Genomic DNA, 54,744 nt, shown 5'->3' with positions numbered 1-54,744 from the left:
GCGGGTGGCCATCCGTACGGAAGGCCAGGAGCTGGTGATCGAGGTGCGCGACCACGGTCCCGGTATCCCGGAGGAGGTCCTGCCGCACGTCTTCGACCGGTTCTACAAGGCGAGCGCGTCCCGGCCCCGGTCGGAGGGCAGCGGTCTGGGTCTGTCGATCGCCATGGAGAACGCGCTGATCCACGGCGGTTCGATCACCGCCGCGAACTCGCCCGACGGCGACGGCGCGGTGTTCGTGCTGCGGCTGCCGCAGGACGCCGAGGCCACGGAGGACGGCGAGCAGGGCGAGGTGGAGGAGAGTTGAGCCGACTTCACCGTACGGGAGTGATGGCGGCGGCCCTGGTGGTGGCCGCGCTCGCCTCGGGATGCGGGATCCGGACGACATCGGTGCCCGTGGACGCGGGACCGGCCCCTTCGCGGGTGCCGTGCGACGTCTCCGGCGAGGAGGTCGCCACCCGGACGACGGGGATCGCGGTCCGGGTGTTCCTGGTCTGCGGTTCGCAGTTGGACGCGGTGGACCGCCGCTCGCCGCTGCAGGAGGAGAAGGCGAACGGGGATCCGGTGCGGACCGCGTCGGCCCTGCTCGCGCAGTTGCAGAGCGAGCCGTCGGAGAGCGAGCAGCGGGCCGGTTTCTCCACGGCCGTCAAGGGCCCGCTGAGCGTGCTCGGCGGACGCGGGGGCGACCCGGCGGACACGCTGCGGCTGAGCAGGCAGCCGGAGGATCTGACGGCGACCGCGCTGTCGCAGATCGTCTGCACCTTCGCGGAGAGCTCGGTCGGCGCGGGGGACGACTCAGTGGTGCTCGGCGGTCCGGGCGGCTATCCGCCCCGCCGCTACCGGTGCACCACCGAGGTGAGGCAGCGGCCCGACGCGGCCGTCCCCGCGGAGGCCGCTCCTAAGGCCGCCCCGAAGGCCGCTCCGAAGCCTTCGGCCTCCTGAGCCGGACTGTCGTGAAAGGCGGCGGAACCGATTCCGGCTCGGTGCGCGTCTTGGGGGGCGTGCAGCGTCAAGGTTCGGGCGGCAGTGCCGCCGTGGTCGTCCGCGTGGCGGGGTTCGCCCTCCTCCTCGCGCATCTGCTCCTCGTCGCCTGGGTGACGCTCCGCCCACTCGACGTGGCCTGGGTGACGGCGCCGAACCTGACCCCACTGGCCGGGATCAAGGCGGATCTGGCGCTCGGCCCGGCCGAGGCGGCCCGGCGGATCGGCGAGGGGCTGCTGCTCCTCGCTCCGCTCGGCGTCCTGCTGCCGATGGCCGACGGGCGGCTGTACGTGTCGCCGTGGGCGTCGCTGGCCCGTACCGTCGCGGCCGGGGCGCTGGTGTCGCTCGCCGTGGAACTCCTGCAGACCGCCGTGCCCGGCCAGGTCGTGGACGTGGACTCGCTCCTCCTGAACACCGCCGGGGTCGCGCTGGCCCATCTGCTCGTGGTGCCCGCGGGGCGGGCGCGGCTGCGCCGCGGGAGGGACGCGGGGACGGGCCGGTCCTCCTCGGGGACCAGGAGGGGCCGGGGTTCCGCCCTGCTGCGGGACGAGGGTTCTCAGGGGGCCACCCCGACGATTCCCAGGGTCGGGATCGCCCCGTAGACCGACGCTTTGTCCCCCGCCCCGGGCGAGTATGGAGTCATCGGGAGCCCGGAGGAACGGCTCTCGGGACACCTCTTCCGAAGGAGCCCACCATGGCCGCACTTGCCCGCCCCCGTGACGGACGCATGATCGGCGGAGTGTGCGCAGCGCTGGCACGGCGCTTCGGCACCTCGGCCACCACCATGCGGGTCGTCTTCCTCGTCTCCTGCCTGCTGCCCGGTCCGCAGATCCTGCTGTATCTGGCGCTGTGGCTGCTGCTGCCGGCCGAGAAGCCGGCGAGCGCGGCCTGGTAGTCCGCCGCGGACACGCGCGAGGGCGCCCACCCCTGCCCGGGGTGGGCGCCCTCGTGCCGTACGGGACCGTACGGAGGCTCAGAGGCCGAGGCCGCCCAGCGGCAGGCCGCCGAGGAGGCCGGTGGCCTGGCCGAGCGGGCCGCCGAGCGGGGCCGTGGCGCTGTCGAGCGGGAGGCTCTGGACGCGCTCGCCGACCTGGTCGACGCCCATTCCGAGGCCGCTCTGCCCGGCGCCGAGGGACTCCGCGGCGCCGGGGGGGAGCTCGGTGAGGCCGTCACCCAGCGGCAGGGTCTGGGTGACCAGGCCGAGCGCGTCCGGGGTGGCGGGCGCGATCGGGGCGGCGGAGGCCGTGCCGGCGGCGGCAGCGGCGAAAGCGGCACCGAGAGCGGCGACACCGAGCGTCTTGGCGGCAGACTGCTTCATCAGAAAATCACCCTTGGGGGTCTTGGAGCTCGGGAAAGCAGGGGAGTGCGGAAATGCAGAGCGGCTTTGCAAACTAGCCATCACGCGACGCTCCCGCAAACACCGAAATGCGGCCGGGTGCGCACTCCCGGCCGCGTCGGCCCCTCGCCGAAACGTCCCGTCAGTCCGTCGTCCGGGAAGACTCGCTGGTCGTGGCGGTCTGCTTGAACAGCCATTCGGACTTCAGCTCGGCGTATCCGGGCTTGATGACGTCGTTGATCATCGCGAGGCGTTCGTCGAAAGGAATGAACGCTGATTTCATCGCATTGACGGTGAACCACGCCATGTCATCGAGCGTGTAATCGAATGCCTCGGTCAGCAGCTCGAATTCCCGGCTCATGCTCGTGCCGCTCATGAGCCGGTTGTCGGTGTTGACGGTGGTCCGGAAATGGAGCCGGCGGAGCAGACCGATGGGGTGCTCGGCGATGGAGGACGCCGCGCCGGTCTGGAGGTTGGAGGTGGGGCACATCTCCAGCGGGATGCGCTTGTCCCGCACGTACGCGGCGAGCCGGCCGAGCTTCACCGAGCCGTCGTCGGCGACCTCGATGTCGTCGATGATGCGCACTCCGTGGCCCAGCCGGTCGGCACCGCACCACTGCAGCGCCTGCCAGATGGACGGCAGCCCGAAGGCCTCGCCGGCGTGGATGGTGAAGTGGTTGTTCTCCCGCTTGAGGTACTCGAAGGCGTCGAGGTGGCGGGTGGGCGGGTAGCCGGCCTCGGCGCCCGCGATGTCGAAGCCGACGACGCCGGAGTCGCGGTAGCGGTTGGCGAGTTCGGCGATCTCCAGGGCGCGGGCGGCGTGCCGCATCGCCGTCAGGAGCGCGCCCACCCGGATGCGGTGGCCGTTCGCCCTGGCCTGGCGCTCGCCTTCGCGGAAGCCCTCGTTGACCGCCTCGACGACCTCCTCGAGGGTGAGTCCGGCCTCCAGGTGCTGCTCGGGGGCGTAGCGCACCTCGGCGTAGACGACACCGTCCTCGGCGAGGTCCACGGCGCATTCGGCGGCGACGCGCACGAGGGCCTCGCGGGTCTGCATGACGGCGCAGGTGTGCGCGAAGGTCTCCAGATAGCGCTCCAGGGAGCCGGAGTCGGCGGCCTCGCGGAACCAGAGGCCCAGCTTGTGGGGCTCGGTCTCGGGGAGGTCGCCGTAGCCCTGGGCGAGGGCGAGGTCGATGATCGTGCCGGGGCGCAGTCCGCCGTCGAGGTGGTCGTGCAGGAGCACCTTCGGGGCGCGGCGGATCTGGTCCGTGGTGGGGACGTTCGGGATCTGGCTCGTCATTTTCGCACTGTAGCGCCTACGCGCGTAGAAGACGCCCTCTCCGCTCGCCTGTCGATACGTAACAGTGACCGCGCGTACGGATGGCGTACACCTCGGCTTCTGAGACTGTTCTGCCATGGCGTACTCCGCACTCGTAGGGACTGCCGGCAGCCGGACACCCCGGCTCGGACGGCCCGTCGGCGCATCGCACCCGGTCACAGCGGTGGGCGGGGTGGTCCTGCTCCTCCCGGACGGGCAGGTGACGTCCGCTCGGGGCGCCTCCGCCCTGGCCCACGCCTCGGTCCTGCCGCTGGGCCGGCGACTGGCCGGAGCCGGGCGCGGCGACGGCCTGGTCGTCCATGTCGTGCGCTACCGGGGGCGCGGCTGGAACGGCGCGGACGCGCAGTTGGCCGCCGACACGGCCTGGGCGGTGGCGGAGACGGTACGGCGCTACGGCGACGTCCCCGTCTGTCTGGCCGGCTACGGCATGGGCGCACGGGCCGCGTTGCGGGCGGCCGGGCACACGGCGGTCGACGCGGTCCTGGCGCTGGCACCCTGGCTGCCGGAGGACGACATGGCGGCGGAACCGGAGCCGGTGCGGCAGCTCGTGGGGCGCCGGGTGCTGATCGCGCACGGCACGAACGACGCGCGGGTCGACCCCGAGCTGTCCTACCGGCTGGCCGACCGGGCGAAGAAGTCGAACCGCGACACCTGCCGCTTCGAGGTCCACTCGGACGGCCACGCGCTGCGCCAGTACCGCGCCGAAGTCCACGCTCTGGCCGTGGACTTCGTCCTCGGCTCGCTCTTCGCCCGCCCCTACTCCCGCCCGGTCGCCGACGCGCTGGCGGCGCCGCCGCCGCTGGGCCTGCGGATGCCGCTCGCGGCGGGTTTCGGCGGCTCGCTGCGGCCGTGACCGCTCACTCCGGCAGCAGGGTCCCCCGCTTGCTCAGGAGGAACTTCTTGAAGGCCGCCACCGGCGCCGTGTCGGGGTGGCCGTCCAGCCAGGCGACGCCGATCTCGCGGACGGCGCGGGGCGCGGTCACGTTGAGCTCGACGACTCCGGGGCGCGGCACGGCCGGAGGGGGCAGCAGGGCGACGCCGAGACCGGCCGCGACCAGGCCGCGCAGGGTCTCGGCCTCCTCGCCCTCGAAGGCGACGCGGGGCTTGAACCCGGCCTCCGCGCACAGGTCGTCGGTGATGCGGCGCAGCCCGTAGCCGGGCTCCAGGGTCACGAAGGTCTCGTCGGCGGCCTCGGCGAGCCTGACCCGTCTGCGGGAGGCGAGCCGGTGGTCGTCGGGCACCACCAGCCGCAGACGTTGCTCGTCGATGCGGCGGGCGACCAGGTCGGGGGCGTCGGGGACCGGCGAGGTCAGGCACAGGTCGAGGTCGCCCGCGCGCAGGCGCTCGATCATCGCCTCGCCGTAGTTCTGGACCAGGGTGAACCGCACCCCGGGATGGTCGACGCGGAAGGCCCGGATGAGACCCGGCACCGTCTCGGAGCCCATGGTGTGCAGGAACCCGAAGGCCACCCGCCCCGCCGTGGGGTCCGCGTCGGCCCGTACGGAGTCCGCCGCGCGCTCCACCTCCGCGAGCGCCCGCTCGGCGGAGGCGAGGAAGGTCCGGCCGGCCGGGGTGAGCGACACGGTCCGTCCCCGGCGGGCGAAGAGGGCGACGCCCAGGTCCTGTTCGAGCCGGACCATGGCCCGCGAGAGCGTCGACTGCGGCACCCCCATCTCGGCCGCCGCCCGGGTCACATGCTCGTGCCGGGCCACCGCCGCGAAGTACGCGAGCCGCGGCGCCAGCAGCAGTCCCATGTCTTCTTCGTTACTGTTCGGTGACAGCCGACCCTGTGACCTGTACTCATGCACCATGGGAACGATTACAGCAGTTCCGTGCATTGGACGCATGAACATCGGCGGCCTACGTTCGAGGCATGCCTTCCGCCAGTACCAAGGCGGCCGCCACCAGCACGGCCGCCGACACCCGCCTCGCCCCCGGCGCCCCCGGCCACCGCCGCATGAGCTTCGCCCTCTTCGCCGCCGGACTCGCCGCCTTCGCGCTCCTCTACTCCACCCAGGCCCTCCTCCCCGCGATCTCGGCGGAGTTCGGCGCCACCGCGTCGGCCGCCTCCTGGACGGTCTCCGCCGCGACCGGCGCCCTCGCCCTCCTCGTCCTGCCGCTGAGCGCCCTCTCCGAGCGCTTCGGGCGGCGCACGATGATGACCGCCTCGCTCGCGGTCGCGGTCGTCGTCGGGCTCCTGGTCCCGTTCGCCCCCGACCTGAACTGGCTGATCGCCCTGCGGGCGGTCCAGGGCGCGGCGCTCGCGGGCCTGCCGGCCTCGGCGATGGCGTACCTGGCCGAGGAGGTGCGACCGAAGGCGCTGATCGCCGCGATCGGCCTCTTCGTCGCGGGCAACTCCCTCGGCGGCATGAGCGGCCGGATCGTCACCGGCTGGGCGGCCCAGCTGGGAGGCTGGCGCGCGGGGCTCCTCGCGGTCGGTCTGATGGCCGCGGTCTGCGCGGTGGTCTTCCGCCTGCTCATCCCGAAGGCCCGCCACTTCACCCCCGGCTCGCTCAACCCGAAGGCGGTCGCCCGGACCGTCCGCACGCACCTCTCGGACCCGCTGCTGATGCGCCTGTACGCGATCGGCGCCCTGTTCATGACGGTGTTCGGCGCCGTCTACACCGTCATCGGCTACCGCCTGGTCGAGGCGCCCTTCTCGCTCCCGCAGGGCGTGATCGGCTCGATCTTCCTGGTCTACCTCGTCGGTACGGTCTCCTCGGCCGCGGCCGGCCGGCTGGTCGGCCGCCTGGGCCGGCGCGGGGCGCTCTACCTCGCGGTCGGGACGACCGCGGCGGGCCTGCTGCTCTCGCTGGGCGACTCGCTCGCCGCCGTCCTGCTCGGTCTGGTCCTGATCACGGCCGGCTTCTTCGCCGGGCACGCGGTCGCCTCCTCCTCGGTGAGCCGTACGGCGAAGACCGGGCGGGCGCAGGCCTCGGCGCTGTACCAGTCCGCGTACTACCTCGGCAGCAGCGTGGGCGGCACGCTCGGCGCGGTCGCCTTCCACGCGGGCGGCTGGGCGGGCACGGTCCTGCTGGGCCTGGTCGCGGTCCTCGGCGTCGTGTCGATCACGCTGTACGGCACGCACAGCGCGCGTGTCGCCGCGCGGACCGAGGCCGGCCGCCTCCGGGTCCGTACCGCGCACTGAATCGATACCGGATCCGTACAACCGGTCCGCCTTCCCGGTCGTCATAAGGCGTAGGACTCGACGGGGAGTTGATGATCATGGGTGTCATACGGAAGCGGGCGGGGATCGTCCTCGGCATCACCTCGATGGTGGTGCCGTTGACGGTGGCCCTCGGCGCGTCACCGGCGCAGGCGGCGTCCTGCAACGTGACGACGGGGCCGTACCAGAAGCAGGTGGAGAAGTTCCTGGGGCGGACGGTGGACGGGCGGCAGTCGCTCGTCGACTGTCAGGCCATCCAGGCCTTCCAGCGCACGCACGGCATCACCCCGACGCAGGGGTACGCCGGTCCGCTGACCTGGCGGACGATGAGCACGATGCTGGCGCAGCGGGCGGCGGGCACCAACCCGAACAGGGCGGGGACGTGCCCGACGAACAAGGGCCGGATCGCCTGCGTCGACCTGACCCGCCAGCTGAGCTGGATCCAGGACGGCGCCCGGCTGAAGTACGGGCCGGTGCCGGTCCGTACGGGCAAGGACGGCACCGAGACCCGTACCGGCGCGAAGAAGATCTACTGGCGCAACATCAACCACTGGTCGACGATCTACCACGTGTCGATGCCCTACTCGCAGTTCTTCGACGGCGGGCAGGCCTTCCACTCCACCACCAAGTCCATGTGGAACCCCCCGGGCTCCGGCGGCTGCGTCAACATGCGCCCGGCGGACGCCAAGGCGTACTGGAACCTGCTCAGGAACGGCGACGACGTGTTCGTCTACGGGCGCAAGCCGGGAACCTGACCCCCGCTGTCGGTGGTCTGCGATAACTTCCCCTCATCGGCATCGCGTCGGTGCCGGTGAGGGGCGAGTGGGGTGGACCCGATGAGTGATCTGGCAACGGCCGGCGACCTGGATTCCCGGCTGGAGAAGTACCGCACCGAGCTGACCGGCTACTGCTACCGCATGCTCGGCTCGTCCTTCGAGGCGGAGGACGCCGTGCAGGACACGATGGTCCGCGCCTGGCGGTCCATCGACTCCTTCGAGGGCCGTTCCTCGCTGCGCTCCTGGCTCTACCGCATCGCCACCAACGTCTGCCTGGACTCGCTCAACGCGGGGAACAGGCGGGCCCGTCCGATGGATCTGACGGCGGCGACGCCGGTCGCGCAGGCGCAGTTGAACGCGCGGCCGGAGATCACCTGGCTGGAGCCGGTGCCGGACGGGCGGGTGCTGCCCTCGGTGGCCGATCCGGCGGACACGGCGGTCTCCCGCGAGACCGTACGGCTGGCGTTCGTCGCCGCCCTGCAGCATCTGCCGCCCAAGCAGCGGGCCGTGCTCATCCTGCGCGAGGTGCTGGCCTGGAAGGCGAGCGAGGTGGCCGAGCTGCTGGAGACCACGGTCGCCTCGGTCAACAGCGCGCTCCAGCGGGCGCGCGCGACCCTCGCCGAGAACGAGCCGGCGGCCTCGGATCCGGCGAACCCGCTCGACGACGAGCAGAAGGAGCTTCTGGAGCGCTATGTCGCGGCCTTCGAGGGCTACGACATGAAGGCGCTGACCGCGCTCCTGCACGAGGACGCGACGATGTCCATGCCGCCGTACGACCTGTGGCTGCGCGGCCACGACGACATCGTGGGCTGGATGCTCGGGGTCGGCGAGGTCTGCTCGGGTTCGAAGCTGGTGCCGACCGTGGCGAACGGCTCGCCGGCGTTCGCCCAGTACCACCCGGACCCGGAGGGCGGATACAGCCCGTGGGCGCTGATCGTCCTCGACATCCGCGACGGCATGATCGCCGGCATGGACTTCTTCCTGGACACCAAGCGGTGGTTCCCGATGTTCGACATGCCGGAGCGGCTCGAGGCGTAGTCACACGAGGTCCGCGAGGCCGACCAGATCGAGGAGGAGTCGCAGCTCGGCCCCGGCGCCCCGGAAGGTGAGCCGGTGGCCGAGCCGCCCGGCGGCGAGGCGCAGCCGCGCCAAGGCGTCCACGGCGGCGAGATCGGCGTGCACGAGCCCGCCGAGCTCGCAAACGACATCGGCGGGCGGCGCTCCTTCGAGCACGGCGCACAACCGGGCGACCTCGTCAGGGGTGGCCCGGGGGGCAAGGGTCAGTACGAGCGGTTGACTGGTGTCCACACCAAGGAGACCCCCGCAACGGGCGGAACTCATCGGACGCCTAGGGTGCGTGCCATGACTCGTGATCCTGTGAGCCCTGTCGAGCTGGTGATCTTCGACTGTGACGGCGTCCTGGTGGACAGTGAGCGGATCTACTGCCGGGTCGACCGCGAGGTCTTCGCCTCGCTGGGGGCGGAGTTCACCGAGACGGAGATCGTCGAGCAGTTCGTCGGCTCGTCGAGCGAGGTCCTCACGGCGATCCTGGAGGAGCGCCTCGGCCGCTCCCTGGAGCCCGACTGGCACCAGGCGTACCGGCCGCTGTACGACCGGGCGCTCGACGCGGAGCTGACGGTCGTCGAGGGGGTGACGGACGCCCTCGACGCGCTGGACGTGCCGTTCTGCCTGGCGTCGAACGGCAGCCATGCCACGATCCGCCGCAATCTGACCCGTACGGGCCTCCTCGACCGATTCGAGGGCCGGATGTTCAGCGCCCGCGACGTGGCCAGGGGCAAGCCGGCACCGGACCTGTTCCTGCACGCGGCGGCGGTGATGGGCGTGGCGCCGGAGCGGTGCGCGGTGGTGGAGGACAGCCCGTACGGCGTGACGGCGGCCCGGGCGGCCGGGATGCGGGCGTTCGGCTACTGCGGGGGTCTGACCCCGGCGGACCGGCTGATGGGTGCGCGGACGCTGGTCTTCGACGACATGCGCGAGCTGCCGAAGCTGCTCGGGGAGCCGCTGGCATGAGGGCGGACATCGAGGCGGTGACGTGGAACCGCCTGTTCCACGCGTACGGAACGGCGACGGACACCGCCGAGCTGCTGAACGGCCCACTGGAGGGGGCGGGCGAGCACCTGGGCCCCTACCTGGAGGTCGCCTTTCCCGCCGGCCGGCCGGGGCGGTCGACGGGTGAACAGCGGGCGTTGGCCCGTGAGATGGCGGCGTGCGAGGGGCTGTGGGCCCCGATGAACGGCAACCGGAGGATCACCCTGGGCCGCCTGGGTCTGCCGGACGACCGCGAGGCGTGGCGGGAGCTGGGCGGGACGGCCGGCTGACCGTCCCGCACCGGGACGCGCCTCAGGCGATGCGGTCGAGGACGATCGGGTTCGGGGTGAATTCCGTGCCCGGCGCCGCGATGTCCCAGGCGCCGTCCAGGGACTTCAGGGCGTAGTCGAACTTCTCCGGGGTGTCCGTGTGGAGGGTCAGCAGCGGCTGGCCCGCCGTCACCGTGTCGCCCGGCTTGGCGTGGAGCTCGACGCCCGCGCCCGCCTGCACCGGGTCCTCCTTGCGGGCGCGGCCGGCGCCGAGGCGCCAGGCGGCGATGCCGATGTCGTAGGCGTCGAGGCGGGTGAGGACGCCCGAGGCCGGGGCCGTGACGACCCGCTGCTCGCGGGCGACCGGCAGGGTGGCGTCCGGGTCGCCGCCCTGGGCGACGATCATGCGGCGCCAGACGTCCATCGCCGAGCCGTCCGCGAGCGCCTTCGCCGGGTCGGCGTCCTTGATGCCGGCCGCGTCCAGCATCTCGCGGGCCAGCGCGATCGTCAGCTCGACGACGTCGGCCGGGCCGCCGCCGGCCAGGACCTCGACCGACTCGCGGACCTCGAGGGCGTTGCCGGCCGTGAGGCCGAGCGGGGTCGACATGTCGGTGAGCAGGGCGACCGTCCTCACACCGCTGTCCGTGCCCAGGCCGACCATCGTGGAGGCGAGCTCCCGGGCGTCCTCGATGGTCTTCATGAAGGCGCCGGTGCCGACCTTGACGTCCAGGACGAGCGAGCCGGTGCCCTCGGCGATCTTCTTCGACATGATCGAGCTGGCGATCAGCGGGATGGCCTCCACCGTCCCGGTGACGTCCCGCAGCGCGTAGAGCTTCTTGTCGGCGGGGGCCAGGCCGTCGCCCGCCGCGCAGATCACCGCTCCGGTCGTGTCCAGGACGTGCAGCATCTCCTCGTTGGAGAGCAGGGCCCGCCAGCCGGGGATGGACTCCAGCTTGTCCAGCGTGCCGCCGGTGTGGCCGAGACCGCGGCCCGAGAGCTGCGGCACGGCCGCGCCGCAGGCGGCGACCAGCGGCGCCAGGGGGAGCGTGATCTTGTCGCCGACGCCGCCTGTGGAGTGCTTGTCGGCGGTGGGGCGAGCGAGCGAGGAGAAGTCCATCCGCTCGCCGCTCGCGATCATCGCGGCGGTCCAGCGGGCGATCTCGGCGCGGTTCATGCCGTTGAGCAGGATCGCCATCGCCAGCGCGGACATCTGCTCGTCGGCCACCTCGCCGCGGGTGTAGGCGTCGATGACCCAGTCGATCTGCTCGGGGCTCAGCTCGCCCTTGTCCCGCTTGGTGCGGATGACGGAGATGACGTCCATGTGGTGCCTCTTTCTACGCGCATAGAGGGGGAAAGGGAGAGCGGCCCTTCCCATCGTGCCGGAAGGGCCGCTCCGAGGTACTACTTCGCGAGGTGGTCCGGACCGAACGCCTGCGGAAGCATCTCCGCGAGCGTCAGCAGCCCGTTCGGGGTCTCCAGGACGAGTTCGGGGCCCCCGAACTCGTACAGCAGCTGCCGGCAGCGTCCGCACGGCACCAGGGACTCGCCCCGGCCGTCCACGCAGACGAAGTGGGTCAGCCGTCCGCCGCCGGTCACCTGCAGCTGGGAGACGAGCCCGCACTCGGCGCACAGACCGAGGCCGTACGAGGCGTTCTCCACGTTGCAGCCGGAGACCACCCGCCCGTCGTCGACGAGCGCCGCCGCGCCGACCGGGTAGCCGGAGTACGGGGCGTACGCGCGGGACATGGCGTCCCGGGCCGCCTCGCGCAGCGCCTCCCAGTCGGGTGCTCCGCCGGTGGTGGTCACTTGCCTTCGCCCTTGCGGTAGCGCATGCCGTCCGCCTTGGGCATCCGCAGGCGCTGCGCGGAGAGCGAGAGCACCAGCAGGGTGACGACGTACGGGGTGGCGCTGACGAACTCGACCGGGACCGTGTCCGTACCGAGGTACCAGATCAGCACGCCGACGGCGATGACGGCGCTGATCGCGGCCGTGATCCAGCGCCGCTTGTACGCCTTCCACGCGGCGATCAGGACGAGGATCGCGAAGAGCAGCAGGAGCAGCGCGTGCACGGACTGGCCGCCGCTGCGCAGCTGGAGGGCGTCGGCGAAGCCGAACAGTCCGGCGCCCATGGCGAGGCCGCCCGGCCGCCAGTTGCCGAAGATCATCGCGGCGAGGCCGATGTAACCGCGGCCGCCGGTCTGGCCCTCGTTGTAGATGTGCGAGGTGACCAGCGACAGGAACGCGCCGCCGAGGCCGGCGAGACCGCCGGAGACGATCACGGCGATGTACTTGTACTTGTAGACGTTGACGCCGAGGGACTCGGCGGCGATCGGGTTCTCGCCGCAGGAGCGCAGGCGCAGGCCGAACGGGGTCTTCCACAGCAGGAAGAACGTGCCGACGACCAGCAGCACGGCGAGGATCGTGACCAGCGAGAGGTTGGTGACCAGGCCGCCGAGGATGCCCGCGATGTCCGAGACGAGGAACCAGTGGTGCTTCTCCACGTCGGCCAGCCAGTCCGACACGCCCGGCACGGTGATCGAGGTGATGTCCTCGGCCGGCGGGGACTGCTTGGGGCTGCCGCCCTTGGCCGCGGCTTCACCGGAGTTGAACCACAGCTTGGCGAAGTAGGTGGAGACACCGACCGCCAGGATGTTGATCGCGATGCCGGAGATGATGTGGTCGACGCCGAAGGTGACGGTGGCGACCGCGTGCAGCAGGCCGCCGAGCATGCCGCCCACGACGCCGGCGAGGACGCCGAGCCAGGGGCTGGTCTGCCAGCCGGCCCAGGCACCGAAGAAGGTGCCGAGGATCATCATTCCTTCGAGGCCGATGTTGACCACGCCCGCGCGCTCGGACCACAGACCGCCGAGACCGGCGAGACCGATCGGCACGGCGAGGGAGAGCGCGGCGCTGATCTGGCCCGCGGAGGTGAGGTCCTGGGCGCCGGTGATGGCGCGCACGGCCGAGAGCGCGAGGAGAGCGCCCGCGACGATCAGCAGGATCACCGGGAGGGAGAGGCGGCGGGTACGGCCGCCCTTGCCGCCGGCCACCTTGGGGGCCGCGGGCGGCGGGGTGGAAGTCGCCGTGGCGCTCACGCCGACACCTCCGTCTTGTCGTTGGAACGGGCCTGGGCCGCGAGCTTCTCGCCGACCTGCCGCTGCTGGCGCTTGAGGCCGTAGCGGCGCACGAGCTCGTAGGCGATGACGACGCAGAGGACGATGACGCCCTGCATGACGCCGACGATCTCCCTGTCGTACTCCTCGAACTCCAGCTGCTGGCCGCCGCGCTCCAGGAAGGCCCAGAGGATCGCGGAGAGCGCGATGCCGACCGGGTGGTTGCGGCCCAGCAGGGCGATGGCGATACCGGTGAAGCCGATACCGAGGGGGAAGCCGCTGCCGTACTCGAACGACTCGTTGAGCAGGGTCGGCATACCGATCAGGCCGGCCATGGCGCCGGAGATCAGCATGGAGGTGACGACCATCTTCTTGACGTCGACGCCGCTGGCCGCGGCGGCCGTCTCGGACTGGCCGACGGTGCGCAGATCGAAGCCGAAGCGGGTGCGGGAGAGCGTGAACCAATACCCGACGCCCGCGATGGCCGCGATCACGACGAAACCGATGATCGGGGTCGGGGTGGTCGGGAACTCGAAGAAGTGCGAGGACTCCGGCAGCGGGGTCGTGGCGACCTCGGTGCCGGCCTCGTCCAGGTGGCCGAGGCGGCCGGGCTGGAGGAGGTAGCCGATGATCGCGGTCGCGATGAAGTTCAGCATGATCGTGGAGACGACCTCGCTGACGCCCCGGGTGGTCTTCAGGACACCGGCGACGCCCGCCCACATGGCCCCGACGATCATCGCGGTGATGATGATCAGCGGGATCTGGACGATGCCCGGCAGGGTCAGCGCGCCACCGACGGCGGCGGCGAAGAACGCCGCGAGGCGGTACTGGCCGTCGACACCGATGTTGAACAGGTTCATGCGGAAGCCGATGGCCACCGCGAGACCCGCCAGGTAGTACGTCGTCGCCTTGTTGATGATGTAGACCTGGCTGTCCGACTTCGAGCCGTAGTCGAACATGATGCCGAAGGCGCTGAACGGCTCCTTGCCGGTCGCGGCCAGCACCAGGGCGGTGATCAGGAAGGCGGCGACGACCGCGAGAAGCGGTGCCGCGATGCCCAGGAGCAGCCGCTCCTTGTCGATCTTCTTCATCGGGCCTCGTCCTCCGGGCCGTCGGTGGCCTCGGGGCGGCTGCCGCCCTCGGGGCTCTCGTGCTCAAGGTGACCGGTGGCAGCACCGGTCATGGCCAAACCCAGCTCCTCCGGCGTGACGGTGGCGGGGTCGGCGTCGGCGACCAGACGGCCGCGGTACATCACCCGCAGGGTGTCGGAGAGGCCGATCAGCTCGTCGAGGTCGGCGGAGATCAGCAGCACCGCCAGGCCCTCGCGGCGGGCGTCGCGGATCTGGTCCCAGATCTGCGCCTGCGCACCGACGTCCACGCCCCGGGTGGGGTGGGCGGCGATCAGCAGCTTGGGGCCGTGGCTCATCTCGCGGCCGACGATCAGCTTCTGCTGGTTGCCGCCGGAGAGGGAGGCCGCGGTGACGTCGATACCGGGGGTACGGACGTCGTAGTCGCGGACGATCCGCTCGGTGTCCCTGCGGGCGGCCTTCAGGTCGAGGACGGCGCCCTTGGAGTTGGGCTTCTCGGTGACGTGGCCGAGGATGCGGTTCTCCCAGAGGGGGGCCTCCAGGAGCAGACCGTGCCGGTGGCGGTCCTCGGGGATGCAGCCGATGCCGTCCTCGCGCCGCTTGCGGGTCGGCGCGGCGGAGATGTCGGCGCCGTCCAGGGTGAGCACGCCGCGGTCGGGGTGGCGCATGCCCATGATCGCGTCGACGAGTTCGGACTGGCCGTTGCCCTCGACGCCGGCGATGCCCAGCACCTCGCCCTTGTGGATGGTGAAGCCGACCCCGTCCAGGACCGCACGGACCACGCCGTCGGGGTCGACGGCGCTGAGCGACAGGTCCTCGACCGTCAGCATGGCCACGTCCGTCACCGTCGACTCGCGGGTCTCCGGGGAGGGCAGCTCGCTGCCGACCATCAGCTCCGCGAGCTGCTTGGTGGTGGTGTGGGCCGGGTCGGCCGTGCCGACCGTCGTGCCGCGGCGGATGACGGTGATGTCGTCCGCGACGGACAGGACCTCGCCGAGCTTGTGCGAGATGAAGATGACCGTGAGGCCCTCGGCCTTGAGCTCGCGCAGGTTGTCGAAGAGCGCGTCGACCTCCTGCGGGACGAGCACGGCGGTCGGCTCGTCGAGGATCAGGGTGCGGGCGCCGCGGTAGAGGACCTTGAGGATCTCGACACGCTGACGGTCGGCCACGCCGAGGTCCTCCACGAGGACGTCGGGGCGGACACCGAGTCCGTACGCGTCGGAGATCTCCTTGATCTTGGCGCGGGCCTTGTCGCCGATGCCGTGGAGCTTCTCGGAGCCGAGGACGACGTTCTCGAGGACCGTGAGGTTGTCCGCGAGCATGAAGTGCTGGTGCACCATGCCGACGCCGCGGGCGATGGCGTCACCGGGGTTGTGGAACGTCACCTGCTCGCCGTCGACCGCGATGGTGCCCTCGTCCGGCTTCTGCATGCCGTAGAGGATCTTCATGAGGGTCGACTTGCCCGCGCCGTTCTCGCCCACGAGGGCGTGCACGGTGCCGCGGCGCACGGTGATGTCGATGTCGTGGTTGGCCACGACTCCGGGGAAACGCTTGGTGATGCCGCGGAGTTCTACGGCGTTCGGACTGCTGGGGCTGGAGGCTTTGATGACGCACTCTCCAAGGCAGGGAGCGTGAGGAGGACGAGGCGGTACGCAGGCGGTGTCGGTGGCGAAAAATACCCTGCCCGCTGCGCGCTACGCGCGTAGCTTCGGGGAAATCGTTCAACTGCCCGCGGGCATACGCGTGAAGGGGGCCCGGGAGTGTCGGCCGAAGCCGCTCTCCGGGCCCCCGTCTCGCGTGTGTCAGAGGGTCGTGGCGACCTTGATCTGGCCGTCGACGATCTTCTTCTTGGCCTCGTCGATCTTGGCCTGGATGTCCTTGAGGTGGTCACCCGTGGTGGTCAGGGAGACGCCGTTCTGGGCCAGCGAGTAGGCGTGCGTGCCGGTCAGCGGCTTGCCGTCCTTGACGGACTTGATGAGCTCGAAGACACCGGTGTCGACGTTCTTGACGACCGAGGTCAGGATCGAACCGGAGTACTTGGTCAGGGCCGGGTCCTTGGCCTGGTCCGAGTCGACACCGATCGCCCACGTGCCCGGCTTGGCCGCGACGGCCTCGATGGCGCCGGCGCCGGAGCCGCCCGCGGCGGCGAAGATCACGTCGATGCCCTTGTCGAGCATGCCCTTGGCGGCGGCCTTGCCCTTGTCCGGGGCGCCGAAGCCGGAGAGGTCCGTACCGGTGGACAGGTACTGGATCTGGACGTTGGCGCCCGGCTTGGTGTCCTTGACACCCTGCTGGAAGCCGGCGGCGAACTTCTTGATCAGCGGGAGGTCGACACCACCGATGAAGCCGATCTGGCCGTCCTTCGACTTCAGCGCGGCGGCGACACCGGCGAGGTACGAGCCCTGCTCCTCGGTGAAGACGATCGAGTCGACGTTCTTCTTGTCGGAGACCGAGTCGATGAGGCCGAAGGTGGTCTTCGGGAACTTCGCCGCGACCTTGTCGATCGCGTCCTTGTAGGCGAAGCCGACGCCGACGACCGGGTTGTAGCCGCCCTCTGCCAGCGAGGCGAGGCGCTGCTCACGGTCGGCCGGGGTCTCACCGGTCCTGGCGGTGAGCTCCTTGGTCTCGACGCCCAGGTCGGCCTTGGCCTTGTCGAGGCCACGGGCCGCGGAGTCGTTGAAGGAGTTGTCGCCACGGCCGCCGACGTCGTAGGCCATGCCGACCTTGATGGTGCCGCCGGAACCGGTGTCCTCGGTGGAGGACTCTCCGCAAGCGGTGGCGGTGAGAGCGAGGGCCGCAGTGACAGCACACGCGGCGGTGATCTTGGATACCCGGCGCACGAGGAGGTCCCTTCAAGACTGACCGAAAGCGCCCCTTGCGGCGCTGGCTTTTCGGCGATCGTAACGCGCGTAGATGTCAGTTAAAGACCCGTTCACGAGTCGTTACCGGATCGACGCCCGCGAGTCTTACCCACCATGCTGCAGGCCTGTTGGCGGACCCGCACCCTTTCCGGGACGGGTTCGGGCCGGAGCCCCGTCAGGGGCTCGGCGTGGCGTCGATCAGGGCCGCGGCGGTGAACATCTCCACGCCGACCTCGATGGCGTTCTCGTCCACGTCGAAGTCGCCGGCGTGCAGGTCACGGCGTGTCGTGTCGCCGGGGGCGCGGACGCCGAGACGGGCCATGGCGCCGGGGACGTGTTCCAGATACCAGGAGAAGTCCTCGCCGCCGAGGCTCTGCTCGGTGTCCTCGATCGCATGCGATCCGCGGCGCGCGGCCATCGCGTCGGCCAGCAGGTCGGCGACGGCCGGGTCGTTGACGACCGGGGGGACGCCGCGGACGTAGGTGATCGTCGACTTGGCGCGGTGCAGTGTCGCGATCTCGTCGATCGCCGCGTGGACCAGGTCCGGCGCGTCGCGCCAGGTGTGCAGGTCGAGGCAGCGGACGGTCCCGGCGAGCGTCGCGTGCTGCGGGATGACGTTGCAGGCGTGGCCGGACTCGATCCGGCCCCAGGTGACCGAGAGTCCCGAGCGGGCGTCCACCCGGCGGGCGAGGACGGCCGGGACGTCGACGGCGATGCGGGCGGCGGCGGTCACCAGGTCCGTGGTCATGTGCGGGCGGGCGGTGTGGCCGCCGGGACCGTCGAGGGTGATTTCCAGCCGGTCGCAGGCCGAGGTGATGGGGCCGTGCGTCAGTCCGATCCGGCCGGCGTCCACCTTCGGGTCGCAGTGCACGGCGATGATCCGGCCGACCCCGTCGAGAACACCGGCCTCGACGGCGTCCGCGGCGCCGCCGGGCAGCACCTCCTCGGCGGGCTGGAAGATCAGCCGCACGGCGTTGGGGAGGAGCCCCTGCCGGTCGAGCTCGGCGAGGACCAGTCCGGCGCCCAGGACCGTGGTGGTGTGGACGTCATGACCGCAGGCGTGGGCGCGATGAGGCACGGTGGAGCGGTACGAGACGGTCTTGACGTCCGGGATGGGCAGCGCGTCGAGATCCGCGCGGATCGCCAGCATGGGTCGTGCCCGGTCCCACGTGCCCACGTCGCAGACGAGGCCCGTGCCCTTCGGAAGCACTCTCGGCTCGAGTCCTGCCGCCTCCAGACGGGCCTTGACGGCCGCGGTCGTGCGGAACTCCTGGTTGCCGAGCTCGGGGTGCATGTGCAAGTCGCGACGGAAGGCGATCAGTTCGGCGCGCAGCGATGCGGACAGCGTTCCGGGCAGAGCGATGGAGCCTGGCTCACGGGACTTCAACTGGTTCACCTTTTGAAGGGTAGGCCCCCGGGGACACCAACTGCCCGTTGATCACGAAAACTTCAACCCGATAGGGGAAAGAAACCCGTTTCACTAGGCATGACGACCACTCCTTGTGGGTAAGCTCACCCGAATTCGAACCGTTCGACCGCCGTTGCGCCGTGGACGGTGAGCCGGTCGACCTCGTGGGCGGCCGAGCCCGTCACCCCCGCCAGGAAACCCCGCGCCCGCGGCGAGACGTTCTCCCGCAGCCACTCCGGCGCGATCGGGCAGACGGCGACCTTCACCCCGGTGCCCGCGAGCGCGAGCGGCAGGGTGTGCACGACCGTCGAGGGAAAACTGACCACCGTACGGCCGATCGGGCCACGCCGGGCGATCAGCTCCAGCGGCAGGTCGGGCCGCACGACCTCCAGGCCGGTCTCCACCGCGATCCGGTGCAGCTTCTCGGTGCTCTCACGGCGGTGCGCGAAGTAGCGGGTGGCGCCATGGGTACGGGCGAGGTCGGCGACGGCCCTCACGTACCGGTCGGGGTCGACCACGCCCGTCTCGACCAGGGAGGTGCCGACCAGGTCCGCGCCCCGGGTGAGGCGGGGCGGGCCGAAGCGGGAGCGGGTCCAGGCGAAGGTGTGCGGGGTGACGGTGGTGCCCGGCGGCGCCTCGACCGGGAGCGAGGTGAAGATCTCGACCGTGCGGCGCCGGGTGGGGGCGAGCCGGCGGCGGGCGGCGGCGGAGACGGGAGCCAGTACGAGCTCCCGCGGGCCCCGGCTGCCCCGCCGGTGCCAGCGCACCAGCCGTTCGCCGCGCGCGAGTTGGGCGGCGAACTCCATGGTGGCGGTGCCGTCGTCGACGACCGTGAGGTGTCTCGGGCCGAAGAGGGTCAGCAGCAGCTGGACGTAACGCGAGAACGGGTCCCCGACGACGACCCGGTCCGCCGCCCGCAGCAGCGGGGCGAGGTCCCGCAGGGTACGGGCGAGCGAACCACGGCCGTCCCGGGCCTCCTGCCAGCGGACGGTGACGCCCTCGTCACGGGCCAGCTGGGCCATCCGGCGCAGCTGGCCACGTGACATGGGGTCGGTCGGCGAGAGGACGACGAGCGTGAGGTCCGTCGGGGCCTTCGCTCCCTGCCAGGGCGCCGCATCTGTGGGCACCGCATCTGTGGGCACCGCCGGGCCCGGGCGCCCGGGCCCGGCAGGGACGGGGCGCCCGGGCCCGCCGGGGGCGCCGTCCGTTGTGCCCAGCCTCCCCCGGGCTTCGTCCCGGGGGGCCTCCATCGCTCCGGCGGAACGGATGCCCGCACCGGGGTGGGGAAGGGCGGGGCCCCCGGCAGCCGGCGAGCGGGCGTGTGCCCACTCCAGGACGTTCAGGAGCTGGACCGGGCTCTCGACGAACGCCAGCTGCCCGGTCATGCGGCGACGAGCCCCTGGACCCGGCGGAGCTTCTTCATGGGGCCGAGCTCCGACTCGTAGACCTTCTTGACGCCGTCACCGAGCGCGGTCTCGATGGTGCGGATGTCACGGACCAGGCGCTGCAGACCCTGCGGCTCGACGGAGGCGGCCTGGTCGGAGCCCCACATGGCGCGGTCGAGGGTGATGTGGCGCTCGACGAAGGCGGCGCCCAGGGCGACGGCGGCGAGGGTGGTCTGCAGACCGGTCTCGTGGCCGGAGTAGCCGATCGGCACGTTCGGGTACTCCTCCTTCAGGGTGTTGATCACCCGGAGGTTGAGCTCCTCGGCCTTGGCCGGGTACGTCGAGGTGGCGTGGCAGAGCAGGATGTTGTCGCTGCCGAGCACCTCGACGGCGTGCCGGATCTGCTTCGGGGTGGACATGCCGGTGGAGAGGATGACCGTGCGGCCGGTGGCGCGCAGGGCGCGGAGCAGCTCGTCGTCCGTGAGGGAGGCGGAGGCGACCTTGTGGGCCGGGACGTCGAACTTCTCCAGGAAGGCGACCGCCTCGGTGTCCCACGGGGAGGCGAACCAGTCGATGCCGCGCTTCTCGCAGTGCTCGTCGATGGCGCGGTACTCGTCCTCGCCGAACTCGACGCGGTGGCGGTAGTCGATGTACGTCATCCGGCCCCAGGGGGTGTCGCGCTCGACGTCCCACTGGTCGCGCGGGGTGCAGATCTCGGGCGTGCGCTTCTGGAACTTCACGGCGTCGCAGCCGGCGTCGGCGGCCACGTCGATCAGCGCGATGGCGTTCTCGAGGTCACCGTTGTGGTTGATGCCGATCTCACCGGTGATGTAGACGGGGCGGCCGGGGCCGGCGGTCTTGCTGCCGAAGGTGCGAAGACGGGTGCTCATGGTTCCTGCTGTCCTTAGGAGTTGGGGGTGTGGAGCTCGGGCCCGAGGAGCCAGCCCGCGATCTCGCGGACGGCTCCCGCGCCACCGGGGGTGAGGGTGACCGCGCGGGCGGCGGCCCGTACGGAGTCATGGGCGCTGGCCACCGCGACGGGCCAGCCGACGAGGTGGAAGCACGGGAGGTCATTGACGTCGTTGCCCGCATAGAGCACGCGCTGGGGGTCGATGCCCTCGTCCTCGCACCACTGCTTGAGGGCGAGGTCCTTGCGCTCGATGCCGTGCAGGACGGGGATCCTGAGCTTGCGGGCACGGGCGGCGACGACGGCGTTGCGCTCGGTGGAGAGGATCAGGACCGGGAGCCCGGCACGGCGCAGGGCGGCGATGCCGAGGCCGTCGCCGCGGTGGACGGAGACGAACTCCCGTCCGTCGGCGTCGATGTGGACCCGGTCGTCGGTCTGGGTGCCGTCGAAGTCGAGGACGACGGCGTCGACGTCGGCGCGTACCGGCGTGGTGGCGGCGTCGAGCAGCGGGGCGAGCGCGCGGGCTCGGGCGAGGTCGTGCGGGTCGTCGACCTCCAGGACCCGGGCGGGGTCGGTGACGACGAGACCGGTGCGGCCGAAGAAGCGGTGACCGTGGGTGCGGAAGCCGTCGGCGGCCATGGCGTAGACGGCCCCGGTCTCCAGGTACTCGGGCTGCCGGTCCTGACGGCGGGGCCGGTGGGCCTTGTCGTGGTTGACCCCGTGCGCGTCGGGCGCGTGGGGCATCTCGGGTACGCGGGGCGCGTCGGGCATCTCGGGTACGCGGGGCGCGTCGGGCGCGTGGGGCATCTCGGGTACGCGGGGCGCGTCGGGCGTCTCGCGCCACAGGAAGCCGTGGGTCGGGGCCACCGTGAGCGCCGTGTCCGCCGCACCACCGGTGATCTTCTCGACCGTGCCGCTCACCTCGGCGGAGGTGAGGAAGGGGCTGGTGCACTGGACCAGCAGGACCACGTCGACGCGGCGGCCGTGGGTCGCCTCGAAGGCGTCCATCGCGTGCAGGACCGCCGACTCGCTGGTGGCCGTGTCGCCGGCGAGCGCCGCCGGGCGGTGGACCACCTCCGCTCCCGCGGCGCGGGCCGCCGCCGCGATCTCCGCGTCGTCCGTGGAGACGACGACGTCGGTGACCAGGCGGGCGCCCAGGCAGGCCCGGACGGCGCGCGAGACCAGCGGGCTGCCCGCGACCTGGGCGAGGTTCTTCGCGGGGACGCCCTTCGAGCCGCCCCGCGCGGGGATCACGGCGAGGACGGTGGCGGTCGTGGTCGTGGTCGTGGTCGTGGTCGTCGTGGTGGTCATCAGAGTTCTCCCAGGCGCCGGATGACGGGGGCCACGCGCTGCACGCCATGGCGGTACGCGCCCCGCGCCGCCTCCCGGACCACCCGCCGCAGCCCGCTGTCGCGGGGCTCCGGGGCGGTCACGTCGAGGCGGTGGCGGGCGAGGATCCCGGGCAGGTACCCGGGGGCCGTCTCCGCTGTGTAGTAGGGGGTGATCGGGGGCAGTTCGGGCCGGGCGAGGAGTTCCCGGACGCGCGCACGGGCCGCGTCGAAGGCCGTCTCGTACGAACCTCGACCTGCGCCGGGCGGCGTGGGGAGACCCCCGGCGGCGACGCCCTGGCGTCCGAGCCACTCCTCGTCCGGCTCCGGGCGCACCTCCGCGTCGAGCCGGTCGAAGGAGGTCAGCAGCCCGGAGCCGATGAAGTGGTGGTTGCCGAGGACCTCGCGCACGCCGAGATCGCTGAGGATCGCCGTCGGGATGCGCCGGTGCAGGGCTTCGAGCGCGGCGGTCGAGGAGACCGTGACCAGCAGGTCGGTGCGGTCGAGGATCTCGCCCATGTGCCCGTAGACGAGCCGGAAGTTGGGCGGCGGGTCGAGATCGCGCACGAGCCGCTGGTACGGGAGTTCCTCCAGGTGCGTCGTGTGCTCGCCGGGCTTGGAGCGGAGCTTGAGCAGCACCTCGCGCCGCGGGTGGAGCCGGGCGTGCTCGACGAGCCTGCGGAGCAGGTAGGTCCGCTCGGTGCGGCCGGCCGGCACCGAGGGCTGGGCCGCGAACACCAGGGTGTCCCGTCCGGCCTCGGGAGCGTAGGGCGCGCCGCCGAGGAACGGCAGCGCGGCCTCCACCACCGAGGAGGCGTCGGCGCCCACCCCTCCGTACACCGCGCGGAAACGCTCGGCGTCATGACGCGAGTTGGCGAGGACGACGTCCGCGCCGTGGCGCAGCAGCAGCCCGTCGGCGAGCTTCTCGTAGACGACTCCGACGTAGCCGGTGACGATCACCGGGCGCCGCTCCAGGGCCAGTTCGGCGATGCCCTCCAGGACGGCGCGGACCGTGCCGCCGACGAGGGCGAGGACGACGACGTCGTATCCCTCCCCGCGGGCCGCCGCGTCGCGGAGCTCACGGAGGAACCCGGCGCCCGTCACCTCGCGCGGGGGCGTCGTGGACACGCCGGTCTCGGCGAGCTGGCGCGGGGTGGGGGTGGCTCGTCCGCGCAGGAGGAAGCCCGTGGGTTCGGCGGCGGGGGCCTCGACCTCGGCCGCCGCCCGCCTCGGGGCCCCGGTGGTGATCCCGGTGGTGATTCTGCGCGCGGTGAGCGCGCCCCATTTCCACCGGGTGTCGGAATCGGCGAGTACGGCGACGCGTACCGCCTGTTCGGTACTTGCTGGCACGCCGAGGACGCTAGAGAGCCATTCCGTTTCCCGGCCCAACTGGGCCACAACAAACGGTGAACAGCGCCACTACTCGCCCTGAAAAAGGGCGGGGTCGAAGGTGGTTAAGCGGCCTGCCGCTTCGTGTTCACCGAACATCCCTCCATCGGTCAGAACGAATGCCGGAGCGGCGCCTAGCGTCGAGCGCGTGGTCAAGCTCTCCGTCGTCGTGCCGTTCTTCAACGTGCAGACATACGCCCTGGACACCCTCAAAAGCCTGCGCGCCAACGCCCGCGAGGACTTCGAGTTCCTTCTTGTCGACGACTGCTCGACGGACGGCACGACGGAGCTCCTCGAACGGGCCGGGCGCGAGCTCCCGGGGGCGGTCCTGATCAGACACGAACGCAACGAGGGGCTGGCCACCGCGCGCAACACCGGACTGGACGCCGCCCGCGGCCGCTACCTGGCCTTCCTCGACGGGGACGACTGGCTCGCGCCCGGCTTCTACGACCGGCTGGTGGCGTCCATGGACGAGCTGGGCTGCGACTTCCTCCGTACCGACCATGTGCGCAGCACGGGCAGGACCCGGTCGGTGCGCCGCTCGCCGATCGGGCGGCGCGGCGAGGTGCTGCGGCCCCGGGACGCGATCCTGCCGGCCGACCGGACGACGTCCGTGGACTATCCGTACGCCTGGGCCGGGATGTACCACCGGCGGCTGCTCGACCGCGGGCTGCTGCACTTCACGCCCGGCCTGCGGACGGCGGAGGACCGGCCGTGGATCTGGAAACTGCACCGGGAGGCGGATTCCTTCGCCGCGGTGAGCACGCTGGGAATCTTCTACCGGCGGGGAGTCTCCACATCGCTCACACAGATCGGCGATATCCGTCAGCTGGATTTCATTCGCGCTTTCGATCAGGTGATCGAGGAAACCGCGAACGACAGAGACGCGGACCGGCTTCTCCCGAAGGCCGTCCGTACTTATTGCGCTCTCATTTCCCACCACATCTCCTCCGTGGAACGATTCGAACCGGCGGTGGCGAAGCAATTGCGGGCGATGAGTACGGCGGCGCTGCGGCGCATGCCGCAGGACGTGCTCGGCGAGGCGCTGGCCTCGATGGACGAGCAGCGGGCGGCCGTCCTGCGCAAACTGCGTCGCCGCCGTGCGGGCGCGGACGCGAGCCCCATCGCCCGCGCCGCGAGTACGGAGGTCGCCGCGTGAGGACCACCCAGATCTTCTACGCCTCCACCCTCTACGGTGCGACGACGCTGGCCGCGGCCCTGGACAGCGGCTGCTTCGGACCGGCGGACCGGCGGCTGCTGCTGATCGCCAACAACGCGGCGGTGCCGGAGACGACGCCCGCCCTGGACGAGATGCCCGGCTTCGAGAAGCTGCGTGGCCGCTTCGACGCCGTACTGTCCTGGAACGCGGCGATCTCCCCGCTCCACCCCGCCGGCTGGACGCCGCGCGCCGACGACCTGCCGCTCCTGGAGCGGCATCTGCGGCTGCTGTGGGGGCTCGGCGACGACCGGATCGAACTCGCTCTGGAATCGGTGCAGGTGACGCCGGCGCTGACGGTCGCCCGGCTGTTCCCCGAGGCGCCGCTCGACGTGTACGCGGACGGGCTGATGAGCTACGGCCCGACCCGGAACAAGATCGACCCGCTGGTCGGCGAGCGGGTGCGCCGGCTGTTCCACCTCGACCTGGTGCCGGGGCTCGCGCCGCTGCTGCTCGCGGAGTTCGGGCCGGCGGCGACGGTGGTGCCGACAGAGGCGTTCACGAAGGTGGTCGCGGAGCTGGCGGAGAGTACCGCCGGGACCATCGCGGAGGCCGCCGGCGAGACCGCCACCGAGGCCGCCGGGGAGGCCGCAGTCGAGGCCGCCGGGACGGAGGGGGGCCCGGCGCTGCTGCTCGGCCAGTACCTGGCCGCACTGTCGATCCTCACGCCCGAGGAGGAGGAGCAGCTGCATGTACGGATGGTCTGGGGCGCGGTGGCCCGCGGGCATCGGCGACTCGTCTTCAAGCCGCATCCGACGGCCCCGGACGCCTGGACGCGGAGGCTGGCCGAGGAGGCCGAGCGCGCCGGCGCCGAACTGACCGTTCTCGACCGGCCGGTGCTCGCCGAGGCGGCGTACCGGGAGCTGCGCCCGGCGCTGGTGGTGGGCTGCTTCTCCACCGGGCTTTTCACGGCCCGCGCCCTCTACGGCATCCCGGTGGCCAGGGTCGGGACCGGGACGCTCCTGGAGCGGCTGACGCCGTACCAGAACAGCAACCGCGTCCCGGTGACCCTCGTCGACGCCCTGATCCCCGATCTTGAGGGCGGGGAGGCGCCCGCCGCCCCGGACGGCGAAGTTCTGGCGGACCTGGTGGCCGCCGTCGGCTTCGCGATGCAGCCCAAGATCCGCCCGGACCTGCGGGGGGCGGCGGTCCGCCACCTCTCGGGCCCCCTCGCGGAGCGGACCCGTCCGTACTTCAAGCGTCGCCGTCTCACCGTCCTCGGCCTGCCCGGCGGCCTCCCCCTCCCCCGCCACCCGAAAGTCCGCCGCCTGGCGCGCCGGGCACTGCGGCTGAAGCGGGCGCTGATGAAGTGAGGGGGCGGGGTGAGGGGGGCGGGGTGAGGGGGCGCGGGCGAGATCCCGGCGTGCGCCTACGCGGGGACGACGGGCTCCTGGATCTCCGTCACCCACTTCGCCCGGTCCTCCGGGCACTCCAGATACAGCTCGCGCGCGTAGCCCACCGAGCGGTAGCCGTTCGTGTCGATCCAGGTGGCCAGGGTCTGGGCGGTCGGCAGGATGTCGTCCATCGAGCCCCGGTGGACGACCGTCGCCGCCTCCAGAGCCGGCAGGACGACGAGGTCGACGCCCTCCGCCGCGGCCCCGGCCGGGACCGTCATACCGGCGTGCACGACGACTGAGCCGTCGCCCCTGCCGGCGTCCTCGTAGTACGCGATCCCCGGCCCGAAGCCGGTGACGCCCGCCGCCTCCAGACGGGCGCAGAGCTCGTCGTACAGCGGCTGGATGACCGGTCCGATGTCGCCGGGGCCGAAGCTCGCGGCCACGCCGCTCAGCTCGGCGAGGCGGACCGGCGGAACCTTCTTGATCACGACGTCCTGTGTGGACATGTGTCCCTCGCTCTCGATGGCTCGGAGCCGCGCGCCGACGCGGGCAAGCCGTCCCGCCGCCTCCGCCAGGGCCGTCTCCAGCTCGGCCTGGCGCAGGCGCAGCATCCCGCGCAGTTCCTCGGCGCCGACCTGCTCGTCGAGGATCGACCCCACCTGTTCGAGGGTGAAGCCGAGCTCCTTGAGCGCGATCACGCGGTTGAGGCGCGCGAGCTGGTCCGCCTCGTAGAAGCGGTAGCCGCTGTGCGGGTCGACATGGGCCGGGCGCAGCAGTCCGATGGCGTCGTAGTGACGCAGCATGCGGACCGACACCCGCCCGTGCCGGGCGAAGTCTCCGATGGTGAACATGACGACTCCTACGGCACCGCCTCACACGGTGTCAGGGTCAAGCGGGGCCGGTCAGGCGCTGCTGAGCGAGAGCTTCGCGGCGAAGCCGAGGAAGAGCGCGCCCGCCGCGGAGGTCGCCCCCGCCGAGAGCCGCCTGCGGCGCCGGAACGCGGCCGCGAGCCGTGTCCCGCCGAATATCAGCGTCGTGAGGTAGAGGAAGCTGCCGAGCTGGAGCAGGGTGCCGAGCACCAGGAAGGAGAGCGCGGGGTAGGCGTACCCGGGGTCGACGAACTGCACGAAGAACGAGATCAGGAAGAGGATCGCCTTCGGGTTGAAGAGGCTGATGACCAACGCACGGCGGTACGGGTTCTCGCCGGGAGCGCCCGCCGTCTCCGGGGGCTCCTCGGCCGAGGTCTCCCCACAGGAGCGCCACATGCTCCACGCGGCCCGCAGCATGCCGATCGCCATCCAGGTCAGATAGCCCGCGCCCGCGTACTTCACGATCATGAAGAGCAGGGGCGTGGTCTGGAGCAGCGAGGCCGCGCCGAGCGCGGCCAGCGTCATCAGGACCGCGTCGCCGGTGAAGACGCCGGCGGCGGCCCGGTACCCGGTCCGGGCGCCCTTGCGGGCGGCGACGGACAGCACGTACAGCGAGTTCGGCCCCGGCAGAAGGATGATGAGGACGAGGCCCGCGAGATAGGTCGGCAGATCGGTGACACCCAGCATGAGGCGGAGTGTCGCACATCAGTACGCCTGAAAGCGTCTCGTCTTACTCCGCGAGAGCGTGGAGCGCCGGGGCTTCGGGCTCGGCGGAGCTGGCCCAAGGGTCCGGCTCCCAAGAGGGGCGAATCTCACATCTGTCGGCCCGAAGCCCGTCCGATGCCCGACTCGGTGGTGCCGCCTCGACGCCTCGTGTTCAGGCTCGTGCCGAATCGGCACCCTCCACAGCGGTACAGGGCGCTGAGCTCGTATGCGTCGTTCCGGAACGCGGCCCCGCTCGCCAACCGATGAACGGCAACGCCCCCTTCCGCGCCTACGGGCGTGGGAGGGGGGCGATTTCGTCGTGTCCGGACGATGCCGCGAGGTCAGCCGGAGACGGGGTTGCTCGCTCGATCGAGCCATGCCGTCTGCGACCTCGGGCCCACGGTCAGACCGAACCGATCAAATCCGGGGCGCCCCTGCTCCGCCCACCAGCGGTACGCGGCCTCTGTCTCGTCCCACAGCTTCCGTGGGCCGGACTGCACCACCTCGAACTCGCGCGCGTCCGGCTCGTAGTCAGCCGACGCCCACGACTTCGTGTCCTTGCTGTACGTCCACAGGGTGTACCCACCATCGTCGTACCGCTCGACCGACCAGAACGCCCCCGGTAAGTCCGAGTAGACGGCCGCGAACCAAGCGTGAGGGTCGCTGTCGCGATCCACCAGGGGAGTCTGCCGGGTGCCGTCCGGGATACCCGGCCAGATCCGGTCAGGAACGAACAGGTCTCGCGGTACGGCCTTGAACGCGTCGAGCCAGTCGGATTCCAGAGCGCCCGCTGCTACGAGCGCGGAGGCGAGCCCCGAAGGGCCCAACTCCTCTGTGCGCGTGATCACTGAGTCCTCTACTTCTTTGCGGGGCCGGAGCCGTCGGAGCTGTTGCCGCCGCTCGTCTCCGAGCCGCCGCCACCGTGCCCGCGACCGCTGCTGCCGTCGTCCTGCTGGCTTCCGCCGGAACCGCTGCCGCTTCCACCGCCGTGCTTGGGCATGTGCCACTCCGTTCGGTTGGTTGAGGTGTGCTCTGTACGGCCTCGCTCCGGTGAGGGCCGGAGCGAGGCGGCCTATGGGGTGCGGAGCCACAGGGCAGCGCCGAGCGCGCCCACGGCCACCGCGATCAGGAAGACAGCGGCGCGGCCGGCGAGGCGCGGTATCTCACTGGGGCCGCCGGGCGGCCCTGAGGATGGCCGCGAGCCGCTTCGCGCCGCTCATGGTGACGGTGCCGAGGGCGTACACGGGACGTCGCCCGTGTGACTGGGCTGGACGTCGCGGTACATCCCCCGCGTGGGGAATCCCGCCTCCTCCATCGCGGCCTTGAGGGCAAGGAAGGTTTCGGCGGCCTCCTGTTCAGTCACGGGACGGCGGATCGGGGGCGCGGTGGTCGGCATGCTCATCGGCTGCTCTCTTCCTGCGGTTCTCCTCCGGGATGTCCCCACCATGGCACCCACGGGTGGGCGTATCTGCGTCCCGCGCAGGGACAGTTCAGACGTCTGCCGCTAGGGTCGAACAAGGCCCAGAAGTCCGGGCAGAGGGGGTTGACAGTGAACACGGCGTTACGGTCAGCAATGGACGATGCCGGCGTGTCCTCCCGCCAACTGGCGTACCACGTGGGGGTATCCGCGAAGCAGGTGGAACGATGGCTTGCAGACGAGATGCTCTCGCCGCACGCGCGGAACCGCGAGGATGCCGCGCGGGCACTGGGAGTGGATGAGGACATGATCTGGCCGAAGGCCGTACAGGACCGGGTGAAGCTCGGAAACGACCGGGAGATTCTTCGCACCTACCCGTACCGGTCGGCGTGCCCATCCACGGTGTGGGCCGACCTTGCAGCCGGCGCTGAGCGCGAGCTACTGCTCGCGGGGTACACGAACTACTTCTTCTGGACGCAGGTACCAGCGTTCGGCGACCTGGTCCGGCGTAAGGCGGAGGCGGGGTGCCGAGTGCGGTTCCTCCTCGGTGACCCTGAGGGCGAGGTGACCCGGCAGCGCGAGATCATCGAAGGCGTTGCCCTGTCGGTGTCCACGCGCATCCGGATCACGCTGGATGAGCTGGCTCGGCTTGGGCCCGTCGACGGCGTCGAGGCCCGGTTCAGCGCTGCCGAGGACGCCGCCAACCACGTCAGTCTGAGCGTGTTCCGGTTTGACGATCAGGCACTCGTGACACCGCATCTGGCGCGCCTCGTCGGCCACGATTCGCCGCTCTTGCACCTGCGGCGGCACGGCGACGGCGGCTTGTGGTCTCGGTTCGCGGAGCACGCGGAGGAGCTCTGGGAGCGGGCTACGCCGATACCGTCGTAGACGCACATCGGCCCCGCTCTCTCCGGGATGAGAGGCGGGGCCGCTGCGTTTCCACTGCTCAGACTCCAGGTGTTTCAGCGGAACTGTCGCACGTGGGTACGACACTCCGCCTCGGCGTTCCGTATCCCGGAAGATCAGAACGCGTCGGTCGGGACGTAGGTGCCCCACACCTCGCGCAGCGCGTTGCAGACCTCGCCGACCGTGGCGCGTGCCTTGAGCGCGTCCTTCATCGGGTACAGCACGTTGTCCGTGCCCTCCGCCGCCTTCTTCAGCTCGGCGAGCGCCGCGTCCACGGCCGTCTGGTCCCGCTCGGCGCGCAGCTTGGCGAGCCGCTCCGCCTGCTGGGCCTCGATCGCCGGGTCCACCCGCAGCGGCTCGTAGGGCTCCTCGACGTCGATCGTGTAGCGGTTGACGCCGACGACGACCCGCTCGCCGCTGTCGGTCTCCTGCGCGATGCGGTAGGCGGAGCGCTCGATCTCGTTCTTCTGGAAGCCCCGCTCGATCGCGTTGACCGCGCCGCCGAGCTCCTCCACCTTCTCCATCAGGGCGACCGCGGCCGCCTCGACGTCGTCGGTCATCTTCTCGACGACGTACGAACCGGCGAAGGGGTCGACGGTGGCGGTGACGTCCGTCTCGTAGGCGAGGACCTGCTGGGTGCGCAGGGCGAGGCGCGCGCTCTTGTCCGTCGGCAGCGCGATGGCCTCGTCGAAGGAGTTGGTGTGCAGCGACTGCGTACCGCCGAGGACGGCCGCGAGTCCCTGGACGGCGACGCGCACCAGGTTGACCTCGGGCTGCTGGGCGGTGAGCTGCACACCGGCGGTCTGGGTGTGGAAGCGGAGCATCAGCGACTTGGGGTTCTTCGCGCCGAACTCCTCCTTCATCACCCGCGCCCAGATCCGGCGGGCGGCCCGGAACTTCGCGACCTCTTCGAGGATGGTGGTGCGGGCGACGAAGAAGAAGGAGAGCCGGGGCGCGAAGTCGTCCACGTCCATGCCCGCGGCGACGGCGGTACGGACGTACTCGATGCCGTCGGCGAGGGTGAACGCGATCTCCTGCGCGGGCGAGGCACCGGCCTCGGCCATGTGGTAGCCGGAGATCGAGATGGTGTTCCACTTCGGGATCTCGGCCTTGCAGTACTTGAAGATGTCCGCGATCAGCCGCAGCGACGGCTTGGGCGGGAAGATGTACGTGCCGCGCGCGATGTACTCCTTGAGCACATCGTTCTGGATGGTGCCGGTGAGCTGGTCCGCCGGAACGCCCTGCTCCTCACCGACGAGTTGGTAGAGGAGCAGCAGGAGGGAGGCGGGGGCGTTGATGGTCATCGAGGTGGAGACCTTGTCCAGCGGGATCCCGCCGAACAGGATGCGCATGTCGTCGATCGAGTCGATGGCGACACCGACCTTGCCGACCTCGCCCGAGGAGATCGCCGCGTCCGAGTCGTGGCCCATCTGGGTCGGCAGGTCGAAGGCGACGGACAGGCCCATCGTGCCGTTGGCGATCAGCTGCTTGTAGCGCGCGTTGGACTCGACGGCGGTGCCGAAGCCCGCGTACTGCCGCATGGTCCAGGGGCGGCCGGTGTACATCGACGGGTACACACCGCGCGTGAAGGGGTACGAGCCCGGCTCGCCCAGCTTCTCGGCGGGATCCCACCCGTCCAGAGCGTCCGGCCCGTAGACCGGCTCAATGGGCAGCCCCGACTCCGACTCGCGCGCCATCTGTTGTGCCTCCCGATAGACCTACTGAGTGGTACCAACCCTCGCGACGGACTGTAGCGGCGGCCGTGCGGCCGGTGGAGAGCCGCACGCTGGGACCTTCCTCACAGGCCGTCCTCGAAGACTTCCTCGCAAGACCTTCCTCACAGCATGCGCCGTACTTCCGGGGCGTGCGCAACCAAGCGGCCGCGGGAAGCATCCCTTAGGTACACACACATGTCTCGGGGGGCATCCATGCACCGTTCGTCCGTCGTCTTCAGATCGCTCATAGCCGTGGCCGCCGTGGCGCTCGCCACCGGCTGTACCGCACAGGCCGCGGGACCGGGCGGCGGTACGTCCGCTCCGGCGCCCTCCGCCTCCGCTTCGTCGGCGTCCTCGCAGCCCGCGGCGACGCCGTCGGCTTCAGGCACGACGGACGACAAGCCGTCCGCTTCGGCCACCGCGTCGCCGACCTCCGACGCGCCGGCCGCCAAGGTCCTGATGACCGACGGGGACGAGAGCGCGCAGGTGCGCGAGCTGCAGGCGCGGCTGCGGCAGATCGGCTACTTCGACCGCGCCCCCACGGGCTTCTTCGGCACGATGACCGCGGGGGCGGTCAAGGGCTTCCAGAAGAAGCGGGAGCTGCCGCAGACCGGCTCGGTGGACGAGACGACCTGGCAGCGGCTCCTCGCGATGACCCACGAGCCCACGGCGGACGAGCTGAAGCCGTCCACCACCAACAAGCTGGACAAGCCCGACGCCCGCTGCATGACCGGGCGGGTGCTGTGCATCAGCAAGGAGAGCCGGACGCTGGCCTGGATGATCGACGGCAAGGTCGTCTCGTCGATGGACGTCCGCTTCGGCTCGGAGAACACCCCGACCCGCGAGGGCACGTTCAAGGTCGACTTCAAGAGCCGTGACCACGTCTCGACGATCTACCACACGCCCATGCCGTACGCGATGTTCTTCAGCGGCGGCCAGGCCGTGCACTACTCGTCGGACTTCGCGGCCCGCGGCTACAACGGGGCCTCGCACGGCTGCGTCAACGTCCGGGACCGGGGGAAGATCGCCACGCTCTTCGGCCAGGTGAACGTCGGCGACAAGGTCGTCGTCCACTGGTAGGCCCCGATGGCCGGGAGGGACGGGCGGAAGGGGCGCGGGTGGGACCGGGGGAACGTGTCCCACCCGCGCCGGGTGCGCGGAGCCGAAGGTACGGGGGGAACCCCGGCTCACTGCGCGGCCGATGACCAGTCGGCTCATTCAGTACTGCGCCGACGGGTCGAAAAGTGTCACACCTCGTGCGTCACGGGTTCCGCGGAGAGCTGCGGGGCGGGTTCGACGGCGGTCGTGGAGGCCCGTCCGCCCTTGCCCGGAGCCTGGTCGGGGGCCGCGCCGCGGCCGGTGTTCCGGTCGCCGCCGCCCTTGCCGCCGGAGGTCTTGCCGCCGGAGGTCTTGGCGCCGGAGCTCTTGCCGCCCGCGCCGCTGCCACCGGTGCTCTTGCCGCCCGTGCTCTTGCCGCCGGTGCTCTTGCCGCCGGCGCCGGAGGAGCCGCCCGCTCGATCCCCTTCGCCGGCGGAGTCGTCGTCGCCGCCCTTGCCGTCGCCCTTGCCGCCGGACGAGTCGCCGCCGGAGGTGTCTCTGGTGGAGCCGCCCTTCGTGGCGCCCGAGGAGCTTCCCGAGTCCGAGCCGCCGGCCAGGACGCGGTCGCAGAAGCGCCGGACGGTCTCGCCGGTCCGCGCCTCCTTCGTGAGCCTGCGCACACCGCTGTCGTCGAGGCGTCCGGCCCGGAAGTCCTGGCAGGCCTTGACGTTCGTGGCGTTCGTCACACCCGAGGTGTCACCGTCGGGGTCCGGCGAACCCTTGCTCCTCCCCGGCTCGGCGGTCCCGCCGCTGTCGCCGTCCGTACCGCCGGAACCGGCCACCACCGGGGGCGTCGGGGCCGAGGAGGACGCGTCGGGGGACCGGCCGTCGCCGGTGGGCGGCGCCGAGGGCCCGCCGCTGCCGAAGCCGTCGTCCGGGGATCCGGAGACGACCGGCTCCGGCGTGTCCACGGCCGACACGGAGCCGGCGGGCGTGGGGGCGTCCCTGTCGAACGGCAGCATGCCCGTACCGGACGCGACGGCGACACCGCCGACCGCGACGGCGGCGACCGCGGCCGCCAGTCCGTACTTCAGTGAGCGGCCCCACCGGCGGGCCGGGTGCAGGACCGGTGCGAGCCGGACCCCGCCGAGCTCCGCGGACGCGGCGGTGTGCGCGATCGGCGAGCGGCCGACGGCGCGCTCGGCGGTGGCCTTGCGGAAGGCGGCCAGGGCGGCCGCCTCGCCGGGAAGTTCGGCCTCCGCCGTCGTACGAGCGAAGGGGACGGACCTGGCCTCCGCCAGGGCCTGGGCGAGGCGCTCGGCCTGCGCGCGGGCGTGATCGTCGACGGGGCCGACCGGCTCGCCGCGCAGCAATCGCTCCGCGGCCTCCTGGTCGAGCCATTCATACCGCTCGTCGGCCATCACATGTCCTTCTGCGTCCGCGCACGCGATTGCGTCACACCACCGGGGGCAGGCGCGCCGGGTCTGCGACCGCGTTGTGGCGGTACGCCCCCGAGTGGGGGGGTGGTCCCGTCACCGTCGGTGCCGAGGAGCTCGGCGAGCCGCTTGAGCCCGCGGTGCGCCGCGGTCCGTACCGCGCCGGGACGCTTTCCCAGGGTGTCGGCGGCGCTCTTGGCGTCGAGCCCGACCACGACCCGCAGGACCACGGCCTCGGCCTGGTCCTGCGGCAGTTGGGCAATCAGTTTCATGGTGTGGCCGGTGGCCAGTGCTTCCAGGGCCTCGTCCGCGGTGTCGGAGTCGGCGGGTTCGTCGGTGAGTTCGGTCTCGTCGCCGCCCGAGGCGGGGCGTCTGCCCCGCATCCGGATGTGGTCCAGCGCCCGGTTGCGGGCGATACGGGCCGCCCAGCCCCGGAACCGGTCCGCGTCACCGCTGAAGCGGTCGAGGTCACGGGCGATCTGGAGCCAGGACTCGGAGGCGACGTCCTCGGCGTCGGCGTCACCGACCAGTGTGCGTATGTAGCCCAGCAGCCGGGGATGCACGGCGCGATACACAGTACGGAAGGCGTCTTCGTCCCCGTCCTGCGCAGCGAGCACCGCGGCCGTCAGCTCCGCGTCGTCCCCCAGCACTCCCCACAACCTGTTCGTCATCGCGGCTGGTCACCACCGCCACGCCGCCCGGCGCGCACCAGCACGCTACGTCCTTTCCCGTCACCGCGTCCATGTTCGTCCGGTCTTTGTACAGCGTGCAACCTTCTCCCGCCGCGACAAGCGCTCTCAGGGTGTGACAGAAAACGCACGCACGGCGCTGAGAGGAGTACGGGGCCGTGCTGCGGCTCCGGCGGACGGCGACCGGGGCCTCTCCTGTGGGGGGTGGCGGCCCCGGTCGTCTTCCTTTCCACCGCTCTGACCAGCCAAAATGCGGGCGCGGGGCATCTCTGACAGAGCGCCGTCGGTCAGCACGGCGACCTATCCCGGTACAGCTTGAACCGACTCAGCGGTCAGTAGTGGTAGCGGGCGGCGAGGATCACGATCTCCTTGTCCGTGACCAGGTACACAAGGCGGTGCTCGTCGTCGATCCGCCTCGACCACGCCCCGGGCAAGTGGTACTTGAGGGGCTCGGGCTTGCCGATCCCCGTGAAGGGGTCACGCTTGACGTCCTCGATGAGCCTGTTGATTCGAGCGAGCATCTTGCGGTCGTTCTTGAGCCAGGACGTGTAGTCCTCCCAGCCCTGGTCCTCGAAGACAAGCCTCACGCAGCACCCGCAGCAGGGTCCACCGCGTCCGGATCGATCAGCTCACGCTCCGACACGTTGATGTTGCCCAGGGCGTTCTCATATGCCTTGAGCAGTCGGCGGGCGTTCGCCGGTGAGCGCAGCAGGTACGAGCCTTCGCGCAGTGCCGCATAGTCCTCGGACGAGATGAGTACGGCGTTGCCGTGCTTGGAGACGATCTCGATCGCCTCGTGATCGTCGTTGACCTTCTTGATCAGGGGAAAGAGAGCCTTGCGGGCTTCGCTCGCAGTTATCGACATGGACTGGCTCCCTAACTCAAGTGGTACCACATAGCGTACCACTGCCAGTCTCCTCAAGCGGGCCCAAAAGGTGACACATCATCCGACCCGTCTGTGACCTCTCCGAACGGCCCGGCTAGGGCCTGGCGCGCCCGGGGCCGTCGTTCCTGAAGTCCTTGGGCCTGTGGCGCCCTTGGGCTCCATGGTCACCCTTGAGCTCGTGGCGTCTGTCGATGCCGCGGCCGCCCCTGACCGGACCGGCGCCGTGGCCCTTGTCACGGTCACGGTCACGGCCCTGCGTCTCGTCCTCCGGCGCCGCCGCCGGCTCGCGGCGCCCTTCGGCGGCGGGGCGCACCGGGGCCGTGAGCTCTCCCGGCCCCCCGTACGTCGCGCCGGGGCCCGCGGAGGCCCCGGGGGCGGAGGGGCGTTCATGGGCCGGGCCGCCTTCCGGTGCCGGCTCGACGGGGTCCACGCTCCCGGCCGCCGCCACCGCGACGCCGCCGAGGAGGACCGTCGCGGCGACCCCGAAGGCGGCCGTCCGCAGGGAACCGCGCCACCGCCTCCGTACCCGGGCGGGACGCCAGTCGTCCTGCCGTCGGGTCCGCAGCGTGCGGTGCTTCCCGGCGTCCCGTGCGGCCCGGAACGCCTCCCGCGCGAGCGCCTCACCCGCGTCGAGCGGCGCGGCGGCTCGTACGTCGGCCGGCAGGTCGGCCCCCGGGGCGGGGCCCTCGTCGGTGTCCGGTTCCCGTGTCATGTTCCATCCTTCTGCCGTCGCGGCGGCTCCGCGGCGGCGGCCAGCAGGCCGGCCAGTCTCCTCAGGCCCCGGTGGCCCGCCGTGCGGACCGCCCCGGGGCGTTTGCCCAGGACGCGGGCGGTCGCCGGTCCGTCCAGGCCGACCACCACCCGGAGCAGGACGGCCTCGGCCTGGTCCGGTGGCAGGCTGCGGACCAGGGCGAGCGTCTGCTCCGTGGAGAGGGTCTCCAGGGCCGCGGCGGCGGTGTCCTGACCGCCCGGCAGCTCCAGTACGTCCTGCTCCAGTAAGGAGGTCCGGGGCCGACGCCGCTGTCTGCGCAGATGATCGAGCGCCCGGTGGCGGGCGATCGTCGCGGTCCAGCCCCGGAACCCGGCCCCGTCGCCGCGGAACCGTCCCAGGTCCCGGGCGATCTCGAGCCAGGCCTCGGAGGCGACGTCCTCGGCGTCCTCCCCGACCAGGCCCCGTACGTAGCCGAGCAGTCCGGGCTGCACCAGGCGGTAGGCCCGGGCGAAGGCGTCTTCGTCCCCGCGCTGCGCGCGCTCGACAAGGATCCCCAGTTCCGCGTCGTCCGCGCCCACGCTTCCCTCTTCGTGCCGACTCGGCACCGCACACCGTGCCCATGCCCTCCAGGAGAGCGGGGCGCACCGCGCGCCGTTCCCCCTTCCCTTCAGCGCGCGGCCCGGCGGAAACGTCACAGCCTCACAGGCAGCGCACAGGAGTTCGGAACCGGCCGTGAAGCAGGAGATAGAAGCGCTGTACCGATTCTTCAGGGCCGGTCTCGAAGCGGTTGACGACCTTTCCGAGCGGGTTCCAGGCGCGTCCGTCGGGCATCCGTATCCCGACCGGCTGCCGGAAGAACTCCCGCTGCCCCTGGTCGAAGTCCACCCAGCGCCCCCCGGCCCGCCGCACGATCACCTCCCCGGTGTACGCGCCGAGGCCCTGGAGGATCGGGTCGACCCGGGCCCGGTCGGGATCGTCGCGTCTGAGCCCGTCGACTATCAGGTCGACCAGTCGGAGGCTGGCCACGGAGTAGTCGAGCGGCAGTCGGCTTCGGCCCGTGAGCCGGTCGACGAACTGGGTCACATAGGCACGCATTCCGTGGGCGGACGGCATGGTCGGCGCGTTGTCGGATTCCCGGTGCATGCCCCACCAAGCGATCCATGGAGCGCAAGTGTCACAGGGAACGGGAGTGGCGCTGATCACACCGGGAGGCCGGCCTCCTCGCCGGCGTCGCGCACCTCGGCGTACCAGCGCCAGGACGTCCGCCGCTCCTGCCCGGGGAGCTCTCCGCGGCCGGTGGCCCACAGCAGGGTCGGCCAGCGGTCGGTCCCGGTGGGCGCGTCCGGGAAGAGCCGGGTGAGCACCTGGTCGCACAGACCGGCGGGCGGCGCCCAAGGAGCCCCGAGGCCGGAGGCGATGTCATGGGTGTGGAGAAGGATCTCGACGATGCCCATCGCCGCGAAGCCCTCGGGGTCGGAGATCCCGAAGCCGTGGTACGAGCGCCGGTCGGCCGGGGCCGTACGGACCAGGGCGACGAGCATCGCTCCGCAGGACTCCAGGACCTGGAGCAGTCCCGCGGTGCCGGCGGCGGGGTCGGCGTAGGTCACGTTGGCGGGGCCGCCCTCGCGCCGCCGCTCCCAGAGGAAGGGCACTTCCCGGTCGAGCGGCGGTGCTTCGAGGCCGATCTGCGCGGCGTAGGCGAAGAGATCGTCGGCGAGGTGCTCGACGGTCTCCCAGCAGCTCCACGTGAGCGTCCCGGCGGGCCGCTGCCAGTCGGCGGCGGTGGTGCCCGCGGCGGCGGTGCGCAGGGTGGTGAGGGAGAGGCGGAGGGCGTGCTGGAGGTCGTCGGCGGTGATACGGGGCCCGGTCGTCATGGCGATCATCATGACGTGCCGCCCACTGTCAACCATCGGTTGACACCGCCTGGACTGTCAACCTAGGGTTGCACTCATGACGAAACCAGTCGGCTCCACCACTCCCGTCCGGCTCGACGACCTCATCGAAGCGATCAAGAAGGTCCACACCGACGCCCTCGACCAGCTCTCCGACGCGGTCATCGCGGCGGACCACCTCGGCGACGTGGCCGACCATCTGATCGGTCACTTCGTCGACCAGGCACGACGCTCGGGCGCCTCCTGGACCGACATCGGCAGGAGCATGGGCGTCACTCGGCAGGCGGCCCAGAAGCGGTTCGTACCCAAGGAACCCGGGACCGCGACGCTCGACCCCGGTGAAGGCTTCGGCCGGTTCACGCCCCGGGCGAAGAACGTCGTCATGGCCGCCCACAACGAGGCCGCGGCCGCCCGCAGCCCGGAGACACTCCCCGCCCACCTGGCCCTCGGACTGCTCGCCGAGCCCGAAGGGCTGGCGGTGCACTGGATCACCTCGCGGGGCGTGACCCCCGAGCAGGTGCGGGAGGCCGTCACGGCGACGCTGCCTCCGCCCGCGGAGGAGGTGCCGGGGCTCATCCCGTACGACGCCGGGGCGAAGAAGGTCCTGGAACTGACGTTCCGCGAGGCCCTCCGGCTGGGCCACAACTACGTCGGCACCGAGCACATCCTGCTGGCGCTGCTGGAGTTCGAGGACGGCAAGGGGGCCCTGACGGGCCTGGGCCTCGACAAGGCGCGGGCGGAGAGGGAGATCGCGGAGACGATCGCGTCGGTGACGCTGCCGGGGCAGGAGGCGTGACACCCGGCCGGGCGCCCTCACGGCGCCCGGCCACTTCCCCGGACCGCCTGCCCCGCCACTTCCCCGGACCGCCCGCCCGGCCACTTCCCCGGACCGCCCGCCCGGCCACTTCCCCGGACCGCCCGCCCGGCCACTTCCCCGGACCGCCCGCCCGGCCGCTTCCCCGGACCGCGCCGTCGGACCGTGCCCTCAAGCCATGCGGGCAGACCGTGCCGTCAGGCCGTACGCGCCCGGCGGGAGACCACGGCCCGGAGCACCCGGCCGCCCTCCGTGGAGAGTTCACGGGCCCGGCGCAGCCCCGTCGGGCCGTGGGCGACCGATTCCAGGACCGTGTGCTGACGGCGCAGTTCTCCGGCGAGAAGGGGGCCCGCCCCGGTCGCGTCCCCGGCCCGGCAGCGCGCGATCAACTCCTCCGTGGCATCGGCTGCGTCGTACCGGCCGTGCAGGACGAGGGCCGTGACGGAGCATCCGGAGGCCCACTCCCGCAGCGGTTCCGTGGCCCATTCCGCGGGCGCGGCGCCCAGCATCTCCCGTACGAGCACGGCGGCCTCGTCCGCGCCGCCCTCCAGTTCGACCCGGGCCTTGGCGATCGCCTCGCCCCACGCCGCGCCGTCGCCGCGCGCGACCGCGGCCCAGACCGGCCGCAGCACGTCGGAACCCTCCGGGGCGAGCAGCGGCAGACACCGGTCCAGGCAGGCGAGCCCGGCGGCGGCCAGGCCCCGTTCGTCGGCCCGGTCGATCAGTTCCAGCAGGCTCATCGGAGGCCTCCCGTTGCGGACGCAGTACTTCCTCTTACTGCGCCGCCTGGCGCGATTACGTCACTACGCGGCCGGAATCATGCCAGTGGCCTTCGCGTGCTGCATAGAGGTCAGACGACGGACGAAGAGAATCGCGAGGACGGCGGCGACGATGTCCACCACGGCCCATCCCATGAGCAGCCCGGCGCCGGCCGCGAACTCGGCCGCCTCGTCGGCGTCGTCGTACACCGCGCCCGCGAAGAGCCCGAAGAGCGACGTCAGGACGAAGAACGTCCACCACCAGTTGAGCAGCGCGAGCGACTCCTCCTTGCCGTCCCCGTAAGGGTCCCGGCGGCTCGCCCGCCAGATTCCGGCCGCCACGCTGCGCGGCCACCAGAAGTTCGCGATCGGGACGAACCAGGCACCGATGGCCCAGCCGGGCCCACCCCGCTGCAGATCGGGCGCGAAGACCCCGGCGTTCCGCCGGACCCGGAAGAACCAGATGACGAAGAGGACCTGGGTCGCAAGCCCCAGCAGCCCCTGAACGACCGTCGTGGCCTCGACGCCCGCGTGGGTGAACCCGGCCGCGTCGGGACGGTCGGCCATCAGAAGCCGCACGTGCAGCGCCGAGAAGAAGAGGAACACGTCGGACAGAGCGATCGCACCGAGCAGGGACACGACCGCGTACGACAGGCCGTTCGGATTGCGGAGCATGGCTGAGCGGAACCCCCGGAGGTGAACGGTGCCCCTCCCCGAGGCGCCGTGCGGCGCGGCGGCCGGGCGGCCGCACGCGGGGAGGGGACCGTACCTCAGTCCGTCAGCGGTGGGTCAGCGCACCTTCGCGGCCAGCGCCTTGAACTGGTCCCACGTCATCGTCGGCTTCCGCTCGTCCCAGAGCTTCTGCGCCGTCGCCGTCAGCGGCATCCGGATGCCGTCCGCCACCTGGGTCTGGGTCTGCGCCTTGGACAGGTCGCACCAGACGGCGAAGCGGCCGCCCAGGATCTGCGGACCGTACCGCTCCGGCACGGGCGTCGTGCCACGCACGACCAGCGGGGTCCACTGCTCGTAGATCCGGCGCCCGGTGGGATACGTGAACTGGTTCGGCTCGCCGAGGACGTAGTAGAGGTACTCGTCGTTGAGGTTGACGAGCTTGCGGCCGGCGCTCAGATAGGCGGTCGGCGGCCGGGCGCCGATCTCCTTGCCGGTCCAGTACTCGACCTCGATGTCCTTGTCGGCGCCCACCACCCCGCCGGGGAAGAAGCCGTCGTTCCACGCCTTCAGCGTCCGGCCCGTCGGACGGACGACCGCCGCGCGGTCGTTGAGCCAGCCCGTCGCCAGGTCCTGGACCCGCGCGGAAGGTCCGTACTTCGCACGGGCCGCACGCGCCAGGGCCGGATAGGTCGCCTCGGGGTCCTTCGACATCAGTGCCACGTACTCGTCCGCGCCCAGATGCCAGTACGCGCCCGGGAACAGGCCCATGTACTCGCGCAGCAGCTCGTCGACGATCTTCGCCGAGGCGGGGTTCGCGATGTCGACGGCGCCGCGCGGCGCCCGGCCCGAGGCGCTCCTGAGCTGGAGGTCCGGGTGGGCGGCGATGACCGCGCCGAGGTGCCCGGGCGAGTCGATCTCGGGGATGACGGTGATGTGCAGGCTCGCGGCGAGATCCACGATCCGCCGGACCTCGGCCTTGGTCAGGTGCTGGGCGGAGACGATCTCGGGGTGGCTGTCGGACTCGATCCGGAAGCCCTGGTCGTCGGAGAAGTGCAGACCGAGCTGGTTGAGCTTCAGATCGGCCATCTCCCGCACCCGGCCCTCGATCCAGGCCGCGGTGAAGTGCTTGCGCGCGATGTCGACCATCAGTCCGCGCTGCGGTTTGGCGGGAGCGTCCGTGACCGTGCCCTCGGGCATCGCACCGGAGCCCTTCACCGACTGCTTGAGGGTCCGGGTGCCGTAGAAGACGCCCGCCTCGTCGGGCCCGGAGATCCGGACGCGGTTGTCGCGGGTGGTGAGCGTGTACGACTCGGCGGCGCCCTTCCCGCCGAGGGCCAACTCGATGTCGCCCGCGCGGGCGGCGACGGCGCCCCGGTAGGAGATCTTCAGCTCCCCGGCGAGCAGCCGTCCCTCGTCGGCGAGCTTTTCGCTGCCGGGTGCGACGACGACACCGGCCTGGGGCACCGGCCGCCAGCCGGGGCCGCGGGCCGCCTCGTGGGAGCGCACGGCGGGGACGGTGAGCGGGGCGGTGGAGAGGGGGTACGTCCGGGTGGGCGTGGGACTGGGCTCGGGCGTCGCACTGGTGGGCGCGCCCGTGACGGCGGACGGGGTGCCGACGCCGGAGGTGGCTCCGCCGGGCCCGGAGGGCGATCCGTCGGAGCAGGCCGTCAGGGTGGTCAGTGCCACCGCGGCCGCGAGGAGGGTGGGGCCCGCGTGGGGCCCACGTATGGAGTACCGCATCACTCGGAATCCTCCCTCAGTCGATGACGGGCGGCCATTCGGGGGGCCATCCGTCGCCGAATGTCAGATCTACGTTCCGAAACTCTCCCTTCCGGGTGAAATTCGCGCATCCGTCGGACAGGTCCCTCTTCCCGTCGATAACGTTGCGTCACATCCACCCCATCCTTCCCGGAGCCCACGCTGACCAGCGACACCCGCGCCCCGTCCCGGAACCTGGGCTCCCCCGCCAGGCCCGCGATACCCGCCCAGCAGGGCGACCCCCGGCGCCCCGCCGGCCTCACACGGTTCAACGCCGTCGCCACGGGCGTCGCCGAGGAGCTGCTCCTCTCCTGCTGCCACAGTCACCGTTGGGCCGAACGGGTGGCCGCGCACCGTCCGTACCCGACCCTCGACGCGCTGCTCGCCGCCGCCGACGAGGCCGGTTACGACCTGTCCGCCGCCGATCTCGAAGAGGCGCTGGCCGCCGAGCGCCCGGCGGCGCCGCACCCGGACGCCCCGCCCGCCGCGCACACCGCCCTGCGCGCCGCCCACGCCGCGTACGAGAGCAGGTTCGGGCACGCCTTCGTGATCAGCCTCGACGGCGTGCGGCCCGCCGAACGGCTCGACCAGGTCCTCGCCGGCATCCGGTCACGGCTCGGCAACGAACCGGAGGAGGAGCTGGCGATCGCCGCCGACGAGCTGCACCGACTCGCCCGCGCCCGGCTCGCCCATCACGTCGCAGTCCTCGCCACACCCGCAGGGGCGTCCGGAATGCGGTGATCCGGGCTTCTGCGATAGCCCGTCCGTGCCTGTTTGATCACACCTATGGACCCCGCGCGAGCGAACCGACAAGTCGTCGCTACGATGACCAGGGCCGGTGGACCGTACCCGGCCGGGTCAGACCGACACTGAAGCCGGCCGACCCTGATCCCCGCTCCCGGAGGGTTTTTCCGTGCCGGCTGGAACGCTGTACCGCGGCCGGGAAGGAATGTGGTCCTGGGTGGCTCATCGAGTCACCGGCGTCCTCATCTTCTTCTTCCTGTTCGTACACGTGCTGGACACCGCTCTCGTCCGCGTCTCGCCCGAGGCGTACGACGATGTCGTGGCGACCTACAAGACGCCGATCGTCGCACTCCTCGAGTACGGCCTCGTCGCCGCCATCCTCTTCCACGCGCTGAACGGTCTCCGTGTCATCGCCGTGGACTTCTGGTCCAAGGGCCCGCGCTACCAGAAGCAGATGCTCTGGACCGTCGTGGGCATCTGGGTCGTGCTGATGGCCTTCTCCGTCTACCCGGTCCTCGGGCACGCCGCACGTGAACTGTTCGGGAGCTGACGCCAGACATGTCTGCTGACACCTCTACCGCGATCGGTCCCGTCGAGGGCGGCGCCCACTACGACGTGGACAACCCGGCCCCGTACATCGAGGCCCCCCGCAAGCGCACCGGCAGGACGCCGCGGGCGACCCGAGGCAACTTCGAGATGGCCGCGTGGCTCTTCATGCGCCTCTCCGGCATCGTCCTCGTCGTCCTGGTCATCGGCCACCTGCTGATCCAGCTCGTGCTGGACGGCGGCGTCTCCAAGATCGGCTTCGCCTTCGTGGCCGGCCGTTGGGCGTCCCCGTTCTGGCAGGTCTGGGACCTGCTGATGCTCTGGCTGGCCATGCTGCACGGCGCCAACGGCCTTCGCACGGTCATCAACGACTACGCGGAGCGGGCCGGTACGCGCCTGTGGCTCAAGGGCCTGCTGTACACCGCCACGGTGTTCACCATCCTTCTGGGCACGCTGGTGATCTTCACCTTCGACCCGAACATCCGCTAGGCACGGGGCTGAGGTAATCCACGTCATGAAGATCCACAAGTACGACACCGTCATCGTCGGCGCCGGCGGCGCCGGCATGCGCGCCGCCATCGAGGCGACGAAGCGCAGCCGCACCGCCGTGCTGACGAAGCTCTACCCCACCCGCTCCCACACGGGCGCCGCGCAGGGCGGCATGGCCGCCGCGCTCGCCAACGTGGAGGAGGACAACTGGGAGTGGCACACCTTCGACACGGTCAAGGGTGGTGACTACCTGGTCGACCAGGACGCCGCCGAGATCCTGGCGAAGGAGGCCATCGACGCCGTCCTCGACCTGGAGAAGATGGGCCTGCCGTTCAACCGGACCCCGAACGGCACCATCGACCAGCGCCGCTTCGGCGGGCACTCCCGCAACCACGGCGAGGCCCCGGTCCGCCGGTCCTGCTACGCCGCGGACCGCACCGGTCACATGATCCTCCAGACGCTGTACCAGAACTGCGTCAAGGAGGGCGTGGAGTTCTTCAACGAGTTCTACGTCCTGGACCAGCTGATCACCGAGGACCCCGAGACCGGTCTCAAGAAGTCGGCCGGTGTGGTCGCCTACGAGCTGGCCACCGGCGAGATCCACATCTTCCAGGCCAAGGCCGTGATCTACGCCTCCGGCGGCACGGGCAAGTTCTTCAAGGTGACCTCCAACGCGCACACCCTCACCGGTGACGGCCAGGCGGCCTGCTACCGGCGCGGTCTGCCGCTGGAGGACATGGAGTTCTTCCAGTTCCACCCGACGGGCATCTGGCGCATGGGCATCCTGCTGACGGAGGGCGCCCGCGGTGAGGGCGGCATCCTCCGCAACAAGGACGGCGAGCGCTTCATGGAGAAGTACGCGCCGGTCATGAAGGACCTCGCGTCCCGTGACGTCGTCTCGCGCTCCATCTACACGGAGATCCGCGAAGGCCGCGGCTGCGGTCCCGAGGGCGACCACGTCTACCTCGACCTGACGCACCTTCCGCCGGAGCAGCTGGACGCCAAGCTCCCGGACATCACCGAGTTCGCCCGTACGTACCTCGGCATCGAGCCCTACACGGACCCGATCCCGATCCAGCCGACCGCGCACTACGCCATGGGCGGCATCCCGACCAACGTCCAGGGTGAGGTCCTCAGCGACAACACCACCGTCGTCCCGGGTCTGTACGCCGCGGGCGAGGTCGCCTGTGTCTCCGTGCACGGCGCCAACCGTCTGGGCACCAACTCGCTCCTGGACATCAACGTCTTCGGCAAGCGCGCCGGTATCGCCGCCGCCGAGTACTCGGCGAAGTCCGACTTCGTCGAGCTGCCCGAGAACCCGGCCTCGTTCGTCGCCGAGCAGGTCGAGCGGCTGCGCAACTCCACCGGCACCGAGCGGGTCTCCGTGCTCCGCAAGGAGCTGCAGGAGACGATGGACGCCAACGTGATGGTGTTCCGTACCGAGCAGACCATCAAGACGGCGGTCGAGAAGATCGCCGAGCTGCGCGAGCGCTACCTGAACGTGTCCATCCAGGACAAGGGCAAGCGCTTCAACACGGATCTGCTGGAGGCCATCGAGCTGGGCAACCTGCTCGACCTGGCCGAGGTCATGGCCGTCTCGGCCCTGGCGCGCAAGGAGTCCCGCGGCGGTCACTACCGCGAGGACTACCCCAACCGCGACGACGTCAACTTCATGCGCCACACCATGGCGTACCGCGAGGTCGGCGCCGACGGCTCCGAGACCGTGCGTCTCGACTACAAGCCCGTCGTCCAGACCCGCTACCAGCCGATGGAGCGTAAGTACTGATGGCTACCCCCGTACTCGACAAGGTGGAGAAGGACTCCGCCGCCTCGCCGTACATCACGGTCACCCTCCGGATCCGCCGCTTCAACCCCGAGGTCTCGGACGCGGCGGTCTGGGAGGACTTCCAGATCGAGATCGACCCCAAGGAGCGCGTGCTCGACGCCCTCCACAAGATCAAGTGGGACGTCGACGGCTCGCTCACCTTCCGGCGCTCCTGCGCGCACGGCATCTGCGGCTCCGACGCGATGCGGATCAACGGCAAGAACAGGCTCGCCTGCAAGACGCTGATCAAGGACATCAACCCGGAGAAGCCGATCACGGTCGAGGCCATCAAGGGCCTCACGGTCCTCAAGGACCTCGTGGTCGACATGGAGCCGTTCTTCCAGGCGTACCGGGACGTCATGCCGTTCCTGGTCACCAAGGGCAACGAGCCGACGCGCGAGCGTCTGCAGTCGGCCGAGGACCGCGAGCGCTTCGACGACACCACCAAGTGCATCCTGTGCGCCGCGTGCACGTCGTCCTGCCCGGTCTTCTGGAACGACGGCCAGTACTTCGGTCCGGCCGCGATCGTCAACGCGCACCGCTTCATCTTCGACTCGCGTGACGAGGCGGGCGAGCAGCGCCTGGAGATCCTGAACGACAAGGACGGCGTGTGGCGTTGCCGCACGACGTTCAACTGCACGGACGCCTGCCCGCGTGGCATCGAGGTCACGAAGGCGATCCAGGAGGTCAAGCGCGCGCTGATCACGCGTCGCTTCTGACACCAGGTTTCCTGGTTCCGTCACCCGGTTCCGTCACCTGGTTCCGTCACACAGTTCGGTCCGGAAGCCCGCTTCTGTACGCTGCGGCGTGCAGGAGCGGGCTTCTGTCGTTGTCGCAAGCCTTGTCGCAAGCGTTGTGGAAAGCGGGGAAGATATGAGCGAGCCGAACCCTTACGCGGACGGTGAGTACACCTGGGGGCCTGATCAGCAGGCCGGAACGCCCGGGTACGGGTATCCGCATGCGGGGTCGGGCCCCGCGTACCAGCCGACGCTGGCCGACGGAGTGCCGGTCCCGCCGCAGTACCCGCCGGTGCCCCAGGGGGGCGGAGCGCCGCTGCTGAGCCTCGGTGACATCACCGTCGTCGGGGACCAGATCATCACGCCGGCCGGTGCGATGCCGCTCAAGGGCGCGGTGTGGAACGCGATGGACATGTCGCGGACCGAGGAGAAGATCCCGACCGTCGCGATCGTGCTGGCCATCATCTTCGCCCTGCTGTGCCTGATCGGTCTGCTGTTCCTGCTGATGAAGGAGAAGCACACCACCGGCTTCATCCAGGTCACCGTGACCAGCGGCGGCCGGCACCACACCACCATGATCCCGGCGACCGGACCGGACACCATCCACCGGGTCATGGGACAGCTCAACTACGCGCGTTCGCTGAGCATGTAAGCCCTGCCGGAACGCTCGGGACGACCGTGCCGGCCATCAGCCGGCGCGGCCCCGTCGCCGAGCCCGGCGTGGGCCGGTCAGCCGTGCCAGGCCTCGGTGCCGCCGGTCTCCTCGGCGACCACCATGATCCGGCGGAGCATGTCGTTGAACAGCACCCGCTCGTCCTCGTCGAGGACACCGAGCAGCCGGTCCTCCTCGTGGCCGAGGACGTCCATGGCGCCGAGCCAGGTCTCCCGGCCGGAAGGGGTGAGTTCGACGACGACCCGGCGCCGGTCCGTCGTGGACGGTGTGCGGCGGACGAAGCCGCGCTTCTCCAGGGCGTCGAGACGGCCGGTGACGGAGGCGGGGGCGAGGTCGAGGTCTTGGGCGAGTTCGGAGGGGGCGGCGCTGCCGCCGCGGCCGGCGAGCTTGTGGAGGGTGTCGAACTCGTGGCGTTCCAGGTCGAAGTCGAGGAGTGACTGCTCGCGGACCCGGCGCAGATGGACGGAGAGCTTCTTCATACGGGTGACCGCGCCCTCGACGACGGGGTCGAGGCCGGGCAGGACCGGCTGCCAGCGAGCCACGTGCTCGTCGGTCCAGTCGCGCTGCGTCGGCCCTGCGGGGTCGGTCGGCTCCATGGATCGATCGTACGTCGCGCCCGGCGTTCCTTCGATCCCAAATATTTCGTTGACGAATTATTCGGTACCGAAATACTCTCCGGGGCATGTCCGCCGCCCCTCCCGAGCCGTCCTCCTCCTCCGTGCCGGATTCCGCGCCCGTCCGCCACCCGCTGCGCACCCGCCCCTTCCGGCTGCTCTTCGCCGGCCGGGCGCTCTCCCTCCTCGGTGACGCCGTCATCCCGGCCGCGCTCGCCATCGCCGTCTGGGAGGCCACCGGTTCGTCCTCCGCGCTCGCCCTCGTCCTGGCCTGCGCGATGGTGCCCAAGCTTCTGCTGCTGCCGGTCGGCGGTGTCGTCGGCGACCGCTTCGACGCCCGTACGGTCGCGATGGCCACCGACCTCGTCCGGTGCGCGACCCAACTCCTCGTCGGGTGGCAGCTGCTGAGCGGCGAGCCGAGCCTGTGGGTGATCGCCGGGGCCGAGGTCGTCGGCGGCGCGGCCGGCGCGTTCTCGATGCCGACCGGCTCCCCGCTGATCAAGGGAACGGTCGCCCCCGAGGCGCTGCAGCGCGCCAACGCGGCGATGGGCGTGGCCCAGAGCGCCACCCGCATCGGCGGTCCCGCCCTCGCCGGCGCGCTGATCTGGACGGCGGGCGCGGGCTGGGCGTTCGTCCTGGACGCCGCCACGTTCGCGATCAGCGCCGCCCTGCTGCGTGCCGTACGGGTCGAGCGGGTCCCGGTCCCCCGCCGCTCCCTGCGCGCCGACCTGAGGGAGGGCTGGCAGGAGGTCAGGTCCCGCGACTGGTACTGGACCAGCCTCGTCGCCCACAGCGCCTGGAACGGCGCAGCCGCCGTCCTGATGACCCTCGGCCCGTCGATCGCCCTCACCCGGCTCGGCGGCACGACCGTCTGGGTGGTGCTCCTGCAGACCGGCGCCGTGGGCTTCCTCCTCGGCGCCCTGCTCGCCGACCGGCTGCGCCCCCGGCGTCCAGTCCTGACGGCGAACCTCGGGCTCGCCGCCTACGCCCTGCCCCTGTTCCTGCTGGCCGTCCCCGCCCCCGCGCCTCTGATCATCGCCGCGTACGGGATCGCCCAAGCCGGCCTCGGCTTCCTCTCACCCGTCTGGGAGACCGCCGTCCAGCGGGCGGTCCCCGCCCACACCCTGGCCCGCGTCACCTCCTACGACTGGCTGCTCTCCCTGGCCGCCATGCCCCTGGGCTACGCCCTGGCTCCGGTCGCCGCCGCGGCGTGGGGGCCTGAAGTCCCCCTGATCGCCGCCGGGGTGATCGTGGGCGGCTGCTGCCTGGGCACGGCCCTGGCCCCCGGCGTGCGACGGTTCGGCGCCGAGCGCTGACCGGCAGGGGGGACCGTCACGCGGCCCCGGACCGCGCGATCACCGCCCCGGTACGGCGGGGGCCGCGACCTCCGCCGTGCGGCGCGATCACCGCCCCGGTACGGCGGGGGCCGCGACCTCCGCTGTGCGGCGCCCCAGGAATCCGACGAGCAGCGCGCTCGTCTCCTCCGGGCGCTCCAGGGCCGGGAGGTGGCCCGCCCAGTCCAGTTCGACGAGACGGGCGTCCGGCAGGTGGGCCGCGAGCCGGGCCGCGATCGCCCGGAAGTCGGCCACGTCGTGCGCCCCGGTGACCACCAGACACGGCACGCCGATCCCGGCCAGCTCCTCGACGGCGACCTGGGGATCGACCGGGTAGAACTCCTCCGGTACGGCGAGTTGTACGTCGAAGGCGTGCCGCTGCATGACGCGTACCCGCTCGCGCGCCTCGGCTCCGGCCTCCGGGCCGAGCCAGGTGTCGACGTTGAGGGCGACCGCTCCGTCGATGTCGCCGGCCTCCAGGAGCGCGTCCTCCTGTCCGCCCCAGGCGCGCAGTTCCGCGCTCCCCTCGTGGCCGGGCATGCCCGGGCAGAGCAGGGCGAGCGTGGAGACCCGCTCGGGGTGGCGGGCGGCGAGCTGCAGGGCCACCTTGCCGCCGAAGGACGAGCCGACGAGAGCCGCCCGTTCGACGCCGAGCGTGTCGAGGAGCGCGACGACGTCGTCGGCGTGGGTGTGCGGGGCGTCGACGGGCGTCTCGCCGAAGCCGCGGAGGTCGCAGCGGACCACGCGGTGCCCGGCGGCGGCCAGCGCCTCGAACTGGGCGTCCCACATCCTTCGGTCGCAGACGCCGGAGTGGAGCAGGACGACAGTGCTGGGGCCTTCACCGGCCAGGTCATGAGAGAGCGTCACGCGCTGACCTTAGGCGGCCGGACAGCTGAGCGCCTGTTCTTTTGTCCGGAGGCGCGGACGGACGCGTGCCACCCACTTGAACATGTTCAAAGAACGCCCTAGAGTCATGAACGTCAGCTTTTGAACGCGTTCAAGGGAGCGTGGGGCATGGACCTCACTGTCGTCGCGTACATCGTCTACCTGCTGATCAGCGTGGGCCTGACCGTCTGGGTCGCCCGTACGCTCAGCCGCAACGGAAGGATCTTCCTCGCCGACGTCCTGCACGGGAACGAGAAACTCGCAGAGGCCGTGAACCACCTCCTGGTGGTCGGCTTCTACCTCGTCAACTTCGGCTTCGTCGCCCTCTACCTCGGCCAGGAGGACACCGTCGTCGACGCCCGGAACCTCTTCGAGGCGCTCTCGGTCAAGCTCGGCGTGGTGCTGCTCGTCCTCGGCGTGATGCACCTCGGCAACGTCTACGTCCTCAACAAGATCCGCCGCCGCGGCGTGATGGAGCGTGAGCAGGTCCCGCCGGTGCCCCCGCAGGGCTGGACCGGTCCGGCCAAGGGCCCGTGGACACCGCCCGCCGCGGGCGCGGGCGCCGGGGTGTGAGCGCCCCATGACGACGCCGACCGGGCCACCGCCGGGGCGACCGATCACGCCCGTCCACCGGCTGACGGTGCTGTACGACGCCGACTGCTCGCTCTGTGTCCATCTGCGGCACTGGCTCATGCGGCAGCGCCAGCTCGTCCCGCTCGACCTGGTCCCGGCCGCCTCCCAGGAGGCCAGGCGCCGCTTCCCCGGCCTCGATCACGCGTCCACCCTGCGGGAGATCACCGTGATCGGGGACCGGGGGCAGGTCTACCGCGCCACCTCCGCCTGGATCGTCTGCCTCTGGGCCCTGGCCGACCACCGGCCCAAGGCCCACTGGCTGGCGACGCCGGCCGGGCAGCCGTTCGCACGGGCGACCGTCCTCGCCGCCGCCAAGTGGCGCGAGGCGGTCAAGGCCTACGGGCCTGGCTGCGAGGACGGGCTGTGTGAGCTGCCCGGCGCTCCCGGATAGGCTCGGGCACTGTGAAGGACGTGAAGGACGTGAAGGACGAGAAGCCCGCCGACGCCGCCGAACCCGCCGAGGCGGTCGAACTCGGCGCGGCGGGCGCGGCGGAAGGGACGGGCGGGGCGGACGGGACGGACGGGACCGGCGGGGCAGAAGACGCGGCCGGGTCCAAGGCCCCCGCCAAGGCCCCGAAGAGCGAACAGACCCGCACCCTCATCCTCGAAACCGCCCTCCGGCTCTTCAAGGAGCGCGGCTACGACAAGACGACGATGCGGGCCATCGCCCAGGAGGCCGGGGTCTCCGTCGGCAACGCGTACTACTACTTCTCCTCCAAGGAACACCTCGTCCAGGGCTTCTACGACCGGATCGCCGAGGAACACCAGGCGGCCGTCGCGGGGATCCTCGACAGCGACGAGAAGGACCTCACAGCCCGCATCCGCGGGGTCCTGCTCGGCTGGCTCGACATCGCCGAGCCGTACCACGAGTTCGCGGCCCAGTTCTTCAAGAACGCCGCCGACCCGGACAGCCCGCTCAGCCCCTTCTCCCCGGAGTCCGAGGGCCCGCGCGAGGCGGCCATCGAGGTGCACCGACGGGTCATCTCCGGCGCCTCGGTGAAGGTCGACCCCGAACTGGCCGAGCCGCTCCCGCAGTTGCTCTGGCTCCAGCAGATGGGTCTGGTGCTGTTCTGGGTGTACGACCGCTCCGAGGGCTGCGCCAACAGCCGGCGTCTGGTCGAGCGTCTGGCCCCGGTCACCGCCCGGGCGATCTCGCTCTCGCGCTTCCGGCTGCTGCGCCCTCTTGTGAAGGAGACGCACGACCTCCTCGCCGACTTCATGCCGACGGCGGCCGGGATGGCGGCCTCGGGCATGCCGAAGCGCGCGGTGCCGAAGGCGAAGACGAAGGCGAAGAAGCCCGGAAAGAACGACTGAGCACGGGGGCCCGGGGCTTGGGGCTTGGGGCTTGGGGCTTGGGGCCCGGGCCAGAAGGCGACCTAGACCCAGTCGAGCTCCCAGAGGCGCCAGATGCCGGTGCCGTCGGAGAGGTACTGGGAGCCGGCGACGTCCGCCGTCGCCAGCACGTAGTCCTTCTTCTGCCACAGCGGTACCAGCGGAACGTCGTCGGCGACCTCCGTCTGGATGTCCTCGAACGCGTTGGCCGCGGCGGCCCGGTCGCTGTACTGCTGCGTGGCGTAGATCAACGAGTCGATCCTCTTGCTCGCGAACCCGTTGTGCATGGCGTTGCCGGAACCGACGAGCGGGGCGGTGAAGCTGTCCGAGTCGGGGAAGTCCGGGAGCCAGCCGACCGGGTACGCGTCGTAGTCGCCCCGCGCGTAGGCCTTCTGGAAATCCTTCCACTCCGCCTCGGCGAGCTTGACCTCGAACAGGCCCGTCTCCTCCAGCTGCCGCTTCAGCTCGGCCGCCTCCGCGGCGTACGTGGCGTCCTTGCGGTAGCCGAGGGTGAAGCGCACCGGCGTCTCGACCTCCGCGGCCTCCAGCAGGCTCTCGGCCTTCTTCCTGGACGGCTCCGGGTACGTGTCGTAGAACGACGTGCTGTGGCCGTTGAAGCCCTGCGGGATGAGGGAGTACAGCGGCTGGACCGTGCCGTGGTAGGCGCCGGTGACGATCGCCGGGCGGTCGATCACGGCGGCGACGGCCTGCCGGACCGCCTTCTCCGCCATGGGCGAGCCGGACTTCACGTTGAAGTACAGATTGCGGATCTCGGCGGTCTGCGCCTCCGTGACCCGGGTGGAGTCCTCACCGGCGCCCAGCGTGGAGAGGAACTGCGGCGGCATCTGCCGGTGCGTGACGTCGACCTGATGGGTCTTCCACGCGGAAGCGAGCTTCTCGGACTCGGTGAAGTACTTGACGACGACCGGGCGGCCGGCCTTGGCGACCGCGCCCCGGTACAGCGGGTTGGGCTCCAGCCGCGCGCTCTCGCCGGGCTTGTACTGCTTGAGGACGTACGGCCCCGAGCCGTCGACCGTGTTGCCCTCGCGCAGCGTCCTCGCCGGGTACTGCGTGCGGTCGACGATCGAGCCGGCGCCGGTGGCGAGCTTCAGCGGGAAGGTCGCGTCGCGGCCGCTCAGATCGAAGGTGACGGTCTGGCCGTCGGCCAGGACCTTCCGGAGGGTCGGGAAGAGCGGCTGCGGGCCGACGTCCGACTTGATGCGCAGCATCCGCTCGAAGGAGTACACGACGTCCTCGCCGGTGACCTTGCGGCCGTTGGCGAAGGTGAGGTCGTCGCGGAGCTCGCACTGGTACGTGGTGAGCCTGGCGCCGACGAACTTGCAGCTCTTGGCGGCGTCCGGGACGGGCGTGGTGAAGCCCGGCTGGAAGGTCAGCAGCGACTGGAACACATTGCTGTACATCGCCCAGGAACCGGCGTCATAGGCGCCGGCCGGATCGAGGGAGGTGACCTCGTCGGTGGTACCGACGGTGATGGCGTCGGTCCGGACGTCGTCGGAGGGCAGCAGTTGCCAGCCTCCCACCCCGGCGGCCACCAGAACTCCACAAGTGATGAGGATCCGCAAACGGACCGTCGACCGCATGCCGTGCTTCCTTTTTTCGAGCCCGCCCCTGTCGCGGCGGCGCCCGGCCGTGCCGCGATGGCGTCACCCAATCACACGGAATTCACAAGTGGAAGAGTAAACCTTCACAGTGCACGCATATGTCCGGGATAGGGGGACTTCGGGGGACGGGGCGGCACGTATCCGGGCGCTGCCGGGGCACTGTCCCGGCACTGACCGAGCAGCGCCCTGGCAGCACCCGGGCAGTACGCGGGCAGTACGCGGGTCGGTTCAGGCCTGCTTCGACGCGAGCTCGACGAGCGTGATGTCGGAGGGCGCCCCGACCCGGACCGGCGGTCCCCAGGCGCCCGCGCCCCGGGAGACGTAGAGCTGGGTGTCGCCGTAGCGCTCCAGGCCCGCGACGGTCGGGTTGGCCAGCTCGGCGAGGTAGTTCCCGGGCCAGAGCTGACCGCCGTGGGTGTGGCCGGAGAGCTGGAGGTCGACGCCGTGGCGGACGGCGTCGTGGACGACGATCGGCTGGTGCGCGAGCAGGACGGCGGCCTTCGCGCGGTCGCGGTCACCGAGCGCCCGGGCGAAGTCGGGGCCCTGGCCCTCGCTCTCGCCGGCGACGTCGTCGACTCCGGCGAGGTCGAAACCGGCGCCGATCTCGACGCGTTCGTTGCGCAGCGGGCGCAGGCCGAGTTCGCGGACGTGGTCGACCCAGGCGTCGGCTCCGGAGAAGTACTCGTGGTTGCCGGTCACGAAGAAGGAGCCGTGGCGGGCGCGGAGCCGGGCGAGCGGCTCGGCGGCGGGGCCGAGGTTCTCGACGGTGCCGTCGACGAGGTCGCCGACGACGGCGATCAGATCGGGCTGGGCGGCGTTGATGGTGTCGACGATGCGCTGGGTGTGGGCGCGGCCGAGGATCGGCCCGAGATGGATGTCGGAGACGACGGCGATCCGGTATCCGTGTGCGGCGCGGGACAGCTTGGCGAGGGGCACGGTGACCCGCTTGACGCGCGGGCCGCGCAGCACCCCGTACGTCCCGTAGCCGACGGTCCCCACGGCGGCGGCGGCCGCGGCGCCCCCGACGACCCGGGAGACGAACAGCCGCCGCGACAGGGCGGCGGGGCCGGCCGGGGCGCCACCGGCAGCAGTGCCGCGATC

At 71.3% G+C, this 54,744-nt stretch carries 60 protein-coding genes (1 of these 60 only partly in view); 25 read left to right on the top strand and 35 right to left on the bottom strand.

Translation table 11 applies throughout. The features are described 5' to 3' along the window. From J7E93_RS14655 to J7E93_RS14640, 4 genes are all read left to right on the top strand, one after another. On the top strand, positions 1-304 hold the end of the coding sequence (locus J7E93_RS14655) for a HAMP domain-containing sensor histidine kinase (protein WP_215069348.1). The gene continues 1,187 nt to the left of window position 1, outside the view; the window shows 304 of its 1,491 coding nt (coding positions 1,188-1,491); its start codon lies off the left edge, out of view; its stop codon occupies positions 302-304. Next, a complete protein-coding gene (locus tag J7E93_RS14650; protein WP_308368592.1) occupies positions 301-939 on the top strand; it encodes a hypothetical protein in 639 nt (212 codons plus the stop codon). The genes J7E93_RS14655 and J7E93_RS14650 overlap by 4 nt, the downstream gene beginning before the upstream one ends. 59 nt (positions 940-998) lie before the next feature. Further along, the gene (locus J7E93_RS14645; RefSeq protein WP_215069346.1) at positions 999-1,580 is read left to right on the top strand and encodes a VanZ family protein; all 582 of its coding nucleotides are present in this window, start codon (positions 999-1,001) and stop codon (positions 1,578-1,580) included. A 92-nt stretch (positions 1,581-1,672) separates the two neighbouring features. After that, a complete protein-coding gene (locus J7E93_RS14640; protein ID WP_215069344.1) occupies positions 1,673-1,873 on the top strand; it encodes a PspC domain-containing protein in 201 nt (66 codons plus the stop codon). A gap of 78 nt (positions 1,874-1,951) precedes the next feature. Here J7E93_RS14640 and J7E93_RS14635 read toward each other — a convergent pair whose 3' ends face one another. After that, positions 1,952-2,296 (bottom strand): hypothetical protein, encoded by a 345-nt coding sequence (locus J7E93_RS14635; protein ID WP_215069342.1) that lies wholly within the window; start codon positions 2,294-2,296, stop codon positions 1,952-1,954. Between the two features lie 160 nt (positions 2,297-2,456). Further along, a complete protein-coding gene (locus tag J7E93_RS14630; RefSeq protein ID WP_215069340.1) occupies positions 2,457-3,611 on the bottom strand; it encodes an adenosine deaminase in 1,155 nt (384 codons plus the stop codon). Between the two features lie 115 nt (positions 3,612-3,726). Between J7E93_RS14630 and J7E93_RS14625 the strand changes: the two genes are divergently transcribed. Continuing rightward, positions 3,727-4,503 carry a dienelactone hydrolase family protein gene (locus J7E93_RS14625; RefSeq protein WP_215069333.1) on the top strand — a complete coding sequence of 259 codons (777 nt, stop codon included), beginning with the start codon at positions 3,727-3,729 and terminating at the stop codon, positions 4,501-4,503. A 4-nt stretch (positions 4,504-4,507) separates the two neighbouring features. On the opposite strand, the gene J7E93_RS14620 is transcribed toward J7E93_RS14625, so the two are convergent. Further along, a complete protein-coding gene (locus tag J7E93_RS14620; RefSeq protein WP_215069331.1) occupies positions 4,508-5,461 on the bottom strand; it encodes a LysR family transcriptional regulator in 954 nt (317 codons plus the stop codon). A 62-nt stretch (positions 5,462-5,523) separates the two neighbouring features. On the opposite strand from J7E93_RS14620, the gene J7E93_RS14615 reads away from it, so the two are divergent. From J7E93_RS14615 to J7E93_RS14605, 3 genes are all read left to right on the top strand, one after another. After that, the gene (locus J7E93_RS14615) at positions 5,524-6,798 is read left to right on the top strand and encodes an MFS transporter (RefSeq protein ID WP_215069329.1); all 1,275 of its coding nucleotides are present in this window, start codon (positions 5,524-5,526) and stop codon (positions 6,796-6,798) included. A gap of 77 nt (positions 6,799-6,875) precedes the next feature. Beyond that, complete coding sequence (locus J7E93_RS14610; protein ID WP_215069328.1) at positions 6,876-7,571, top strand: L,D-transpeptidase family protein; 696 nt, start codon at positions 6,876-6,878, stop codon at positions 7,569-7,571. An 81-nt stretch (positions 7,572-7,652) separates the two neighbouring features. Then, positions 7,653-8,630 (top strand): sigma-70 family RNA polymerase sigma factor, encoded by a 978-nt coding sequence (locus tag J7E93_RS14605; protein ID WP_215069326.1) that lies wholly within the window; start codon positions 7,653-7,655, stop codon positions 8,628-8,630. Here the strand turns inward: J7E93_RS14605 and J7E93_RS14600 are convergent, their stop codons facing one another. Continuing rightward, positions 8,631-8,900, bottom strand: coding sequence for an STAS domain-containing protein (locus J7E93_RS14600; protein ID WP_308368587.1), 270 nt, complete (start codon positions 8,898-8,900; stop codon positions 8,631-8,633). Positions 8,901-8,954: 54 nt separating this feature from the next. On the opposite strand from J7E93_RS14600, the gene J7E93_RS14595 reads away from it, so the two are divergent. Both J7E93_RS14595 and J7E93_RS14590 read left to right on the top strand, forming a co-directional pair. Beyond that, on the top strand, positions 8,955-9,623 hold the full coding sequence (locus J7E93_RS14595; RefSeq protein WP_215069322.1) for an HAD family phosphatase: 669 nt from the start codon (positions 8,955-8,957) through the stop codon (positions 9,621-9,623). Continuing rightward, positions 9,620-9,931, top strand: coding sequence for a hypothetical protein (locus J7E93_RS14590; protein WP_215069321.1), 312 nt, complete (start codon positions 9,620-9,622; stop codon positions 9,929-9,931). Before J7E93_RS14595 ends, J7E93_RS14590 begins: the two co-directional genes overlap by 4 nt. 22 nt (positions 9,932-9,953) lie before the next feature. Here J7E93_RS14590 and J7E93_RS14585 read toward each other — a convergent pair whose 3' ends face one another. From J7E93_RS14585 to J7E93_RS14535, 11 genes are all read right to left on the bottom strand, one after another. Then, entirely contained in the window at positions 9,954-11,231 is a 1,278-nt protein-coding gene (locus J7E93_RS14585) for a thymidine phosphorylase (protein ID WP_215069319.1), read from the bottom strand. 80 nt (positions 11,232-11,311) lie between these two features. Further along, positions 11,312-11,716 (bottom strand): cytidine deaminase, encoded by a 405-nt coding sequence (locus J7E93_RS14580; RefSeq protein ID WP_215069318.1) that lies wholly within the window; start codon positions 11,714-11,716, stop codon positions 11,312-11,314. Then, entirely contained in the window at positions 11,713-13,005 is a 1,293-nt protein-coding gene (locus J7E93_RS14575; protein ID WP_215069316.1) for an ABC transporter permease, read from the bottom strand. The genes J7E93_RS14580 and J7E93_RS14575 overlap by 4 nt, the downstream gene beginning before the upstream one ends. Then, positions 13,002-14,114, bottom strand: a complete 1,113-nt coding sequence (locus J7E93_RS14570; protein WP_215069314.1) for an ABC transporter permease — start codon at positions 14,112-14,114, stop codon at positions 13,002-13,004. Before J7E93_RS14570 ends, J7E93_RS14575 begins: the two co-directional genes overlap by 4 nt. After that, a complete protein-coding gene (locus J7E93_RS14565; protein WP_215069388.1) occupies positions 14,111-15,718 on the bottom strand; it encodes an ABC transporter ATP-binding protein in 1,608 nt (535 codons plus the stop codon). The genes J7E93_RS14570 and J7E93_RS14565 overlap by 4 nt, the downstream gene beginning before the upstream one ends. Positions 15,719-15,913: 195 nt before the next feature. After that, on the bottom strand, positions 15,914-16,951 hold the full coding sequence (locus J7E93_RS14560) for a BMP family protein (RefSeq protein WP_215069312.1): 1,038 nt from the start codon (positions 16,949-16,951) through the stop codon (positions 15,914-15,916). Between the two features lie 196 nt (positions 16,952-17,147). After that, positions 17,148-18,368 carry an amidohydrolase gene (locus J7E93_RS14555; protein WP_215069310.1) on the bottom strand — a complete coding sequence of 407 codons (1,221 nt, stop codon included), beginning with the start codon at positions 18,366-18,368 and terminating at the stop codon, positions 17,148-17,150. Positions 18,369-18,484: 116 nt separating this feature from the next. Then, complete coding sequence (locus J7E93_RS14550) at positions 18,485-19,765, bottom strand: hypothetical protein (protein ID WP_215069309.1); 1,281 nt, start codon at positions 19,763-19,765, stop codon at positions 18,485-18,487. Next, entirely contained in the window at positions 19,762-20,655 is an 894-nt protein-coding gene (locus J7E93_RS14545; protein ID WP_215069306.1) for an N-acetylneuraminate synthase family protein, read from the bottom strand. Before J7E93_RS14545 ends, J7E93_RS14550 begins: the two co-directional genes overlap by 4 nt. Before the next feature lie 14 nt (positions 20,656-20,669). Further along, the gene (locus J7E93_RS14540; protein ID WP_215069304.1) at positions 20,670-21,983 is read right to left on the bottom strand and encodes an acylneuraminate cytidylyltransferase; all 1,314 of its coding nucleotides are present in this window, start codon (positions 21,981-21,983) and stop codon (positions 20,670-20,672) included. Further along, positions 21,983-23,350 carry a DUF6716 putative glycosyltransferase gene (locus J7E93_RS14535; RefSeq protein ID WP_215069302.1) on the bottom strand — a complete coding sequence of 456 codons (1,368 nt, stop codon included), beginning with the start codon at positions 23,348-23,350 and terminating at the stop codon, positions 21,983-21,985. The genes J7E93_RS14540 and J7E93_RS14535 overlap by 1 nt, the downstream gene beginning before the upstream one ends. Positions 23,351-23,537: 187 nt before the next feature. On the opposite strand from J7E93_RS14535, the gene J7E93_RS14530 reads away from it, so the two are divergent. Next, complete coding sequence (locus tag J7E93_RS14530) at positions 23,538-24,548, top strand: glycosyltransferase family 2 protein (protein WP_215069301.1); 1,011 nt, start codon at positions 23,538-23,540, stop codon at positions 24,546-24,548. Further along, a complete protein-coding gene (locus tag J7E93_RS14525) occupies positions 24,545-25,918 on the top strand; it encodes an alpha-2,8-polysialyltransferase family protein (RefSeq protein ID WP_215069299.1) in 1,374 nt (457 codons plus the stop codon). Before J7E93_RS14530 ends, J7E93_RS14525 begins: the two co-directional genes overlap by 4 nt. Positions 25,919-25,974: 56 nt before the next feature. Here the strand turns inward: J7E93_RS14525 and J7E93_RS14520 are convergent, their stop codons facing one another. The 4 genes from J7E93_RS14520 to J7E93_RS14505 form a co-directional block, all read right to left on the bottom strand. Then, positions 25,975-26,793 (bottom strand): MerR family transcriptional regulator, encoded by an 819-nt coding sequence (locus J7E93_RS14520; RefSeq protein ID WP_215069297.1) that lies wholly within the window; start codon positions 26,791-26,793, stop codon positions 25,975-25,977. 51 nt (positions 26,794-26,844) lie between these two features. After that, a complete protein-coding gene (gene leuE, locus J7E93_RS14515) occupies positions 26,845-27,498 on the bottom strand; it encodes a leucine efflux protein LeuE (RefSeq protein WP_215069295.1) in 654 nt (217 codons plus the stop codon). 359 nt (positions 27,499-27,857) lie between these two features. Then, the gene (locus J7E93_RS14510; protein ID WP_215069294.1) at positions 27,858-28,364 is read right to left on the bottom strand and encodes a hypothetical protein; all 507 of its coding nucleotides are present in this window, start codon (positions 28,362-28,364) and stop codon (positions 27,858-27,860) included. An 8-nt stretch (positions 28,365-28,372) separates the two neighbouring features. Further along, positions 28,373-28,516 carry a hypothetical protein gene (locus tag J7E93_RS14505; RefSeq protein ID WP_215069292.1) on the bottom strand — a complete coding sequence of 48 codons (144 nt, stop codon included), beginning with the start codon at positions 28,514-28,516 and terminating at the stop codon, positions 28,373-28,375. Between the two features lie 573 nt (positions 28,517-29,089). Between J7E93_RS14505 and J7E93_RS14500 the strand changes: the two genes are divergently transcribed. After that, the gene (locus tag J7E93_RS14500) at positions 29,090-29,821 is read left to right on the top strand and encodes an XRE family transcriptional regulator (RefSeq protein WP_215069290.1); all 732 of its coding nucleotides are present in this window, start codon (positions 29,090-29,092) and stop codon (positions 29,819-29,821) included. 134 nt (positions 29,822-29,955) lie between these two features. Here J7E93_RS14500 and J7E93_RS14495 read toward each other — a convergent pair whose 3' ends face one another. Further along, a complete protein-coding gene (locus J7E93_RS14495) occupies positions 29,956-31,536 on the bottom strand; it encodes a methylmalonyl-CoA mutase (RefSeq protein ID WP_215069288.1) in 1,581 nt (526 codons plus the stop codon). A 231-nt stretch (positions 31,537-31,767) separates the two neighbouring features. Between J7E93_RS14495 and J7E93_RS14490 the strand changes: the two genes are divergently transcribed. Next, on the top strand, positions 31,768-32,634 hold the full coding sequence (locus J7E93_RS14490; protein WP_215069286.1) for a L,D-transpeptidase family protein: 867 nt from the start codon (positions 31,768-31,770) through the stop codon (positions 32,632-32,634). Positions 32,635-32,801: 167 nt separating this feature from the next. Here J7E93_RS14490 and J7E93_RS14485 read toward each other — a convergent pair whose 3' ends face one another. From J7E93_RS14485 to J7E93_RS14450, 8 genes are all read right to left on the bottom strand, one after another. Beyond that, on the bottom strand, positions 32,802-34,013 hold the full coding sequence (locus J7E93_RS14485) for a hypothetical protein (protein ID WP_215069280.1): 1,212 nt from the start codon (positions 34,011-34,013) through the stop codon (positions 32,802-32,804). Next, positions 34,013-34,678 carry an RNA polymerase sigma factor gene (locus J7E93_RS14480; RefSeq protein ID WP_215069386.1) on the bottom strand — a complete coding sequence of 222 codons (666 nt, stop codon included), beginning with the start codon at positions 34,676-34,678 and terminating at the stop codon, positions 34,013-34,015. The genes J7E93_RS14485 and J7E93_RS14480 overlap by 1 nt, the downstream gene beginning before the upstream one ends. 371 nt (positions 34,679-35,049) lie before the next feature. Continuing rightward, positions 35,050-35,304, bottom strand: a complete 255-nt coding sequence (locus tag J7E93_RS14475) for a Txe/YoeB family addiction module toxin (RefSeq protein ID WP_215069278.1) — start codon at positions 35,302-35,304, stop codon at positions 35,050-35,052. Continuing rightward, positions 35,301-35,582: a type II toxin-antitoxin system Phd/YefM family antitoxin gene (locus tag J7E93_RS14470; RefSeq protein WP_215069276.1), complete on the bottom strand. Its 282-nt coding sequence runs from the start codon at positions 35,580-35,582 to the stop codon at positions 35,301-35,303. The genes J7E93_RS14475 and J7E93_RS14470 overlap by 4 nt, the downstream gene beginning before the upstream one ends. 115 nt (positions 35,583-35,697) lie before the next feature. Then, positions 35,698-36,315 carry a hypothetical protein gene (locus J7E93_RS14465; protein ID WP_215069275.1) on the bottom strand — a complete coding sequence of 206 codons (618 nt, stop codon included), beginning with the start codon at positions 36,313-36,315 and terminating at the stop codon, positions 35,698-35,700. After that, positions 36,312-36,893 carry an RNA polymerase sigma factor gene (locus J7E93_RS14460; protein WP_215069273.1) on the bottom strand — a complete coding sequence of 194 codons (582 nt, stop codon included), beginning with the start codon at positions 36,891-36,893 and terminating at the stop codon, positions 36,312-36,314. Before J7E93_RS14460 ends, J7E93_RS14465 begins: the two co-directional genes overlap by 4 nt. Before the next feature lie 121 nt (positions 36,894-37,014). Beyond that, complete coding sequence (locus tag J7E93_RS14455) at positions 37,015-37,458, bottom strand: hypothetical protein (RefSeq protein WP_251066545.1); 444 nt, start codon at positions 37,456-37,458, stop codon at positions 37,015-37,017. 56 nt (positions 37,459-37,514) lie between these two features. Continuing rightward, entirely contained in the window at positions 37,515-38,189 is a 675-nt protein-coding gene (locus J7E93_RS14450) for a DinB family protein (RefSeq protein WP_251066544.1), read from the bottom strand. Positions 38,190-38,265: 76 nt separating this feature from the next. Between J7E93_RS14450 and J7E93_RS14445 the strand changes: the two genes are divergently transcribed. Continuing rightward, positions 38,266-39,003 carry a Clp protease N-terminal domain-containing protein gene (locus J7E93_RS14445; protein ID WP_215069271.1) on the top strand — a complete coding sequence of 246 codons (738 nt, stop codon included), beginning with the start codon at positions 38,266-38,268 and terminating at the stop codon, positions 39,001-39,003. Between the two features lie 215 nt (positions 39,004-39,218). Here J7E93_RS14445 and J7E93_RS14440 read toward each other — a convergent pair whose 3' ends face one another. The 3 genes from J7E93_RS14440 to J7E93_RS14430 form a co-directional block, all read right to left on the bottom strand. Continuing rightward, positions 39,219-39,761: a hypothetical protein gene (locus J7E93_RS14440; RefSeq protein ID WP_215069269.1), complete on the bottom strand. Its 543-nt coding sequence runs from the start codon at positions 39,759-39,761 to the stop codon at positions 39,219-39,221. Positions 39,762-39,824: 63 nt separating this feature from the next. Beyond that, positions 39,825-40,454 carry a DUF4328 domain-containing protein gene (locus tag J7E93_RS14435; protein WP_215069267.1) on the bottom strand — a complete coding sequence of 210 codons (630 nt, stop codon included), beginning with the start codon at positions 40,452-40,454 and terminating at the stop codon, positions 39,825-39,827. A 114-nt stretch (positions 40,455-40,568) separates the two neighbouring features. Then, entirely contained in the window at positions 40,569-42,191 is a 1,623-nt protein-coding gene (locus J7E93_RS14430; protein ID WP_215069265.1) for a glycoside hydrolase family 20 protein, read from the bottom strand. A gap of 213 nt (positions 42,192-42,404) precedes the next feature. Between J7E93_RS14430 and J7E93_RS14425 the strand changes: the two genes are divergently transcribed. The 6 genes from J7E93_RS14425 (at position 42,405) to J7E93_RS14400 (ending at position 47,202) form a co-directional block, all read left to right on the top strand. Continuing rightward, on the top strand, positions 42,405-42,950 hold the full coding sequence (locus tag J7E93_RS14425; RefSeq protein ID WP_215069380.1) for a 2-oxo-4-hydroxy-4-carboxy-5-ureidoimidazoline decarboxylase: 546 nt from the start codon (positions 42,405-42,407) through the stop codon (positions 42,948-42,950). A gap of 172 nt (positions 42,951-43,122) precedes the next feature. Beyond that, positions 43,123-43,503, top strand: coding sequence for a succinate dehydrogenase, cytochrome b556 subunit (sdhC, locus tag J7E93_RS14420; protein WP_215069263.1), 381 nt, complete (start codon positions 43,123-43,125; stop codon positions 43,501-43,503). 8 nt (positions 43,504-43,511) lie between these two features. Beyond that, a complete protein-coding gene (locus tag J7E93_RS14415) occupies positions 43,512-43,988 on the top strand; it encodes a succinate dehydrogenase hydrophobic membrane anchor subunit (RefSeq protein ID WP_215069262.1) in 477 nt (158 codons plus the stop codon). A gap of 25 nt (positions 43,989-44,013) precedes the next feature. Beyond that, a complete protein-coding gene (sdhA, locus tag J7E93_RS14410) occupies positions 44,014-45,774 on the top strand; it encodes a succinate dehydrogenase flavoprotein subunit (protein WP_215069260.1) in 1,761 nt (586 codons plus the stop codon). Then, positions 45,774-46,532: a succinate dehydrogenase iron-sulfur subunit gene (locus J7E93_RS14405; protein WP_215069258.1), complete on the top strand. Its 759-nt coding sequence runs from the start codon at positions 45,774-45,776 to the stop codon at positions 46,530-46,532. Before sdhA ends, J7E93_RS14405 begins: the two co-directional genes overlap by 1 nt. A 154-nt stretch (positions 46,533-46,686) precedes the next feature. After that, positions 46,687-47,202, top strand: a complete 516-nt coding sequence (locus J7E93_RS14400) for a hypothetical protein (protein WP_215069256.1) — start codon at positions 46,687-46,689, stop codon at positions 47,200-47,202. 77 nt (positions 47,203-47,279) lie between these two features. Here J7E93_RS14400 and J7E93_RS14395 read toward each other — a convergent pair whose 3' ends face one another. Beyond that, positions 47,280-47,819 carry a MarR family winged helix-turn-helix transcriptional regulator gene (locus J7E93_RS14395; protein WP_215069255.1) on the bottom strand — a complete coding sequence of 180 codons (540 nt, stop codon included), beginning with the start codon at positions 47,817-47,819 and terminating at the stop codon, positions 47,280-47,282. Positions 47,820-47,905: 86 nt separating this feature from the next. Here J7E93_RS14395 and J7E93_RS14390 point away from each other — a divergent pair, with 86 nt between their 5' ends. Beyond that, a complete protein-coding gene (locus J7E93_RS14390; protein ID WP_215069253.1) occupies positions 47,906-49,153 on the top strand; it encodes an MFS transporter in 1,248 nt (415 codons plus the stop codon). Between the two features lie 87 nt (positions 49,154-49,240). Here the strand turns inward: J7E93_RS14390 and J7E93_RS14385 are convergent, their stop codons facing one another. Beyond that, positions 49,241-50,038: an alpha/beta fold hydrolase gene (locus J7E93_RS14385; protein WP_215069251.1), complete on the bottom strand. Its 798-nt coding sequence runs from the start codon at positions 50,036-50,038 to the stop codon at positions 49,241-49,243. A gap of 147 nt (positions 50,039-50,185) precedes the next feature. Between J7E93_RS14385 and J7E93_RS14380 the strand changes: the two genes are divergently transcribed. From J7E93_RS14380 to J7E93_RS14370, 3 genes are all read left to right on the top strand, one after another. Next, positions 50,186-50,629 (top strand): hypothetical protein, encoded by a 444-nt coding sequence (locus J7E93_RS14380; protein ID WP_215069249.1) that lies wholly within the window; start codon positions 50,186-50,188, stop codon positions 50,627-50,629. A gap of 7 nt (positions 50,630-50,636) precedes the next feature. After that, positions 50,637-51,080, top strand: coding sequence for a thiol-disulfide oxidoreductase DCC family protein (locus J7E93_RS14375; RefSeq protein ID WP_215069247.1), 444 nt, complete (start codon positions 50,637-50,639; stop codon positions 51,078-51,080). A gap of 209 nt (positions 51,081-51,289) precedes the next feature. Continuing rightward, entirely contained in the window at positions 51,290-52,003 is a 714-nt protein-coding gene (locus J7E93_RS14370) for a TetR family transcriptional regulator (protein ID WP_308368599.1), read from the top strand. Between the two features lie 62 nt (positions 52,004-52,065). On the opposite strand, the gene J7E93_RS14365 is transcribed toward J7E93_RS14370, so the two are convergent. Next, positions 52,066-53,622 carry an ABC transporter substrate-binding protein gene (locus J7E93_RS14365; protein ID WP_215069245.1) on the bottom strand — a complete coding sequence of 519 codons (1,557 nt, stop codon included), beginning with the start codon at positions 53,620-53,622 and terminating at the stop codon, positions 52,066-52,068. Between the two features lie 249 nt (positions 53,623-53,871). Beyond that, positions 53,872-54,744: metallophosphoesterase (locus tag J7E93_RS14360; RefSeq protein ID WP_251066543.1), on the bottom strand; the 873-nt coding region annotated here is incomplete at its 5' end.

Origin of the sequence: Streptomyces sp. ISL-36, assembly GCF_018614205.1 — a bacterium.
GTDB lineage: Bacteria > Actinomycetota > Actinomycetes > Streptomycetales > Streptomycetaceae > Streptomyces.
Note: the sequence above shows the minus strand (reverse complement) of the source record. Positions and strands in the feature narration are given on the sequence as shown.

Coding starts and splice junctions, on each gene's coding strand:
- J7E93_RS14540 (WP_215069304.1), bottom strand. CDS start 21,983: ATGACCACCACGACGACCACGACCACGACCACGACCACGACCGCCACC.
- J7E93_RS14465 (WP_215069275.1), bottom strand. CDS start 36,315: ATGACACGGGAACCGGACACCGACGAGGGCCCCGCCCCGGGGGCCGAC.
- J7E93_RS14455 (WP_251066545.1), bottom strand. CDS start 37,458: ATGCACCGGGAATCCGACAACGCGCCGACCATGCCGTCCGCCCACGGA.
- J7E93_RS14590 (WP_215069321.1), top strand. CDS start 9,620: ATGAGGGCGGACATCGAGGCGGTGACGTGGAACCGCCTGTTCCACGCG.
- J7E93_RS14505 (WP_215069292.1), bottom strand. CDS start 28,516: ATGCCCAAGCACGGCGGTGGAAGCGGCAGCGGTTCCGGCGGAAGCCAG.
- J7E93_RS14450 (WP_251066544.1), bottom strand. CDS start 38,189: ATGACGACCGGGCCCCGTATCACCGCCGACGACCTCCAGCACGCCCTC.
- J7E93_RS14435 (WP_215069267.1), bottom strand. CDS start 40,454: ATGCTCCGCAATCCGAACGGCCTGTCGTACGCGGTCGTGTCCCTGCTC.
- J7E93_RS14470 (WP_215069276.1), bottom strand. CDS start 35,582: ATGTCGATAACTGCGAGCGAAGCCCGCAAGGCTCTCTTTCCCCTGATC.
- J7E93_RS14585 (WP_215069319.1), bottom strand. CDS start 11,231: ATGGACGTCATCTCCGTCATCCGCACCAAGCGGGACAAGGGCGAGCTG.
- J7E93_RS14630 (WP_215069340.1), bottom strand. CDS start 3,611: ATGACGAGCCAGATCCCGAACGTCCCCACCACGGACCAGATCCGCCGC.
- J7E93_RS14550 (WP_215069309.1), bottom strand. CDS start 19,765: ATGACCGGGCAGCTGGCGTTCGTCGAGAGCCCGGTCCAGCTCCTGAAC.
- J7E93_RS14445 (WP_215069271.1), top strand. CDS start 38,266: ATGACGAAACCAGTCGGCTCCACCACTCCCGTCCGGCTCGACGACCTC.
- J7E93_RS14605 (WP_215069326.1), top strand. CDS start 7,653: ATGAGTGATCTGGCAACGGCCGGCGACCTGGATTCCCGGCTGGAGAAG.
- J7E93_RS14640 (WP_215069344.1), top strand. CDS start 1,673: ATGGCCGCACTTGCCCGCCCCCGTGACGGACGCATGATCGGCGGAGTG.
- sdhA (WP_215069260.1), top strand. CDS start 44,014: ATGAAGATCCACAAGTACGACACCGTCATCGTCGGCGCCGGCGGCGCC.
- J7E93_RS14610 (WP_215069328.1), top strand. CDS start 6,876: ATGGGTGTCATACGGAAGCGGGCGGGGATCGTCCTCGGCATCACCTCG.
- J7E93_RS14415 (WP_215069262.1), top strand. CDS start 43,512: ATGTCTGCTGACACCTCTACCGCGATCGGTCCCGTCGAGGGCGGCGCC.
- J7E93_RS14440 (WP_215069269.1), bottom strand. CDS start 39,761: ATGAGCCTGCTGGAACTGATCGACCGGGCCGACGAACGGGGCCTGGCC.
- J7E93_RS14500 (WP_215069290.1), top strand. CDS start 29,090: ATGGACGATGCCGGCGTGTCCTCCCGCCAACTGGCGTACCACGTGGGG.
- J7E93_RS14390 (WP_215069253.1), top strand. CDS start 47,906: ATGTCCGCCGCCCCTCCCGAGCCGTCCTCCTCCTCCGTGCCGGATTCC.
- J7E93_RS14595 (WP_215069322.1), top strand. CDS start 8,955: ATGACTCGTGATCCTGTGAGCCCTGTCGAGCTGGTGATCTTCGACTGT.
- J7E93_RS14485 (WP_215069280.1), bottom strand. CDS start 34,013: ATGGCCGACGAGCGGTATGAATGGCTCGACCAGGAGGCCGCGGAGCGA.
- J7E93_RS14365 (WP_215069245.1), bottom strand. CDS start 53,622: ATGCGGTCGACGGTCCGTTTGCGGATCCTCATCACTTGTGGAGTTCTG.
- J7E93_RS14400 (WP_215069256.1), top strand. CDS start 46,687: ATGAGCGAGCCGAACCCTTACGCGGACGGTGAGTACACCTGGGGGCCT.
- J7E93_RS14615 (WP_215069329.1), top strand. CDS start 5,524: ATGCCTTCCGCCAGTACCAAGGCGGCCGCCACCAGCACGGCCGCCGAC.
- J7E93_RS14430 (WP_215069265.1), bottom strand. CDS start 42,191: ATGCGGTACTCCATACGTGGGCCCCACGCGGGCCCCACCCTCCTCGCG.
- J7E93_RS14495 (WP_215069288.1), bottom strand. CDS start 31,536: ATGGCGCGCGAGTCGGAGTCGGGGCTGCCCATTGAGCCGGTCTACGGG.
- leuE (WP_215069295.1), bottom strand. CDS start 27,498: ATGCTGGGTGTCACCGATCTGCCGACCTATCTCGCGGGCCTCGTCCTC.
- J7E93_RS14405 (WP_215069258.1), top strand. CDS start 45,774: ATGGCTACCCCCGTACTCGACAAGGTGGAGAAGGACTCCGCCGCCTCG.
- J7E93_RS14380 (WP_215069249.1), top strand. CDS start 50,186: ATGGACCTCACTGTCGTCGCGTACATCGTCTACCTGCTGATCAGCGTG.
- J7E93_RS14520 (WP_215069297.1), bottom strand. CDS start 26,793: ATGTTCACCATCGGAGACTTCGCCCGGCACGGGCGGGTGTCGGTCCGC.
- J7E93_RS14570 (WP_215069314.1), bottom strand. CDS start 14,114: ATGAAGAAGATCGACAAGGAGCGGCTGCTCCTGGGCATCGCGGCACCG.
- J7E93_RS14395 (WP_215069255.1), bottom strand. CDS start 47,819: ATGGAGCCGACCGACCCCGCAGGGCCGACGCAGCGCGACTGGACCGAC.
- J7E93_RS14620 (WP_215069331.1), bottom strand. CDS start 5,461: ATGGTGCATGAGTACAGGTCACAGGGTCGGCTGTCACCGAACAGTAAC.
- J7E93_RS14375 (WP_215069247.1), top strand. CDS start 50,637: ATGACGACGCCGACCGGGCCACCGCCGGGGCGACCGATCACGCCCGTC.
- J7E93_RS14625 (WP_215069333.1), top strand. CDS start 3,727: ATGGCGTACTCCGCACTCGTAGGGACTGCCGGCAGCCGGACACCCCGG.
- J7E93_RS14635 (WP_215069342.1), bottom strand. CDS start 2,296: ATGAAGCAGTCTGCCGCCAAGACGCTCGGTGTCGCCGCTCTCGGTGCC.
- J7E93_RS14490 (WP_215069286.1), top strand. CDS start 31,768: ATGCACCGTTCGTCCGTCGTCTTCAGATCGCTCATAGCCGTGGCCGCC.
- J7E93_RS14545 (WP_215069306.1), bottom strand. CDS start 20,655: ATGAGCACCCGTCTTCGCACCTTCGGCAGCAAGACCGCCGGCCCCGGC.